Source organism: Leptospira paudalimensis (assembly GCF_026151345.1).
GTDB classification, from domain to species: domain Bacteria; phylum Spirochaetota; class Leptospiria; order Leptospirales; family Leptospiraceae; genus Leptospira_A; species Leptospira_A paudalimensis.
The window spans coordinates 2086347-2144017 of sequence record NZ_JAMQPR010000001.1 but is presented as its reverse complement, the minus strand read 5'-3'; the positions used below and the strand labels follow the sequence as shown (position 1 = coordinate 2144017).

At 39.4% G+C, this 57671-nt stretch carries 57 protein-coding genes and 2 tRNA genes (2 of these 59 cut by a window edge); 44 read left to right on the top strand and 15 right to left on the bottom strand.

The features are described 5' to 3' along the window. Together ND855_RS10030 and proC are read left to right on the top strand one after the other, a co-directional pair. Positions 1-183 carry the final stretch of a YggS family pyridoxal phosphate-dependent enzyme gene (locus ND855_RS10030; protein ID WP_265359377.1) on the top strand. The gene continues 474 nt to the left of window position 1, outside the view, so the window shows 183 of its 657 coding nt (coding positions 475-657); the start codon falls outside the window, past its left edge; the stop codon is at positions 181-183. Then, complete coding sequence (gene proC / locus ND855_RS10025; protein ID WP_265358217.1) at positions 164-955, top strand: pyrroline-5-carboxylate reductase; 792 nt, start codon at positions 164-166, stop codon at positions 953-955. The genes ND855_RS10030 and proC overlap by 20 nt, the downstream gene beginning before the upstream one ends. 6 nt (positions 956-961) lie before the next feature. Here the strand turns inward: proC and ND855_RS10020 are convergent. Beyond that, positions 962-1034, bottom strand: a tRNA-Met gene (locus ND855_RS10020). A gap of 167 nt (positions 1035-1201) precedes the next feature. Between ND855_RS10020 and ND855_RS10015 the strand changes: the two genes are divergently transcribed. The 9 genes from ND855_RS10015 to mpl17 all read left to right on the top strand — a co-directional run bounded on the left by ND855_RS10015 (position 1202) and on the right by mpl17 (position 10656). Beyond that, a complete protein-coding gene (locus tag ND855_RS10015; protein ID WP_108958236.1) occupies positions 1202-2263 on the top strand; it encodes a sensor domain-containing diguanylate cyclase in 1062 nt (353 codons plus the stop codon). 22 nt (positions 2264-2285) lie between these two features. Further along, positions 2286-2513: a hypothetical protein gene (locus tag ND855_RS10010; protein WP_012388329.1), complete on the top strand. Its 228-nt coding sequence runs from the start codon at positions 2286-2288 to the stop codon at positions 2511-2513. Then, positions 2477-3367 (top strand): hypothetical protein, encoded by an 891-nt coding sequence (locus tag ND855_RS10005; RefSeq protein WP_265358216.1) that lies wholly within the window; start codon positions 2477-2479, stop codon positions 3365-3367. The genes ND855_RS10010 and ND855_RS10005 overlap by 37 nt, the downstream gene beginning before the upstream one ends. A gap of 1 nt (position 3368) precedes the next feature. Then, a complete protein-coding gene (mnmA, locus tag ND855_RS10000) occupies positions 3369-4511 on the top strand; it encodes a tRNA 2-thiouridine(34) synthase MnmA (RefSeq protein ID WP_265358215.1) in 1143 nt (380 codons plus the stop codon). Beyond that, the gene (locus tag ND855_RS09995) at positions 4508-6760 is read left to right on the top strand and encodes an alpha-hydroxy-acid oxidizing protein (RefSeq protein ID WP_265358214.1); all 2253 of its coding nucleotides are present in this window, start codon (positions 4508-4510) and stop codon (positions 6758-6760) included. The genes mnmA and ND855_RS09995 overlap by 4 nt, the downstream gene beginning before the upstream one ends. 2 nt (positions 6761-6762) lie before the next feature. Further along, a complete protein-coding gene (locus ND855_RS09990) occupies positions 6763-8025 on the top strand; it encodes a PilZ domain-containing protein (RefSeq protein ID WP_265358213.1) in 1263 nt (420 codons plus the stop codon). Then, complete coding sequence (locus ND855_RS09985; RefSeq protein ID WP_265358212.1) at positions 8026-8982, top strand: RluA family pseudouridine synthase; 957 nt, start codon at positions 8026-8028, stop codon at positions 8980-8982. It begins immediately after the preceding gene. Positions 8983-9058: 76 nt separating this feature from the next. Further along, a complete protein-coding gene (locus ND855_RS09980; RefSeq protein WP_265359376.1) occupies positions 9059-10216 on the top strand; it encodes a DNA methyltransferase in 1158 nt (385 codons plus the stop codon). A gap of 11 nt (positions 10217-10227) precedes the next feature. Then, positions 10228-10656 (top strand): cell surface protein MPL17, encoded by a 429-nt coding sequence (mpl17, locus tag ND855_RS09975; RefSeq protein WP_265358211.1) that lies wholly within the window; start codon positions 10228-10230, stop codon positions 10654-10656. A 6-nt stretch (positions 10657-10662) separates the two neighbouring features. Here mpl17 and ND855_RS09970 read toward each other — a convergent pair whose 3' ends face one another. Both ND855_RS09970 and ND855_RS09965 read right to left on the bottom strand, forming a co-directional pair. Next, entirely contained in the window at positions 10663-11109 is a 447-nt protein-coding gene (locus ND855_RS09970; protein WP_265358210.1) for a lipoprotein, read from the bottom strand. After that, entirely contained in the window at positions 11110-11787 is a 678-nt protein-coding gene (locus ND855_RS09965) for a hypothetical protein (protein ID WP_265358209.1), read from the bottom strand. A 21-nt stretch (positions 11788-11808) separates the two neighbouring features. Between ND855_RS09965 and ND855_RS09960 the strand changes: the two genes are divergently transcribed. The 7 genes from ND855_RS09960 to ND855_RS09930 all read left to right on the top strand — a co-directional run bounded on the left by ND855_RS09960 (position 11809) and on the right by ND855_RS09930 (position 19239). Then, positions 11809-13353, top strand: a complete 1545-nt coding sequence (locus tag ND855_RS09960) for a M16 family metallopeptidase (RefSeq protein WP_265358208.1) — start codon at positions 11809-11811, stop codon at positions 13351-13353. Positions 13354-13355: 2 nt separating this feature from the next. Further along, on the top strand, positions 13356-14753 hold the full coding sequence (locus tag ND855_RS09955) for a M16 family metallopeptidase (RefSeq protein ID WP_322113568.1): 1398 nt from the start codon (positions 13356-13358) through the stop codon (positions 14751-14753). After that, a complete protein-coding gene (locus ND855_RS09950) occupies positions 14753-15592 on the top strand; it encodes an MBL fold metallo-hydrolase (RefSeq protein ID WP_265358206.1) in 840 nt (279 codons plus the stop codon). The genes ND855_RS09955 and ND855_RS09950 overlap by 1 nt, the downstream gene beginning before the upstream one ends. Continuing rightward, positions 15589-16236 (top strand): O-methyltransferase, encoded by a 648-nt coding sequence (locus tag ND855_RS09945; protein ID WP_265358205.1) that lies wholly within the window; start codon positions 15589-15591, stop codon positions 16234-16236. Before ND855_RS09950 ends, ND855_RS09945 begins: the two co-directional genes overlap by 4 nt. Positions 16237-16302: 66 nt before the next feature. Beyond that, a complete protein-coding gene (locus ND855_RS09940) occupies positions 16303-17049 on the top strand; it encodes a hypothetical protein (RefSeq protein WP_265358204.1) in 747 nt (248 codons plus the stop codon). Between the two features lie 126 nt (positions 17050-17175). After that, positions 17176-18450 (top strand): N-acetylmuramoyl-L-alanine amidase, encoded by a 1275-nt coding sequence (locus tag ND855_RS09935; protein ID WP_265359375.1) that lies wholly within the window; start codon positions 17176-17178, stop codon positions 18448-18450. A 12-nt stretch (positions 18451-18462) separates the two neighbouring features. Further along, positions 18463-19239, top strand: coding sequence for a hypothetical protein (locus ND855_RS09930; protein WP_265358203.1), 777 nt, complete (start codon positions 18463-18465; stop codon positions 19237-19239). A gap of 4 nt (positions 19240-19243) precedes the next feature. On the opposite strand, the gene ND855_RS09925 is transcribed toward ND855_RS09930, so the two are convergent. Further along, positions 19244-19330, bottom strand: a tRNA-Leu gene (locus ND855_RS09925). 4 nt (positions 19331-19334) lie between these two features. Beyond that, positions 19335-19739, bottom strand: a complete 405-nt coding sequence (locus tag ND855_RS09920) for a PaaI family thioesterase (protein ID WP_002973585.1) — start codon at positions 19737-19739, stop codon at positions 19335-19337. Between the two features lie 162 nt (positions 19740-19901). Here ND855_RS09920 and ND855_RS09915 point away from each other — a divergent pair, with 162 nt between their 5' ends. The 4 genes from ND855_RS09915 to sufB all read left to right on the top strand — a co-directional run bounded on the left by ND855_RS09915 (position 19902) and on the right by sufB (position 26164). Continuing rightward, the gene (locus tag ND855_RS09915; RefSeq protein ID WP_265358202.1) at positions 19902-22415 is read left to right on the top strand and encodes a hypothetical protein; all 2514 of its coding nucleotides are present in this window, start codon (positions 19902-19904) and stop codon (positions 22413-22415) included. A gap of 181 nt (positions 22416-22596) precedes the next feature. Beyond that, complete coding sequence (locus tag ND855_RS09910; RefSeq protein WP_265359374.1) at positions 22597-24105, top strand: ATP-binding cassette domain-containing protein; 1509 nt, start codon at positions 22597-22599, stop codon at positions 24103-24105. Between the two features lie 35 nt (positions 24106-24140). After that, complete coding sequence (locus tag ND855_RS09905) at positions 24141-24734, top strand: peroxiredoxin (RefSeq protein WP_012388348.1); 594 nt, start codon at positions 24141-24143, stop codon at positions 24732-24734. 35 nt (positions 24735-24769) lie between these two features. Continuing rightward, on the top strand, positions 24770-26164 hold the full coding sequence (gene sufB, locus ND855_RS09900) for a Fe-S cluster assembly protein SufB (RefSeq protein ID WP_265358201.1): 1395 nt from the start codon (positions 24770-24772) through the stop codon (positions 26162-26164). Positions 26165-26180: 16 nt separating this feature from the next. On the opposite strand, the gene ND855_RS09895 is transcribed toward sufB, so the two are convergent. Continuing rightward, complete coding sequence (locus ND855_RS09895) at positions 26181-26483, bottom strand: transmembrane 220 family protein (RefSeq protein WP_135651898.1); 303 nt, start codon at positions 26481-26483, stop codon at positions 26181-26183. 70 nt (positions 26484-26553) lie between these two features. Here ND855_RS09895 and ND855_RS09890 point away from each other — a divergent pair, with 70 nt between their 5' ends. Beyond that, positions 26554-27798: a PQQ-dependent sugar dehydrogenase gene (locus ND855_RS09890; protein ID WP_265358200.1), complete on the top strand. Its 1245-nt coding sequence runs from the start codon at positions 26554-26556 to the stop codon at positions 27796-27798. A 61-nt stretch (positions 27799-27859) separates the two neighbouring features. Then, positions 27860-29854, top strand: coding sequence for an LTA synthase family protein (locus ND855_RS09885; RefSeq protein WP_265358199.1), 1995 nt, complete (start codon positions 27860-27862; stop codon positions 29852-29854). On the opposite strand, the gene ND855_RS09880 is transcribed toward ND855_RS09885, so the two are convergent. After that, entirely contained in the window at positions 29838-31157 is a 1320-nt protein-coding gene (locus ND855_RS09880) for a sterol desaturase family protein (RefSeq protein ID WP_265358198.1), read from the bottom strand. The genes ND855_RS09885 and ND855_RS09880 overlap by 17 nt on opposite strands. A gap of 213 nt (positions 31158-31370) precedes the next feature. On the opposite strand from ND855_RS09880, the gene rlmN reads away from it, so the two are divergent. From rlmN to ND855_RS09830, 10 genes are all read left to right on the top strand, one after another. Then, positions 31371-32432: a 23S rRNA (adenine(2503)-C(2))-methyltransferase RlmN gene (gene rlmN, locus ND855_RS09875; RefSeq protein ID WP_265358197.1), complete on the top strand. Its 1062-nt coding sequence runs from the start codon at positions 31371-31373 to the stop codon at positions 32430-32432. Beyond that, positions 32416-32703 (top strand): Cys-rich protein, encoded by a 288-nt coding sequence (locus ND855_RS09870; protein ID WP_108958254.1) that lies wholly within the window; start codon positions 32416-32418, stop codon positions 32701-32703. The genes rlmN and ND855_RS09870 overlap by 17 nt, the downstream gene beginning before the upstream one ends. Further along, the gene (locus ND855_RS09865; RefSeq protein ID WP_265358196.1) at positions 32700-34406 is read left to right on the top strand and encodes an ArnT family glycosyltransferase; all 1707 of its coding nucleotides are present in this window, start codon (positions 32700-32702) and stop codon (positions 34404-34406) included. Before ND855_RS09870 ends, ND855_RS09865 begins: the two co-directional genes overlap by 4 nt. A 335-nt stretch (positions 34407-34741) precedes the next feature. After that, a complete protein-coding gene (locus ND855_RS09860) occupies positions 34742-35254 on the top strand; it encodes a cytochrome c3 family protein (RefSeq protein WP_100726560.1) in 513 nt (170 codons plus the stop codon). Positions 35255-35278: 24 nt separating this feature from the next. Then, entirely contained in the window at positions 35279-38404 is a 3126-nt protein-coding gene (locus ND855_RS09855) for a TAT-variant-translocated molybdopterin oxidoreductase (protein WP_265359373.1), read from the top strand. Positions 38405-38423: 19 nt separating this feature from the next. Beyond that, entirely contained in the window at positions 38424-39797 is a 1374-nt protein-coding gene (nrfD, locus tag ND855_RS09850; protein ID WP_100716671.1) for an NrfD/PsrC family molybdoenzyme membrane anchor subunit, read from the top strand. 1 nt (position 39798) lies between these two features. Beyond that, entirely contained in the window at positions 39799-40365 is a 567-nt protein-coding gene (locus tag ND855_RS09845; RefSeq protein WP_100716672.1) for a DUF3341 domain-containing protein, read from the top strand. Beyond that, complete coding sequence (locus ND855_RS09840; RefSeq protein ID WP_265358195.1) at positions 40362-40949, top strand: c-type cytochrome; 588 nt, start codon at positions 40362-40364, stop codon at positions 40947-40949. Before ND855_RS09845 ends, ND855_RS09840 begins: the two co-directional genes overlap by 4 nt. Positions 40950-40957: 8 nt before the next feature. Next, positions 40958-42208, top strand: a complete 1251-nt coding sequence (locus ND855_RS09835; protein ID WP_265358194.1) for a hypothetical protein — start codon at positions 40958-40960, stop codon at positions 42206-42208. Positions 42209-42218: 10 nt separating this feature from the next. After that, positions 42219-42734: an Lsa16 family lipoprotein adhesin gene (locus tag ND855_RS09830; RefSeq protein ID WP_265358193.1), complete on the top strand. Its 516-nt coding sequence runs from the start codon at positions 42219-42221 to the stop codon at positions 42732-42734. A gap of 106 nt (positions 42735-42840) precedes the next feature. Here the strand turns inward: ND855_RS09830 and ND855_RS09825 are convergent, their stop codons facing one another. Continuing rightward, positions 42841-43230: a hypothetical protein gene (locus tag ND855_RS09825; protein ID WP_265358192.1), complete on the bottom strand. Its 390-nt coding sequence runs from the start codon at positions 43228-43230 to the stop codon at positions 42841-42843. Between the two features lie 341 nt (positions 43231-43571). Between ND855_RS09825 and ND855_RS09820 the strand changes: the two genes are divergently transcribed. Both ND855_RS09820 and ND855_RS09815 read left to right on the top strand, forming a co-directional pair. Further along, positions 43572-44027, top strand: a complete 456-nt coding sequence (locus ND855_RS09820; RefSeq protein WP_265358191.1) for a MarR family winged helix-turn-helix transcriptional regulator — start codon at positions 43572-43574, stop codon at positions 44025-44027. A 2-nt stretch (positions 44028-44029) separates the two neighbouring features. Further along, positions 44030-44593, top strand: coding sequence for a hypothetical protein (locus tag ND855_RS09815; RefSeq protein ID WP_265358190.1), 564 nt, complete (start codon positions 44030-44032; stop codon positions 44591-44593). Positions 44594-44747: 154 nt separating this feature from the next. On the opposite strand, the gene ND855_RS09810 is transcribed toward ND855_RS09815, so the two are convergent. Next, positions 44748-45140: a DoxX family protein gene (locus ND855_RS09810; protein ID WP_265358189.1), complete on the bottom strand. Its 393-nt coding sequence runs from the start codon at positions 45138-45140 to the stop codon at positions 44748-44750. 182 nt (positions 45141-45322) lie between these two features. On the opposite strand from ND855_RS09810, the gene ND855_RS09805 reads away from it, so the two are divergent. Beyond that, positions 45323-45916: a TetR/AcrR family transcriptional regulator gene (locus ND855_RS09805; protein ID WP_265358188.1), complete on the top strand. Its 594-nt coding sequence runs from the start codon at positions 45323-45325 to the stop codon at positions 45914-45916. Positions 45917-45947: 31 nt separating this feature from the next. Next, positions 45948-46601: an adenylate/guanylate cyclase domain-containing protein gene (locus tag ND855_RS09800; RefSeq protein WP_135663240.1), complete on the top strand. Its 654-nt coding sequence runs from the start codon at positions 45948-45950 to the stop codon at positions 46599-46601. 15 nt (positions 46602-46616) lie between these two features. Here the strand turns inward: ND855_RS09800 and ND855_RS09795 are convergent, their stop codons facing one another. Then, positions 46617-48443 carry an AAA domain-containing protein gene (locus tag ND855_RS09795; RefSeq protein ID WP_265358187.1) on the bottom strand — a complete coding sequence of 609 codons (1827 nt, stop codon included), beginning with the start codon at positions 48441-48443 and terminating at the stop codon, positions 46617-46619. Next, positions 48428-49279: a tetratricopeptide repeat protein gene (locus ND855_RS09790; RefSeq protein ID WP_135662846.1), complete on the bottom strand. Its 852-nt coding sequence runs from the start codon at positions 49277-49279 to the stop codon at positions 48428-48430. Before ND855_RS09790 ends, ND855_RS09795 begins: the two co-directional genes overlap by 16 nt. 79 nt (positions 49280-49358) lie before the next feature. Between ND855_RS09790 and ND855_RS09785 the strand changes: the two genes are divergently transcribed. Further along, a complete protein-coding gene (locus ND855_RS09785; RefSeq protein ID WP_265358186.1) occupies positions 49359-49514 on the top strand; it encodes a hypothetical protein in 156 nt (51 codons plus the stop codon). A gap of 16 nt (positions 49515-49530) precedes the next feature. Here the strand turns inward: ND855_RS09785 and ND855_RS09780 are convergent, their stop codons facing one another. Both ND855_RS09780 and ND855_RS09775 read right to left on the bottom strand, forming a co-directional pair. Beyond that, on the bottom strand, positions 49531-50361 hold the full coding sequence (locus ND855_RS09780) for a crotonase/enoyl-CoA hydratase family protein (RefSeq protein ID WP_265358185.1): 831 nt from the start codon (positions 50359-50361) through the stop codon (positions 49531-49533). Then, positions 50358-51284 (bottom strand): prolipoprotein diacylglyceryl transferase, encoded by a 927-nt coding sequence (locus ND855_RS09775; RefSeq protein WP_265358184.1) that lies wholly within the window; start codon positions 51282-51284, stop codon positions 50358-50360. Before ND855_RS09775 ends, ND855_RS09780 begins: the two co-directional genes overlap by 4 nt. 139 nt (positions 51285-51423) lie before the next feature. Here ND855_RS09775 and ND855_RS09770 point away from each other — a divergent pair, with 139 nt between their 5' ends. Further along, entirely contained in the window at positions 51424-51870 is a 447-nt protein-coding gene (locus tag ND855_RS09770) for a DoxX family protein (protein ID WP_108958270.1), read from the top strand. Between the two features lie 204 nt (positions 51871-52074). Here ND855_RS09770 and ND855_RS09765 read toward each other — a convergent pair whose 3' ends face one another. Continuing rightward, entirely contained in the window at positions 52075-53076 is a 1002-nt protein-coding gene (locus ND855_RS09765; RefSeq protein WP_135620460.1) for a M23 family metallopeptidase, read from the bottom strand. A 67-nt stretch (positions 53077-53143) separates the two neighbouring features. Here ND855_RS09765 and pcnB point away from each other — a divergent pair, with 67 nt between their 5' ends. Both pcnB and ND855_RS09755 read left to right on the top strand, forming a co-directional pair. Further along, on the top strand, positions 53144-54619 hold the full coding sequence (gene pcnB / locus ND855_RS09760; RefSeq protein WP_265358183.1) for a polynucleotide adenylyltransferase PcnB: 1476 nt from the start codon (positions 53144-53146) through the stop codon (positions 54617-54619). A 67-nt stretch (positions 54620-54686) separates the two neighbouring features. Continuing rightward, complete coding sequence (locus tag ND855_RS09755; protein WP_265358182.1) at positions 54687-55952, top strand: ATP-binding response regulator; 1266 nt, start codon at positions 54687-54689, stop codon at positions 55950-55952. Here the strand turns inward: ND855_RS09755 and thiL are convergent. Next, positions 55931-56839 (bottom strand): thiamine-phosphate kinase, encoded by a 909-nt coding sequence (gene thiL, locus ND855_RS09750; protein ID WP_265358181.1) that lies wholly within the window; start codon positions 56837-56839, stop codon positions 55931-55933. The genes ND855_RS09755 and thiL overlap by 22 nt on opposite strands. Positions 56840-56917: 78 nt before the next feature. Here thiL and rplM point away from each other — a divergent pair, with 78 nt between their 5' ends. Next, positions 56918-57370 carry a 50S ribosomal protein L13 gene (gene rplM / locus ND855_RS09745; protein ID WP_015675928.1) on the top strand — a complete coding sequence of 151 codons (453 nt, stop codon included), beginning with the start codon at positions 56918-56920 and terminating at the stop codon, positions 57368-57370. 1 nt (position 57371) lies between these two features. Further along, positions 57372-57671, top strand: partial view of a 30S ribosomal protein S9 gene (gene rpsI, locus ND855_RS09740; RefSeq protein WP_100716688.1) — the 5' portion only. 96 nt of this gene lie beyond the right edge of the window; only the first 300 of its 396 coding nucleotides appear in the window; it begins with the start codon at positions 57372-57374; its stop codon lies beyond the right edge, outside the window.

The following is a 57671-nucleotide window of genomic DNA, read 5'->3' as shown; positions in this document are numbered from 1 at the left end:
CCCATTCAAACAAAAGAGGTTTTTACAAAATTGGCTCAGTTCCGTGAAGAACATTTTCCAGAACAAAAACTTTCGATGGGTATGAGTGGGGATTATGTGTTAGCAGTGGAACTTGGATCAAACTTTGTTCGGATTGGATCAAAAATATTTGGAGAAAGGGATTATGGCATACACTCCGTTTAAAACAGTTGGGATGGTTGGACTTGGGAAAATGGGAGGGGCCATTGCCAAAGCACTTGTGGCCCAAGGTACAAAACTTTTCGCGTTTGATCCCAACCTAAAACAATCTCCTATCGAAGGTGTTAGTTTGGTTTCTACCTTGGATGCATTAGAAAAGGAAGCTGGTTTGTTTGTGATCGCAGTGAAACCAAATCTTGTGGAACCTGTCCTTGGAGAATTTACGAAACCGGCGATTTTTGTTTCCATTGCAGCTGGTATTTCCTATGGACAGTTGGTGAATGCCGCTCCAATGGGATCCACCTGCGTAAGAGTGATGCCGAATTTACCACTCGTGTCCAATCGAGGTGCGATGGGGTATTATTGTGAGGACGAAGCTGTGTCCCATACCGAACGACTTTTTTATGGGATGGGGGAAACAATCCGTATTGGTAAGGAATCCCTGATGGATGCGGTCACTGGATTGTCAGGGTCTGGTCCTGCCTATGTGCTCACGTTTTTACAAGCGATGGCTGAAGCAGGGTTACAAGAAGGGCTAAGTTATGAGGAATCCTTAGGTCTTGCGATGGAGACAATGGAAGGAACTCTTGTGTATTTCCGTGAGTTACGTTCCAAAGACCACACCCTCCATCCAATGGAAGTGCGCAATTGGGTGACTTCCCCTGGTGGGACTACCATTCATGGACTGGATGCTTTGGAACGAGGCGGTTTTTCTACCGCAGTTCGGGATGCTGTTCGGAGAGCAACAGAGAGAAGTAAAGAATTGGGAAAGGGATAATAACGGTTGCGCGGACAGGATTCGAACCTGTGGCCTTTGGGTTATGAGCCCAACGAGCTACCAGCTGCTCCACCGCGCGGTATACGACCATTATTTTTAAGATTCGTTTATTGTCAACAAAATGAATACAGAAACTTTCCTTTTTACTACCCGACTGAAATTTATCGATTTCCGCATAAATCTTACTTTACAGGTGTCAAATAGAACGAATGATTCCTATCTTATATAGAATTCTGGCGGTGCGTTTTGTCTTTTAAAGAAAACACTGATATCGTTTTTGAGCATTACGAAAAAAAAATCTACGACCAAAAACAACTACTGGAAATCTCCCGTGCATTAAATTCCACGTTAGACTATAAGTATTTAATTGATGCAATTCTTAACATCTGTTTGGCGCAGTTGCAGACCCTGCATGCTGCCATGTACCTTGAGCCAGAAATTGACCTAGGAATTTTTAAATTAGAACCCCAATCCATCAAAGGATTTGAGTTAAGCCCAGACGAACAAAACTACGAAATCAAAATCGATAGCCCACTCATCCATTATTTTGAAGAAAAACCGAAGGCCATCACAATGGACCAAATCCTACAAATGGAAGTCCTAAACAAAATTCCTGATATCGTGTACCTTCGCAAAATGGGAGCAGAAATCCTTGTCCCTCTCAATGCAAAAGGTAAGGTCAATGGATTACTTGTCCTTGGGGACAAGATGACTTCCGAAGAATTTTTGGAAGATGAAAAAGAATTTATGACAACACTTGCCAACCTTGCAGGGATTGCCGTGGACAATGCAAGACTCTATGAACTTGCCACAGTGGATATGATGACGGGTTTAAAAATCCATCACTACTTCCAAACCAAACTCAAAGAAGAAATGGAACGTTGCCGTAAAAAAGGTACCAAATTATCGCTTTTATTTACCGATGTGGACAAATTCAAAACGTTCAATGATACCTATGGCCACCAAGCCGGGGATGTTGTCCTCATCGAAGTGGCAAAACAACTCATTGGGAAGGCACAGCGCCACCATATCCCTGCGCGGTATGGCGGGGAAGAGTTTTGCCTTGTGATGCCTGGTGCCACAGAAGAGGAAGCGATTGCCAAAGGCGAAGAGATCCGTAAAGCAGTGGAAGAGATGGTGGTCAAAAATCCAAATGATGGTTCTGACTTAAAAGTCACACTTTCCGTTGGAGTTTCTAGTTTTCGTGCGACTGACAGAAACAATAAAGACCTCATTGAACGTGCGGACAAAGCCCTGTACCAAGCTAAACATTCTGGTCGAAACCGCACAATTTGTTATAAAGATTAGGAAAATAGCCGATGGGTAGAGTATGGCAGAACCTGCATACCTACTCAAAGACCTTTCTCCTTCTGTTCCTTCAGATGTGTACGAATCCATCCGTAACCGTGCCCTCGGGTTGTCTTCCTTCAATTTCCAACCTTACTCTTGTTTCATTGAATACAAAACAAAAGATGCAAACACAGGGATTGAATATAGAGATTGTACGGTAGATTATTCCAGATGCCCACATTCTCGTTGTATCAAAAAATTGGTTTAGTCTCTCTTAGCATCTGTTTGTGGGTGTGTCTGCCAACCCCCACAAAAAAAGAATTCAAAACATCAGAAACGATTCCTTCTCCTTTTCGTTTTCCTCGAAGCCTTCCTCCGCATACCAAAATACAAGTGTTAGATACTGGGATTTCCCTTTTACTCCTTGGGTTCCAATCAGGGAATGAAACCTTTTCTTTTTTATGGGATACAGGTTCTAATATCAGTTTTTATGAAGGATCAGATTCTGCCATTTCCAAAGAATTCCAAATTGGTGGACAAGTTGTGACGATCCGAAGGGGAGAGGGGATTTTACCCAAAGGTATCCAAGGACTTGTGGGCCTTGATTTTTTCCGAGGGACTTGTATCTTTTGGGACCAAAGGGAATTGTATTGGTTTTCGGAAAATTCACCTTTTTGTGTCCACCCTGATGCATACCTCGGCACCCAATTGAAAATCCTTGTGACCAAACAGAAAGGAGAACATACATTTGTATCCTTTGAATACCCAAAATCCTTCCAATCCTTTGCCCACATCGATACAGGTGCTTCTCTTAGTCTCTTACCAAAAGGAGGGGACGATGAGTTTTTAGGGGAAAGGAGGGTCTTTCGGCCAGGGAATTCCATTCTCATCATGAACCACTGGAGGTCCATGGAACCACTGACTCTCATTGCCAAATCAGGATTTCGGGAAGATTACCAGAACGTAGAGTTTCTCACAGGAATTTCACTTGAGAATTTCCATTTATCAGGGGACAAGGATAAGGAAGAGGGTTGGGTGATTGGGCTTGGTATTTTGAGGACTCGTCCTCTGTTTTGGGATTTTTCTCGGAACCGTATTGGGATCATCCACCAAGAGAACTAAGGTGAAAGAAAAAGAAAAAATCATAGTGGCGATGAGTGGTGGCGTAGACAGTGCTGTTGCAGCAGGCCTTCTCATGGAAGAAGGTTACGATGTCATTGGTGTCAATCTTAGGACTTGGGAATACGAAGCACCTGCTTGTGATACCACTAAAAAATCCTGTTGTTCCCCAGAAGACATTCGGGATGCCCGTGATGTAGGTCTTTCTTTAAACATTCCGTTTTACGTCATCAAAATGGAAAAGGTATTTGGAGAACGAGTGATCGATCGTTTTATCAGCGATTATAAAGATGGACGAACACCAAATCCTTGTGTAGAGTGTAACACCTTTGTGAAGTTTGGTGCTTTGTTTGAACAAGCCAAAAAATTAGGAATTGATAAAATCGCCACTGGCCATTATGCACGAGTGATTGAAGTGGATGGTAGGTATGCCATTCGGAATGCAGTTGATATGAAAAAAAACCAAACGTACTACCTGTACGGTTTGTCCCAAGAAAATATCAAAAATACAGTTTTCCCTTTAGGTGAGATGGACAAGGCACAAGTCCGAGAAATCGCCAAACGTATGGGGCTGCCCGTTGCCGAAAAACCAGAGTCACAAGAAATTTGTTTTATCCCAGAAAACGATTATAGGTCTTTCCTTAAAAAAAAGGGAATTCAGTTTACCCCAGGATTTTTTAAATTAGCTTCTGGCCAAATCATTGGCAAACACCAAGGAAAGGAAGGTTTCACCATTGGCCAAAGAAAAGGCCTTGGGATCGCTTGGAAAAATCCACTCTATGTTCTTTCCATTGAAGATGATGGAACTGTTATATTAGGAGAGGAAGAAGAAACTGTTTCTGAATCTTTTGTTTTAGAAGAAATCACCTACCAAGCATTAGAACCTCTGTCTCCAGGACAATCTCTTGAGATGAAGGTACAAATTCGGTATAGAAGTGCACCTGTTCATTGTAAGGTGACTTCACTTGGTGATACTTGGAAAGTTGAATTTTTAGAAGATGTAAAAAGTGTAACACCTGGTCAGTCCGCTACGTTTTATCCAACAAACGGAGATTATCTATATGCCGGTGGAATCATCCAAAAAGGTTCCATCACACGTAAAGTGAAATCAAACATTGAAGTTTCTAGGGAGAGTGTTCCCATTTGAAATCAGTTGAAGGAAAAACAATCCTCATTATCGGAGGAGGGTTGTTACAGGTTCCCATCATCCAAACAGCAAAAACAATGCGTTTGCATACAGTTGTTGCTGATATGAATCCCACTTCGATTGGATTCCAAATTGCTGACGAAACTATTCTCATGTCCACAAAGGATGTGGAGGGTATGGTACGTGAGGCTAAGAAATTTTCCCAAAAAACGACTATCCATGGTGTGATCACAGCAGGTACAGATGCAAGTATGACAGTGGCCGCTGTTGCCTCTGCTTTACAACTCCCTGGCATTCGATTTGTTGATGCAGAAGCTGCATCCAATAAAGTGAAGATGCGAAAACGCCTAAAAGAATTTGGGCTTCCCATCCCTCGTTTTGCACCTGTGTGGTCGATGCAGGACGCAAAAGATGCGTTAGATGAATTAACCTTTCCTCTTGTCATGAAACCAGCTGATAATATGGGAGCTCGTGGTGTGATTAAGGTCACAAACCGTGACGACTTACAAGTTGCCTTCCGTCATGCAAAACGGTTTTGCCCCACAGGTGAATTGATTTTAGAAGAATACATGGAAGGACCTGAACTCTCAGTTGATGCTTTAGCATTCCAAGGCCAAATCCATATGACAGGGATTGCCGATCGTATCATTGAAAGAGAACCATATTTTATCGAAGTAGGGCATAACATGCCTTCGGCGATGCCAAAAGATGTATTGGATGAAGTGGAACGAGTGATGGCAGGCGGGATGAGAGCACTTGGAATCCACTTGGGCGCTGGGAAAGGTGATATAAAAGTCACAAAACAAGGTGTAAAAATTGGAGAGATTGCCGCTAGGCTTTCTGGTGGTTTTATGTCAGCATTCACCTATCCTTTATCAACAGGGGTGAATCTAAATCGGGCCGCACTTCTCATCTCACTTGGAGAAACACCAGACAATTTAGAGCCAGTTGTCAATCGAGTGTCCATTGAAAGATCCTTGCTTTCCAAACCAGGAAAACTGATTTCCATACGTGGTGTAGAAGAAATCAAAAAAATTGAAGGTGTATCCGAAGTTTTTTTGCAATCCAAACCTGGAGATATTATTAAAGAACCGACAAATAACATTGATAAGTCGGGTCACGTGATCATTGTTTCTGATAGTTTAAAAGAAGCAGAACTCGTTTTTGAAAATGTAAAACAAACCATTGTTTTTGAGGTAGATGAACAATTTTCGATCACCGAAAAAGAAATGGGAGACCAAGCTCGGATTCGATTTGGAAAGGATATATGTTGGGTCTGTAAGGTTTGTGATGGGAAAAATTGTGCATCTGGGATACCTGGAATGGGTGGTGTTGGCCTTATGGAAACATTTCAGGATAATCATGAAGCTCTTTCTGAATTTAAAATCCTACCTGGTTACATTCGCGATCATGTAAGTCCAGACATTCATTCCAAATTTTTAGGTTTTGATTTAAAAACTCCGATTATGGCCGCACCGATGACTGGTGTGGGAACCAATATGAATTTTGTGATGACCGATGCAGATTATGCCTTAACTGTTGTTCGGTCCTTTGCACAAAATGGAAGCCTCGCTTGGCTTGGTGATGGTGCTTCTCCAGAAAAATACAAAATCATGTTAGAGGCACTTAAAAAAGTTTCTGGAAAAGGAATTCTCATTTGTAAACCAAGGGAAGATGAATTCTTGCTCCTCGAACGATTTTTACAAGCGGAATCGGACGGAGTGTTCGCCATCGGGATGGACATCGATGCTGTGAATTTTAAAACCATGGTTCAGAAGAATTTATCGAGTGTCACAAGACCTCTCGAGAAACTCATGAAACTCCGAGAAAAAACGAAACTTCCTTTTATCTTAAAAGGGATCATGAATGAAGAAGATGCAAAATTAGCAGTGGAAGGTGGATTCTCAGCAATTGTTGTATCGAATCATGGTGGTCGAGTTTTGGATGGAATGCCTGGAACTGCCAGGGTGTTACCTAAAATTGCGGAAGCCGTTAATGGAAAAATCCCAGTCCTTGTAGATGGGGGAATTCGTTCCGGTATGGATGTGTTCAAAATGTTAGCTCTTGGGGCATCCTCTGTCCTTGTAGGGAGGCCAGTTGCCATTTCACTTGTTGGTGGGGAAGATGCGGGGATACGATTTCTTTTACAAAAATATTCGGAAGAACTAAAACAGGCAATGAGTGTGACTGGCGCAAAAACTTTAGTGGACATTAAGCGCTCAATGTTGCTTCATAAACTACACGGTTGAGTATGGATAAAGAAATCAAAGACCCTGAAGGTATTTTGAAGGTAATTACTGCTTTATTTGGAAAATTGCCAGCTTATATCGTAAACTCAGAAAAAGAATTTCCAGTCAAAATCATTGCACTCAAAAACAAAGCACTCATCATCAACACCAATCTAAAGTTCCCAACGCGGGAACGTGTTCTTACTGTTGTACATAATGGAAGCAAATTTTTAGCACATTTTAACCTAGCAGGTGGAGATGGTAATGGTATCGAAATCCTAACGCCTGTTAAGATTCAAATCACTACTGCTTCTAGACAAGGAACAAGGGTCGAGGTAAGCCAAATCCAAACTGGCATGGTTGTGACCAACATAATCAATGTTAACGATGTATCCAAAGCCATTGGTTTTGATGATAAAAAAGTCGATGCCATTTTACTTGCATACCGAACGAAACTGGCAAAAGCTTTCCCACTATCTTCCATTTTTTTTGCAGGAAGGATGGATAACCGTCTTCGTTTGATGCACCATTATGACAAAGATATCTTCATTGTAGACCGAAAAGAAAAATCAACAGCATCACCCGCTTTTTTCCCTTTTGATGAATACCTACGGATTTTCGAAAATTCCAAGATCCCTGATAATTATACTTCTGAGATTTGTGTTCCCATTAAATACAAAGGATATGTTCACCTAGGGTATGTTCAGGTTTTATCGGAAAAACCACTTGATTCTGAAGTGTACAAACAAATCCAAACTTTTGCAAATGCAGTGAGTCGAGATATCATTAACACCGGTGTGTTCCAAGAATCTAGAGATGTTTGCCAAGTGATGGACTTAAGTATGGGAGGGATTAGTTTTATCCATGCGCCTTCCCGTTCTTTTTCTAGGTCTGTAACGTTAAATGGCACCATCCTTTTTGATTTGAACTTGGAAGCTGGTAAAAAAGTAACCATTCGTGGTATCATTAAAAACATCAGAAACCAGGAAACAAACTTTCGGGTAGGATGCCAGTTCTACAACCTAACAGAAAAAGATACAGAGATTCTCGAAGATTTTTTGAATGTTGGAAAAGAAGAAGTTCCGAATCCTGAAGAACAAGGAACACAAGAAAATCCAAATTCTGATGGAAGCGAAAGGGAACAAATTGAAGAGAATTTAGATTCCACTTCAACTACTTCTGAAGGTGAAAGTTCACAAACAGTATTGGAAGAAGGATCAGAAGGAGATCCATTTGCCAACCATATGGATGACAACTTTACAGAGAATCCAGAAGATCCCACATAAATGACTTCGTATCAGTCTGTCATTCGTCCTCCCTATGTTGGGAAAACGGTGATCTCCTATCTCGCACAAAAATTCCCTTACCACAGTAAAGAAGAATGGGAATTTTTAATCGCAGAAAATCGTATTAAAGTGCAAGGTGATATTGTAACTGCCAACAAGCAATTGTTAAATGGTGATGTCTTGGAATACCAACCAATTCCAGGAAGGATTCTTGAACCAGAAGTGGATGAAAATTATTCCATTTTGAAAGAAACAGATGAGTTTCTCTTTGTGGAAAAACCTGGCAATCTTCCGATGCACCCAGCCGGTCGTTATCGGACCAAAACTTTACTCAGTTTTTTAGAAACCAAATACCCTAAAATCATCCCTGTCCACCGTCTCGACCGCGAGACATCCGGGATTGTCATTTTTGCAAAATCAGAAGAGAGTAGGATGTGGCTCCAGAAAAAATTTGAAAATAGGGAAGTATATAAAGAATACTTTGCAATCGTTTCGGGAAATCTATTAACGGAACAAAAGTTAGATGGCTATATTGGAAAAGACATTCATTCTGCTATTCGAAAAAAAATGATTTATTCACCTGATGAATTTTTTGGTTCAAAAACATCTCAAACTCATTTTTTTCCCATTTTATATAACAAAGACAGGGACATGAGTTTGGTCCTTGTGAGACCCATTACAGGAAGGATCCACCAAATCCGTGCTAGTCTATTGTATTTGGGGTATCCTATCTTGGGGGATAAGATGTATGGAAAAAGGGAAACTATTTTTTTAGATTTTGTTAATTTTGGTATGACCGAAGCCTTAAAAGAAGAGTTGGTTTTTGAAAGGCAAATGTTATATGCATATAGCATTCGTTTTGTGGATGAAAGAACTAACCAAGTTATACATGTTCATTCAAATCCAATCGCAGAAATGGATATTTACTTCCCAGATTGGAAAAACTATGTCCCATAGATTTTAATAAAAATCCAACTCAAGATTTACCTTTCCTCCGATCTTTTAAGAAAGAAAGAGGAGGCTTTTGCAAAGGATGGCAGGAGCAGGCAGATTACTTAAAGATTCGGATAAGTTTATTTTTGGTGAGTTTTGGACAGCAAAACAAAGACAAGGACATCCAATCCATCATACCGTTAGTTATAGAGCATCTTTTAAACCAGAGCTTCCTTCTTTTTTTATGAAGGAATTTCTAAAAAAGAAAAATAGAGTCGTATATGATCCGTTTGGTGGACGTGGGACAACCGCGATCCAAGCGAATATCGAAGGTCATGCAGCGATTCACAATGACATCCATCCACTTTCTATCTTTTTAGCAAGTGCGAGACAGTATGTTCCGAAACTAGTTGATTTGGAAAAAAAATTAAACTCATTAGATTTGGACAAAGAAGTGGAAGAAGATCCATTTGATGTCAATTTGTTACCTTTTTTCCATCCTAAAACCTTGAAAGAGATTAAAAATCTTAAAAAATACATGGCAATCGATGTTTCGGTGGAAATGAAGTTTATTTCCCTCATCGCATTGTCTAGGTTACATGGACATAGTACAGGATTTTTTTCCGTGTATACTTTCCCACAAGTCTCAATCCCGCCAGAAGCTCAGGCTAAAAACAATGCCAAAAAAGGGATTTGTCCAGAATACCGGCCGATCAAACCTAGAATTTACCAAAAGATGAAACGTGATTTGGCTTTACCCATTCCGCCTTTTTATCATGAATTTTCTAAGAACAATTTGTACTCTTTGAATTCGGCAAATTCTGTTCCCAATGTTGGATCAGAATCTGTGGATTTGATTGTTACCTCTCCACCATTTTTAGATAAAGTTGACTATGAAGGGGATAATTGGTTACGCCACTGGTTTTTAGACTTAGAAAAATCAAAAGACCGTAAACTCAGTATTTTTAGTAATATCAATGATTGGAATGAATTTATACGATCTACACTGAAAGAATCGGCACGTGTATTGAAAAAAGGTGCTTATATGGTGATGGAAGTGGGGGAAGTAAAAAAAGGGAATTCGATACTGTACCTAGATGAAGATGTGGTTCGAATGGCGGAAGGAACTGGTCTTGTTTGGAACAAAACCTATGTCCATACCCAAAGTTTTACGAAATTGTCCAATTGTTGGCAAGTTTCCAATAATGAAAAGGGAACAAATTCGAACCGTTGTGTCGTTCTAAGGAAAGTATTATAAGTCTAATGGATATGAACTGGAAATTTGTAACGTCCTTGTTTGTTTCGATTTTAGTCTTTGGATTTGTTGGATGTAATGAGTCGAAGGAAGTCCAAGTTGGTGAACCAATTGAATCACATCCCATTGAGGTTTCCATTAAAGAAAAATCAGTAGGTAAATATGAATTGGAATTGTATTTACCAAAAGATTTTGGATTTCAAATAGAAGCTCCTCATCGAATATTTTTATCAGGTTCGGAAGGACTTAAAGTAACAGCGGCAGAATTAAAACTAACGGGACCTATACACCCAAAAAAACCAGAATACTTTGAATTTGTAAAACCCTTAACCTTCCAAGTGGAAGGAAAAGGGAAATTGTTAATGGAAGGAAAACTATTTTATTGTAACTTTCTTAAGAATATTTGTATTCCAGCAAAAGTTACAAAAACCTTTTCCATTTAATCACAGTTATTCTAAATCTTTTGTCACAAGGCGTTTTAAGTTTGGTTTTTGGATTTGATAAAGGAAAAAGTACCTGCCACCAATTGAAACGTTTTTGTTGACGATTTTTCCTTCTTTCGAGATTTCTCTCAGTTCTTTTTTCCCTTTGTCAGATAAGTTGGGAATGGTATATGTTTTGAGTAGGTTGAGCGATTTTTGTTCTGCAATTGACTTAGCTTCTTCTTCCCTTTCTTTTTCTGTTGGGAGAACACTCGAAACAGCTACTTGGAATAAACTTTCTGATATAAATCCTTCTTTTGCTTTAGTAAATTCAATGACGAGTGGTGACTCTTCTGGTTTGGTTTCTATCGTTTCTTTGGGTTCATTTGTTTCTTTTACTTCTTTGGATTTGCATTGAAAAAAAAGAAAAGAAATCGAAATTGATAGCAATGCAATTGTTAGGTGTTTGTTCATCTATTGTATCCTGAAATCAGAGATCGGTGTTTTTTCCACACGTTCCATTAATTTAGGTTGGATATTTCGGAATAGGAAAGCACATTTTGTAGGGTCGGAGTAATCTTCTTTGTATAAGTGTAAACTGTCGAAAAACCAGGCAAAGTTGTGAAGGTTTTCTTTGTCGTTCTTTTTTTGATTTTGGGGAATCCCCCTAACTCCGTCTAGGTTTTGGTTTGGATTGGATGTTGGATTTGCGTTACTGGTTGAGCTTGAACTTTGTGTACTCTGCGGAACAACCGTTTGAGTCGTAGAGGTGGTTGTCACAGTCCCTGTGGCAGTAGTCATCTGAGGTGCGTTTGTCACTAGTCTCGTTTGCCGATCTTTACCTTCTAATGACTTTCCATAAGAATCAAGTCCATCTCCCCATTGGTGTTTCTGTCTCTGGATTTTGAGAAGGAATGGCAAACTTAGGCTTTCTCTTTCTATGAATGCTCTTTTTTTACAGTCTTCTCTTCTTTCTTTTCCTGCTATCTCACGATAGGTGACGGGAATCTCTACTTTGATTTGGAAAAATTCCCTCGAGATAAAACCTTCATCCGATTCGTTTTGTAAGGCACGTTCCACATAATTGGGATCGGCGATCGTAAAGAGGCGGCAGGAACAAAAGAGACTTAAAATTAGAAGTTTACGAACCATTTCCAACTTCAAGACTAGTAGATGATGTCGAAATTACGAATCTTTTTCCTTTGTTTCCTTCTACAATTTTTACCTCTTTTTTCAGAGGATTCTTTTTTTGGAACTTCCGAGACCCAATTCCGTGAAAAAATCAAAACCATCCAATTAGAAAATGGACTGACGGTTGTGATGATGAAACGAGGAACCTCGCCGACAGTTGCACTTTATATCAAATTTTTGGTGGGTGCTGTGGATGAAACACCAGAGGAAGCAGGGACCGCGCACTTATTGGAACATATGCTTTTCAAAGGAACAAAGTCAGTTGGCACAACTGACTTTGAAAAGGAAGAAAAATACCAAAAACAAATCGAAGTTTGGGGAACGGAACTCGACAATTTAAAATTACAAAAAAGGGATTTGTTAACAAGAGGGGAGATAGTTCCCACTTCTTTGGAATCTGAAATCGAAACTTTAAACCGAAGGTTAAAAAATCTCATCCAATTACAAGATGAGTTTATCGTCAAAAATGAAGATTCCTATATTTATGAACAAAATGGAGAAGTAGGATTTAATGCCTACACTTCACAAGATGTTACCAATTACCAAATCCAACTTCCAAACAACCGCATCGAAATTTGGGCAAAAATTGAATCGGACCGTTTAAAAAATCCCATTTTACGTGAATACTATACAGAACGTGATGTTGTCATTGAAGAAAGAAGGATGAGAACTGATGATAGTGGAGCAGGTGTTTTGCGAGAAAAGTTTTTTTCTTTAGCATTTGAAAGCCATCCCTACCGAAAACCTGTCATTGGTTATTCTACTGGACTTCCATTCCTAAAAATTGATGATACTAAGGAATTTTTTAAAAAACATTATACGCCAGATAGAATGGTGATTTCCATTGTGGGTCAATTTGACATGGAAGAAACGGAATCAATCATCCGAAAATATTTTTCCGATCTAAAACCTGGTAAACCAAGACCCAATAACAAAGTAGAGGAAAAATCATTTCCTGGCGAAAAACGTTTTAAGGTGTACCATCCATCTGGTAGTCAAATGATGATGGGTTGGTTAAAACCACCTTATCCTCACAAAGATAATTCCAGTTTTGATGTTCTTTCTACAATCTTAACTTCTGGAACTGGATCACGACTTTATAAACGTTTGGTTTTGGAAGAAAAATTAGTACTTAGCATTGGTGCTGCCAATGGTTACCCAGGTGAACGGTACCAAAATTATTTTGTATTTTTCATTAAACCAAATGAAGGGGCAAACATTGAAAAAATTGAGTCCATCATTTGGGAAGAAGTGAACCGCATTAAAGAAAATGGAATTCCAAAAGAGGAATTAGATAAAGTCAAAAACCAAATGGTATCGGATTTTATCAAAACTTTGGATGAAAATGGAACCATAGCGGACTTACTTAGTTATTATCAGTTGTTATATGGAGATTGGTCAGGTTTGTTCAAACAATACCAAACCATTATGAATGCATCTAGTAGTGAAATCCAATCATTGATTCCCAAATACCTCACGAAAGAAAATGTTGTCATCGGTGTATTAGAGGATGTAAGGAAAAAATAATGATGAAACGAATCTTAATCTTACTGATTGTTTGTCTCTCTCCCTTGTTCGCACGAGAAATGGGAGAATTTGTAAAAGATATCCAGATCAAACCTTTACAATTCGATGTTCCAGGAATTTCTTCTTCCACAAATCCTTCTGGAGTAGAAGTATTTTCATTAAAGAATTCTGAGTTCCCTATTGTGTATGCGGATATTTTCATCTACCATGGAAAAAAACATTTAGGATCTCGCCCTGTCGAAATTGCGAGAATCTTGGAAGATACTTGGGAATTGTCTGGTTCCAAAACATATCCAAAAGAAAAATTTTTAGAAACCTTGGAATTTTACGGGGCGTCTTTTTCCGTTTCAGTGGATTACGAAAAAACAATCGTTAGCCTTTCCTATTTAAAGAAAACTGAGTCGATTGTATTACCAGTGATCCAATCATTTTTCCAAAATCCGAATTTGGATGAAACATTATTAAAGGTTACGAAAGGGAAGTTAACGGAAGAAATCAATCGAAGGAATGATAACCCTTCGGCATTAGGGAGTCGGAAAGCGAAAGAAGCATTGTTTCGCGGAACCATTGCTGGCACTTCCATGAAAAAAGAAAATATAAATGCAGTGAGTTTGGACGAACTACTCACTTTCCAATCGCAGATCCTTGCTGAATCAAAAAGAAGGTTACTCATCACAGGTGATTTTGATCTAAAATCTTGGGATGGATTTTTTTCGAATCTACCAAAGACGATCCAACCGAAAGAAGAAATGATCACACCTTCTATTTTAAGTGCGAATGTAACAAAAGAAGGGAAAGAAATTCGTTTGGTAACAAAAGACGTGAACCAAACGTTCATTTCCATGATGGGAGTTTTACCAGAACACAACCATCCTGATTTTTATGCGATCCAAGTATTGAATTATATCATAGGTGGTGGTGGGTTTAACTCATATTATATGAGAGAAATTCGAAACAACCGAGGGCTCGCTTATTCCGCAGGTAGTAATACTGATTTTCAGGAAAATTATGGAACCATCCAATTTTACGCCATGACAAAGTCTGAATCAGCAAAAGATGTTTTATCCCTAATGCAAGAACTCATCCAACCAAAACTGATCAATTCACTCACAGAAGATGAATTGTTACGTGCAAAGAATGCAATCATCAATCAGTTTGTCTTCCAATTCGAAGATGATAAACGAACTCTATCAAGTGAAGTGAGAAGGCGTGATCACAAAATGCCAGAAGGTTACTTACAAAACTTTCGTAAAGAAATAGAAAATGTAACTCTTGCTGATTTAAAACGAGTTGGTAAACTTTATTTCCAATCTGATAAGATGATCACAACCATAGTTGGTCCCAAATCGCTGATGAGTTTTTGGAAAGGTTCTGTTACTCTCATCCAACCAGAAGATTGATGTTAACAGCAAGTTTTGAATACAAAGGAATTAAATTTGAAGGGATCTCCGAAGGTGGGATCCGCACTTCCATCATTTGTCCATCTCTTGACTTTATGTTTGATTTTGGATACATCAATCCTGATAAAATTCATATTGGTAAAATCCTTCTTACACATGCACATTTAGACCATTCTTGTGGAATCCCATATTATGTTTCGCAAAGAAGCCTTCGAAAACTGCCAATACCGAAAATTTATGTACCCAAGGCACTTGAACCAAAACTTTCTCAAATCTTAAAACTTTATTCCGAAATTGAAGAATTTGATTATGAATGTGAACTTTATGGTCTGAATTTTGGGGACAGAGTGGATTTAAAACCTGGATATTTTTTTAAACCATTAGAAAGTTTTCATAGAGTTCCATCTCAAGGTTATACTGTATACGAAACCAAACGAAAGTTAAAGAAAGAATTTTTATCCCTTCATTCAGATGAAATTCGGAAATCAAAAGAAAACGGCAATGATCCTACAGAAGAAATTTCAATCCCACTTGTATCCTTTTCAGGGGATTCCAAAATTGAATATGTGTTGGCCAACGAAGATGTCAGGAAAAGTAAAATCCTCTTTATGGAATGTACCTATTATTGTGAGAAACGAGATGTGAGTCGAGCTAGGGAGTGGGGCCATACCCATTTTGATGAAATAGTCGAACATGCTTCCTCCTTTGAAAATGAAGCAATTGTCCTCATCCATCCCTCTAAACGTTACAGTTATCGTGAGTTAAACGATCTATTGAGAAAAAAAGTCCCGGCCATTTTAAAGGATCGAATCTCTTTATTTTTACCTCCTAAATCATGAAACCAAGACCTAGCATTTTCATCGAAGGTTTAGAACCTTTTATCGACACAGATCTTGTATGCAAACCTAGTCCAGTGTTTTCGGAAATGGAATCCTATGCCAAAGAAAAAAACATACCAATTGTGACCGCAGCAACGGGTGGGGTTTTGTCCCATTTGGTTTCCTTTCTCAAACCAAAAACGATTTTAGAATTAGGGACTGGCCTTGGTTACTCCACACTTTGGATGGTATATGGATCAAAATCTTCAAAGATCATCACGGTTGACCGTCATGAAGAACAAGCCCAATTATTGGAAGTGTATGCTGAAAAGATGGGTATCAAAGACCAAATGGATGTTACTCGGGTGACAGGTTCTGTTTTGGAAACTTTGGAAGAGGAAACGATTTGGATCGATACGGATTTTTATTTTGTGGACTGTGATAAAATCACCTACCCAAAGATCTTCCAAACCCTTTGGCCGAAGGCAAAAAAGGGTGCCAGTTTTGTTTTTGATAATGTTCTCTGGCATGGGCGAGTTTTGCATCCAGATCCCAAAAAACCATCCGATATGGCAGTGATGGAACTTTGGAATGAGGTGAAATCCCAAGTTTCGGAGTATACCTTGTTCCCCGTCGGAGACGGTTTACTCTTTTTTCGGAAGTAGAAAAAATAGTAGTCAAACCTAGAACTTTTTGTGTATTCTGCTCCTTGGTTTAAGGAGAAACGTTTCGTGTTAAAAAAAAGTTTTTTGATTCTGTCTATGGTTTGTTTGAGTCTTTCGGTAACGGCACAGGAATCAGGTGCACCTGAAAAAGGAAAGGAATCCTTTGAAGAATTAGACAAATTGGACCAAGGAACCAATTTAGAACGAAAACAATATAAAAATATTTCGGAAAACAATAAAGACAGAGTCATCAATTCGATTAAACTCTTAACAATTGTTACGGCAAACTTTGGAGACGAAGTTCCGGATTCCAAAACAGCATTAGATAAAATCAAAAAAGACTACCAAATTGTATTACGTTATTACTACCGAAGAGCATATATTGCATCTGGGAAAGCAATGGTAATTCTTGAAAAAGACATCAATACTCTACTTGGTAAATTTGTGAAAAGTTACGATACCAAAACTCAAAACTTACTTGCTGAGTGTGCGGATACAATCACAGGACAAGAACAAGCACAGTTGGTTGATACTTCGACAGAAGGTGTAAAACCAGTTGTACCTTACCGTGAAATTGCGGAAGCACAACAAAAACTAAGAATTGCATATGGACAACTTGGATTAGCGACAGATATGATTAGGGATGACCGTTACTACGACGCTATCGTACATTACCGAATCGCAAAAGACTATGGAATCAAAATCTTAACTGATTTTAAAGAACAAGAAGCTGATAAAAAAGTGATCACCGATAAATATGCAAAGGATCTTGTTGATAACAAAAATCAAATCGTAAGCCAAAACACAAAATAATCACTTCAAACTTTTCTTTTCTCCGCTCGCTATAGGGCGGAGAATGGCACAAGCGTGTCTCAATCTTATCTACACTACCTTTCGCATTTACTTCGATTTTTCCCAGTTTGTTGTTTCTTTTTTACTATTTCCTTATTTTCGGAACCAAGTTTTCGGATCGTGATTGATCCAGGACACGGTGGTGTTGCAAAAGATCCAAAAGCTCAACATGGAGATAAATATGACAGTGTCACTCAAACATTTTTAGAAACTTACAAACAAGGCACAGAACATGGAAGTATTACGGAAAGAAAAGTTGTCCTCGATTTAGCAAAAGAAGTTCATAAGGTTTTAAAATTAACTGAAACCGAAGTCGGTTGGAAAGAATTCGAAGGTTATCTCAAACTATTTTCCAAAAAAAATGAATTCACCCGCGTGAAACTCATAAGCCACCTAACAAGAGAATCCTCGTTTGACGATGATGCCTCTTCTGATGATCCAAATGCACCCTACCGGCTTTATGATTTTCCCGATCCCAAATCAGGAATCAGGAAAAAAGGTAGGTTGTCTAAAATCAATGAACTAAAACCACATTTGGTTTTATCCCTCCACTTAAACCCAGCCAGCAAAGGCCAAAAAGGAGGAATGGCAGCAGTCCTCACTCCTGGGTACAAAACCTTTTCTAATCTAAAAAAAATATCTGAAAAACAAAAATCCCCGAATTCCTTTTTGAAAGGACCATGGTCTGATTGGCTTATTTTCCAATCGGGATGGAGTAAATTGGAAAATGCCACAGCCGATACTTGGATTTACCTACATGGGTATTGGTCCAAAAAAAATGGAAAAGAAACAGACCTTTCTAAGTTTGAAGGTTACCGCCAAAACATGATTAGTTGGAAGTATGCTGATGATCCCAATTGGGAAAAAAATATTGGGAAAAAAGGTCCTTATGCCAAAACACATGAAGAGTTTTTAGAATCCGGACGCTTCTGGGAACGCGAAATGGGAAAAAAGGAAGAGTGGAGGAGGGAAGGTGGAAAAGAGGGATTTGGAGGTGACAACCATTATGTGACAAGAGAACTGATGAGGTTTGTCCAATACGGGCTTCCCATTCAGTTAAAAGAAAAAGATTCTCCTTATCCAGAACTTGGTCCCATCCAAAAACCATATATTTCTACATATAGTTTGCCAACTTATACAAATGCCCTTTGTGCTTTTATTGAAATCGGGTATGTGAACCGTAACCGTGATATCAAATACTTAACACAAAACAAAAAGGAAACTGCCATCTCGCTTGCAGTCGGCATCTATTCTTTGTTTGTTGGTCTTGATGTGAAAAAAAATTCAAACCTACCTTATAATCCCAAAGGAAAAAAAGTAAATTGGGAACGATATGAATCCTATTTTGAAGACGTATTATAATTGTAACTGTATATGAAGCCAAAAAAAGAAACTTCTAAAGTATTACACCATCCCTTATTCCCTGAGTTTATCCAACTCTACCAAAATTCATTGGTGTCTCGTTATTCAAAAGAAAACTTACAAAATTATCAAGAATTCCATTCTATATCCGAAAAAACAATTCACGAACTCCTAACGTTTTTTTTGGAGTATTTGTATCCATCTTATGAAAAGAGAAAAAAGTTAGATGCCGCCTTTGACGCGTTATCTGGATTTGTAAACCATCCATCTAAAATATGGGGGATACTCGGCAACTTAGCTATGTCGATCTTTCGGTTTGGAAAACATTTTCCCATGGCATTAAAAGCTGGGATGTCTGCACTGCATTCCTATGTGACAGCACATAGTTTTGAAGAAGAATTGGTGTTGGCACTAGATGCACAAGAGAATCCGAAAACATTTTTAGAATCCCACCTTGCCATGGAGAAACTCATTTCCTATGTGGAAAAAGAGAAAGCAGATGCATTTCGAAAAGATGTTTGTGCTCTATTTTCGATTTTTTCTGATAAAGAACTCGTGCGAAAGATCGTTTTGATTATGGAAGATATCCTTCTGAAGATGGAATCAAAACATTCCCTTTATTCGGAGAATGATAAAAATGGAATTTCACTTGGAGTTTCGATTCTAAAGGAAGGACAGAAAATTTTTGATTTGTTAGAGAAACAAGAGATGGTTCTCGTTTTACAAGCGATTGATAAAATCGAAAACGAATTTTATCAAAAAGCTTGTGCGAGATTTCGAACTAAATAACTTTTGGTACCGATGGCCGGAATCGAACCGGCATGATGTTACCATCGGTGGATTTTGAATCCACTGCGTCTACCAATTCCACCACATCGGCATAATCAGTCTTCAGCTTCGATATATTTACCTTTTCCGCGGGCCACTATTTTGCCGATCTCATTTTCAATTTCAGCACGGTTTTCGATGATTTTTTTGTTCTTTTTCACAAACCATCCACGTAAGTGAAGAGGTTCATTCACCTTTGCAGGTTGTAGGAAACGAATGGTAAGTTCCCCTGTTGTGGTTTCGAAATTCATCGCTTCATTGATCTTGACCATGATCTCATCAAGGATGGTTGAGATAATCCCTGGATGGATTTGATCTGGTAAACCCTGGTATTTTTCGGGGCAGGTGTAATCACCGAAGGCAGTTTTTGTGTCTTCATCGAATGTGATTTTTAACTGCAACCCGTCTGCATTGTCCGGAGAGGAGGCAAAGCTGAGATTTTTTTTCGCAACGGATTTCATGCCACCATGGAACGCAAGAAATTCTCTTGTGTCAAGCAGAAAAAGAACTTGCGGTCAGTTTGGCTTAAAAAGCCTCGTAAAATACTTGGAAATGCAATATTCTTTGCTATTTTCTTAAGTTACGGCTCTCTAAACCTCGAAAATAAAGAGTAGAACCCTTATATGTTAACAACCCTTATGATGTTACTCGGTCTCTCTGGTGCTGGCGCCGATCTCGATGAGATCTCTCGTCGTGAAGGGAGTGGTGAGTCCGGTGCGTCACTGAGTCCTAGGCAAAAACGTAGACTCAAACAGAAGCAAGGTGATGAAACTGATGAGCCAGAAGCTCCCAAAAAAGGTGGCGGGCGGTCTTCCCGAGAGAAAGGGAACAAACAAAATAGGGGTGAGGAACTTGGTTTCCAAACAGATACCAAAAATCCAAACTCGAAAGCAAAATCATTATCCGAAAAACTATCAGACCTACCAAACTTTGAAGATGATTTCGACGAACCAAGTTTAGGTGGTGATGAAAATCAAAAATCACCAAGACGGAAACGAGAAAAACAAAAACCACCTAAATCACTAAGTGATCTTCCGTTAGGTGACTTTGGGGAAGAAAATCCTGAAGTTGATGATTCACCGTCTAGGCCTAGACGAGAGAGTCCTGAGATTAGTTTCTCAGCAGATGATATCATCTCTAAAAATTCGAAATATAGTTTCCATCGAAGGCCTCTTCTAAATGCGGAAGCACTTGTCGAAGCGGAACAAGTTGAGGAAGCAATTGAGATCTTTGAGAGGACTGGCAATCGTATCCCTGATGCTGACATCAAAGAAAAAATCAAAAAAAACATTCAGGATTTAGAAGAGTTTTTAGAAGACAATCCTGAAAAAGGATCTGGTGAAACTGGTAAAGATGGAAAACCCCAAGACAAGGATTCTGCGAAAAAAACCAAGCCAAAACCACCAGGGAATTTAGAGAAATCAGACAAAGATTTAAGTGATTTGGTCCATGCTTTAAAGGAAGTATCCGAATTATTTGCCGAATCAATTGCTCGTGCCATTCAATTTGCACAAAATGCACCTCCACCTAACTTCCCTAATTTGCAAAGAGAACCAAATGTTTCTCAACCTCCACAAAATTTGGGAGAATTTCCTCCACCTCCACTCCCAAAAGGAAAAAGTGATCCGCAACCTCCAAGTGGTCCACAAATCAACCAAACAGTTGAAGGTGGAAACCAATTGGTTCATCCCATTGTGTATCAGTTTTTACAATCAAGTCCACAATCTCCTGGTGTCATTGATCCAAAACTTTTACAAAACCAAGACCAATTATTACAATCACTAAACCAAGGTTTGACCGCTGGGGGATTAACATCTTCTCCATCTGGTATTCCTATGGCACCAGCAGGTTCGGGAATTGTTGGTCCATTTTTTGTTCCCCCAGAGAGTAAACAAAAACCAGAAGAAGAACGAAAACCGTTCGACTTACAAGAATTAGCGGAACAAATTTCTAAAAAAGATGTGTCCGAACTGGATTTACCAGAAGATACATTTTTTTCCAATGATTGGAAACAGTTTAAAGACTTACCTCTCGTGGACAGAAGGTCAGGAGAGGAACGAAGGAAAAGTCCAGACCGAAGATCTAATTTAGCGGGAAGAAAGGATAGACGATCAGGTGTTGATCGTAGGCAAAGAGACCGGTTTAAAGAACGAGAAGAGTTTTTAAAAAACCAAGCTCTTCAAAAATTAGAAACAAAAGCAAAAGAGTTAGAACAAAGAGGGGAAGAGGCTTCCCTCAATGATTTACTGAAACCCTATTTTCCGGAACAACCCAATTTAAAATTACCAGAATCTTGGGACTTAGAACCCATTGGATTACCAGATCCCAATGACCTCCGTCGGGATGAAAAAGAACCACTGCTTCATCCAGACGAACGAAAGTCATCAGAAGAAGAACCGAATTGGTTCCAAGATACTACAGATTCTTTACGTAAAGAGCTCGAACTCCCAGATCCCGTTGACCCACAAACTGATGAATTAATTTCTTCGAAGGTGGATCTCCCAGAAGCAGTTGATCCTAACAAACATAAGTCGGAAACCATCATTGAAACAGATATGCCAATTCAGGTGGAGCTTACCAATAGGCCACTCGTTGCAGACGATATCAAGATTGGTTTACCAGATGCAGACGAAGTATTTCGGGATCGCAAACGAAAAGAAGAGGAAGGGGAAACAGAAGGTCCGTTTTTTGATGATGTAGACGGCCCTGACATTGAAATTGTCGACGGGGATTTGGGAGAGATCGCAGAGGAAGAATCCCCCATCCCTCTGGATGAAATGGCTGAAAAAGCCACAGAAGAGGAACCAGAAAAAATCATCCACGGGGTTTTGGAACTAAAACCTCCCGAAGCAGATGATGCACCTTTTTTAACGCTGACTTATGACTTTGGAAAGATCCCACATGCATTCCGTTTGTCGAAGAATTATTCGATTATGGAATACTCCTATTATAAATACAAACCAATGTTAATGAAGGCTCAAGAGTTTGCTCGTCGTAAGATGTTAAAAAATGCTTTGAACTATTACCGAGTCATCAAATCACAAAATATTCCTCCCGAACTTCGTAAGATGATTAACCGTAACATTCGGGACATCACTGAGTTTATGGAAAAATTCTTAATGGCCAAAGGGAAATAACTATTGACAACTTTATTATATTTTATCAGTCTAACAAACGTAGTAGAGGTATACTCCCATGAGATTGCGGCTTAAATCAAATAGGTAAGCAAAATAAAATACTAAATCCACACTTCTCCTAATCTCTTTAGGACGAGACATGCTTACCTATTCCCTATTTGGAAAAACAGGAGCTTGTCGTATGTCCCATCATATCACCATTCAAAATGTATCATACCAATACGAATCACAGTCTGAACCACTATTCCAAAACCTAAACCTTCATTTTTCGAAAGGTTGGACAGGGATTGTCGGAAAAAACGGAAGTGGAAAATCCACTTTAGCTAAAATCATTGCTAAAGAAATCCTTCCCGACAAAGGGTTCGTTTTGGGAAACGAATTTGTTTGTTCTATCTCGCAAGGAACAGAAGTTTCAGAGAAGGAACTAACTGATTTTCTTTACGATGATTCCAAAGAGTCCGGATTTTGGAAGAGTTTACTCGAAATCAAAATGCAATCGGTAGAGGACTATGAGTTTCTCAGTTTTGGTGAAAAACGAAGGATTCTTTTGGCAATGGCTTTGTCAAAAAATTCGGATGTATTGATTTTAGATGAACCCACAAATCATCTGGATTCCAAAACTGAGCAAATCATTCGAAATGCCATTTTGTATTACCAAGGGATTGGAATCCTCATCAGCCACGACAGGTCTTTGTTAGATGAGATTGTTACCTCTTGTGTATTTTTAGAAAAAAATTTCTTTTCCCAGCGGCCAGGAAATTATTCCGAAGGCAAAAAAGAAATAGAAAGAGAAGCAGAAGAAAGGATTCACAATTGGGAAATTGCAAAAACGGAACGTAAAAAACTGGATGCCGAACTGAAACGAAGAAGGGAGGAAGCAAGTCTCTCTCATAAACATAGATCCAAGAAGGGACTTGATCTTCATGACCATGACGGCAGGCAAAAAAAGAACTTAGCCCGAGTGACTGGTAAAGATGGCCAAGCAGGCCGATTGAAAAACCAAATCGAAAGAAGAACTGAACATTCCAAACTAAAAGAAAGACAAATTTGGGACAAACTTCCAGAAAAAGAAAATTTAGGAATTCTGTGGAATAGTGTTCCTTCCAAACGAAGCACCTTATTTATGTTTGATGGTGAATCGCTCTCTATGGATATTCTGTCTTTGTCACTTGCCTCCCATTTGGTAATCCTTCCTGATTCAAAAATTGCCATCACAGGCTCCAATGGTGCAGGTAAGTCCACACTTCTCAGATATTTAGTGAAAACTTTCCAAGAGAAAGGAATTTCTTATTTGTATCTGCCTCAGGAATTTTCAAAAAACGAATTAAACATTTTACTTTGGGAATTTCAAAATTTGCCGGATGAGAAAAAGGCCAAAGTGCTTTCGGGAATTCACCGACTAGGGAGTGATCCCAAACGGTTTTCTGAATCAGAATCTCTCAGTCCAGGAGAAGGGAAAAAACTTTACCTCGCACTGCATCTGGAAAAAAGTCCAGAGGTACTTTTATTAGACGAACCCACTAACCATTTAGATCTCAAATCTTTGGAAGCTTTAGAAACTTCTCTGGCCAAACTTGGTTCTGCCCTTGTGGTGGTCAGTCACGACCGGAGATTTGTAGAAACATTGGCCAAGGAAGAATGGTGTTTGGAAAACTTGTCGCTTGTTCAAAAACATCTAGACAGAATCTAATCATTGTACTTAGAATAATTCTAAGGAGTGACTTTATGCCACAAGTGACATCACATGCCCCAGATTTTAAAGCAACCGCTGTCATCGGGGACAGTTTTAAAGAAATCAAATTGTCAGATTACAAAGGAAAATGGGTGGTACTGTTTTTCTATCCACTCGATTTTACATTTGTATGTCCGACAGAAATTATTGAATACGATGCAAAACTCGAAGATTTTAAAAAGATCGGAGCTGAGGTTTTGGGAGTATCTGTTGATAGCGAATTTTCACACTTAGCTTGGAAAAAAACGCCTAAAAAAGAAGGTGGTATCGGAGAGATTAAATACCCACTCATTGCAGACAAAACAAAAGAAATCGCAAAGTCTTTTGGTGTTCTCATTGAGTCAGGTCCTGATGCAGGAGTTGCGCTTCGCGGAACTTTCATCATCGACCCACAAGGTATCATCCGCCAAGCAACTGTTAACGACCTTCCAGTAGGACGTAACATTGAAGAAGCACTCAGACTCATCAAAGCGTTCCAATTTGTGGAAAAACACGGTGAAGTTTGTCCTGCAAACTGGGATGAAGGGAAAAAAACGATGAAAGCGGATCCTACTGGATCAAAAGCTTACTTCGCTTCTGTCAATTAATTGCAATTTCTCTAAATGAGAAAATGGGAGAACCAATGGAATCTACAACAAACATAGAAAAACCGAATGTCGAATTTTACCAAGCTGATAATTTTCCGAAGGGTTTGACACGAAAGGTTGTAGAGTCCATCTCCCATATCAAAAAGGAACCGACATGGCTTGTCGAATTTCGTCTGAGAGCCTTTGAGGTGTATGAACAAAAACCAATGCCAACCTGGGGTTTTATCCCTCAGTTCCAAATCAACATTGATGATTATGTACATTATGTAGGTTCCAACCAGAAAAAGAAAAAATCATGGGATGAAGTGGATCCGGAAATTCTCCGTAGTTTTGAAAAACTAGGAATCCCTGAACACGAACGGAAATACTTAGCAGGAATCGAGACAATGAACGATTCCGAAACCATTTATGCCAATGTCAAAAAGGAACTCACTGATTTGGGAATTATTTTTTGTGACATTGATACTGCCATCCGCGAATACCCAGAACTCGTTCGCGAGTATTTGGGAACTGTTGTTACCATTGGTGATAATAAATTCTCAGCCCTCAACTCTTGTGTTTTTAGTGGTGGGTCATTTGCTTACATTCCGAAAGGAGTGAAAACTCCTATGCCGCTTCAGGCATATTTCAAAGTAACAGCTGCTAGTTCTGGACAATACGAACGCACTCTTCTCATTGCAGATGAAGGTGCCCATTTGGAATACAGTGAAGGTTGTACTTCTGTCCAAGATAAGGGTACGAATTTCCACACAGCTGTTGTGGAACTGGTTGCTAAAAAGAATTCTAAAATCTTCTATACCACCATCCAAAACTGGAAAAAGAATATGTATAATTGGACAGTGAAACGTGGGTTATGCGAAGAGGCAGCTCACATCACATGGACTGATTGTAATATTGGCGCCAATACCATCAAATACCCAGGGATCATCTTACAAGGGGATCATTCCACGGGAGATGTACTTTCACTCGCATTTGCTGGGAATGGCCAAGTGCAAGACACGGGAGCCCGGATCATCCATGTGGGAAAAAACACAAGGTCCAATATTTTAGCAAAAGGGGTTGCCCTTGACGGAGGGATCAATTCTTACCGAGGTCTAGTTAAATTTGAACCATCCAGTAAAGGATCGTACAGCCACATCAAATGTGATGGTCTTATGATGGACAACCGTTCCCAGTCTCATGCTTATCCATACAACGATGTGTCAGGGGAAGAGGGAACTCTCAACTACGAAGCGACTGTTTCCAAAATTGATGATGACCAATTGTTTTACCTTCAGTCTCGAGGTATGTCAGAAGACGATGCAAAACTACTCATCATCAATGGCTTTTGTGAAGGGGTCACCAAACACTTAGATGTAGAATATTCGGTTGAGATGACAAAACTCATTCGAATGATCCTGGAAGACGGAAAAGTCATCTCCGAAACTTAAAAAACCAAAACAAGGTTTATCGTTTCAATACCAGAACCCAGAGGCTTACACTTGCGATGAGTAGGCCAAGGCTTTCTCTCACTTCTTCCACTTCCATTCCAAAATAAGGTGCTTCGGTCATATAAAATACTGATAGAACCAAATACAAGGGAATGAGAACAATTCCCACCCATCTTGGCAATCGACGGAAAAAACGAACAGTAGCAAGGATTCCTACGATTGCATAGAGCGGAAACCATAAATACGGATCTGGATCGTTCAATTGCAAATAAGCAAATAAAAAGAATATGGGAATACAAATGAGGGAAAATAGTTTCATCACAGTTTCCAAAGTTTTTTGATTGCGGATACAAATCCAAGCGAATTATCCTAAAAGGAGAAACCCTAGTATGAAAATCCAAATCTTATTAACCTTGTCCTTTTTTACCGTATCCCTATCTTCTCTTGCATGTGATGATTTAGGCAGAAAGATATTAAAAACATTCAATAAGAAATATGAAACAGACGGCAAAGTTTTAGGATCCAAACCAATCTTTATTGGACCTGATGCTCTCCGCAAACAACTAACGATTTCACTAACGGAAGTGGTAAAGGTCAAAGAACCAACCGACATTCAGTTTCCACCTTCAGAAAGTCCGTTTATGTTTATTTTGGAAAAAGCAGGGGACCTCATTCTTTTTGACAGAGATAAAAAAAACAAACGAGTGTTACATAAATTTGCTGTCATCACTGATAGTGAAGAAGGTCTACTTGGTTTAACATTCCACCCCAATTATCCGAAAGAACCAAAGTTGTATTCCCATACGGTTATCTCTTCTGCAGGTAAAGATATGACTGTAATTGCCGAATGGATAGTGGAAAATCCCAATTCATATGAATCCATGGTTCTAAAAAACGAACGTGTGTTATTGCAAGTCGAACAACCATATCCAAACCATAATGGAGGCCAAATCGGCTTTGGTCCTGATGGGTATTTGTACATCGGTCTTGGTGATGGAGGATGGAGGGCCGATCCAAAAAACAACGGACAAAATCCAAACACATTACTTGGTTCTATCTTACGCATTTCTCCTGCGCCAGATGTAGAAGGGAAAAAACCATATTCCATTCCAAAAGACAATCCTTTCCTTGGAAAACCTGGTTACTTACCTGAAATTTTTGCCTATGGGATTCGTAACCCTTGGAAGATGAGTTTTTCACCTGACGGTCGTTTGATTGCCGCTGATGTAGGACAAGATGCCTTTGAAGAAGTGGATATCATCCTTGCGGGAAAAAATTATGGATGGAACCAAACAGAAGGTTTCCATTGTTTTACAGATGGATGTAATCCTTCTTTGTACCAACCTCCATTTTATGAATATGGCCGTGAAGAAGGACAATCCATTACTGGTGGGTATGTGTATACAGGTTCTTCTATCCCTGAGTTAAAAGGAAAATATGTTTTTGGTGATTTTATCCAAGGAAAAATTTGGGCTATTGATGTGCCTAAACCTGGAACCAACCAAAAAATTACAGAAACCATCGCACTTGGAAAGTGGAACCTACTCATCCCAACCTTTGGCAAAGACAGCGATGGCGAAATTTTTGTGGCTGATTACCAATCTGGTATCATTTACAAATTGGGAAAACCATAACCCTTTCTGAATGGCACAAAAAGTCCATTTGATTGTTTAAATTTTATAAGTTGATTCCTCTATGAAAAAATTCTTAACCCATGTCCCTTTTTATATCCGTTTCCACCTGTTACTTGCTGGACTCGGAATTGTATTTTTAACTATTTACCGCGTCGCTTTTTTTCTGATGTATTCCTATCGGATGAATGATAAATCATTTTGGATCATTCTGAAGGCATTTGCAAAAGGTGCACGTTTTGACATTTCCGTATTATGTGTGTTACTTGGATTTAGTCTTGTTTATTCCACATTTCATTTTCTAAATCGGAATCGTTGGTATCGAGCAGTTTGGCGGACAATACCTGTTGTTTTTATTATCTTACTTCTCTTTTTACTGATCGCCGATTTGATATATTATGAGAATGGGAACAAACATTTGGGGTATGAAGCTTTTGCTTATTTAGGTTTCGAGATGTTACCACTTGTGGGCTCTGCTTTTTCCCAAAATCCATTTTTGTTTTTACTGGGATTACTCATCATTTTTGGAATTGGATTTGGGATTTATAAAATCCAATCCAAATTTCCTTACTCACATGTGAACATCCATTACAAATGGGCTGGTCTTCAATTCCTACTTGTGTTAGCTTTACTTGTTCTTGGCATTCGAGGAGGAATCCAAACAAGTCCACTTCGGACAAGTGATGCCATCATCACTAAAGAAACAATTACGAATGATTTGGTTTTAAACCCAGGATTTACAGTCATCACAGATCTCAAAATGACTAAGGTTGACGATCGGCATGCGATGAAATTATCGGATGCAACTACCATTGTGAGAAAAGAAGTTTCGTATCCAGGAGCTGAGTTTGTTTCAGAAGAGTATCCACTCCTTCGTAAAACAAACTTCACTTCTAAAAAACCTTTGCCTCATATTGTTGTCATTGTTCTCGAAGGTTGGACTGGAAAGTTCATTGATATCATTGGATCAGGAAAGGTAGAAGGAAAAGTAGTCACTCCGTATTTCAACCAACTCATCCGCCAAGGGATGTTCTTTACGCATTTTTTTGCAAGCGGAGGACGAACGACAAATGGACTCATGGCACTGATGGGAGGAATCCCCGACAGGCCAGGTCTCACTGCCGTGAGAACTCCACAAATCCTAAACAGGTTTTCAGGCCTAGGGAACATTGCCAAAACCATTGGGTACCAAACTCTTTTTGTAACAGGAACTGATTTAAGCTTTAATAACAAGGGTAGTATCATGTACCATTGGGGATTTGATACACTGGTTGGAAAACAAGAGTTAGAAAAAAATCCAGAATACAAAACAGGGCCTTGGAGTTATTTAGACGAAGCATCACTAGAAGCAATGCACAAACGTCTGTTAAATGTGAGTCCAGAAAAACCTATCGTTTCCGTAATCCATACAGGTACAACTCATTACCCATACAAAGTCCCAGATGAAAAATACAGATTGTTTGGAAAAGACACACAAGACAGCGAATACTTAAATGTTCTGCATTACGCTGACTTTGCACTTGCTGAATACATGGAGAAGGCAAAAAAAGCTCCTTATTTTAAAGATACAATTTTCTTTTTTGTATCCGATCATAGCCACCATCGGTTCCTCAATTATTATGAAGATCGAAATGTCCCTCTCCTCATTTATGCTCCAGGGAAAATCAAACCAGAGTTAAGGGAAGACATCACATCCCAACTCGATGTAATCCCAACCATCCTTGGTTTTATGGAAAGAGAGGTTTATTTCAGTGTGATGGGCCGAGATTTACGGAAGGTAAAAGGGTCCTCTGCTTATTTTGCATATGGAAATATCTTCGGTTGGATTGAGGATGATTTTTTATACTACCAATCGGTATCAGGTGGACAAGGGGAAACAAAAACCATCAAAGAACCATTTGTGGATTTAGGACTTTGTTACAAAGACATAAATCTCTGTAGCAAACATGCGGAGAAAACAAAAGCCTATTTGAATATGGGAGACGAACTCCTAAAGTCGAACAAATTGTTCCCTTCGGAATCCGTCTTACAATCAATAAAATCTAATACCAAGTATTAGAAATATTACTCAAATCAAAGAATGTCTTTCGTTTGATGATGATCCATAATAAGGATACAAGCGAAAGGCCAATGAGAGGGATTGCAAACATCGCTATGTTTGGAATGTTGGAGTAAAGTAGTGTGAGAACAAACGCAAAGATAAAAAGTACATTTCGCACTACCTCCGTCCTTCTTGACCAACGTTTCATCTCCATCGTCCGATCAATCGAAAACAAACTAAAGATAATGACAGCGGATAAAATACCAAGTATGGTCATATCTTGTTCTAAATTGATTTTTGCTACTTTCCAAATTACGAGTCCCACAGCCATAAGAACTGCCGCTTGTAAAGCCACATAGACCATCACACCCATTGGAGGTTTTGGATCATATTTTTCTGTATAAGCAGGTTCTTTAAAGACATCATCTGGAGTTTGTAAGTAAGTTGGTTTCCAACCTGGAGGTCCAAAAATGGTTTTAAACACATCTCCAATCGACTTACATTTAAAGATTTGGAAAAACATATCCTTAAACACGTGTAAGTTGACTGTGATTGGATTAAATGAGTTTACTGGTTTTGTTAAACCGTAAATCGGTTCGTCGGTTTCCCATTCGAAGGAACCAAACATCCGGTCCCAAATGATAAAGATTCCACCGTGATTACGATCCAGATATTTTCTTTGTGTTCCGTGGTGGACACGGTGGTTCGAAGGGGTTACCATAAACTCTTCTAAAAATCCTAACTTGCCAATGAAACGTGTGTGAACCACAAATTGGTACACTTTTAGAATTCTGTGGCTCAGTAAAAACATAGCCCATGGGATACCCAGGAGAGCCATCACAAGAAAATACATATATTCAAAAATTCGTTGTAATCCATTTCCGCGGAAAGCAACCGAAAGGTTCATTTCTTGTGTGGAATGGTGGGTTACATGGGTTGCCCAGAAAAGATTAATCTCATGGCAATGCCTGTGAAACCAGTAATAGATAAAATCAGCCAAAACAACAGAAAATGTCCAGGCACCGAGTGCATGCCAATTCACAACAAAACTAGGTGAAAATTGGAATGGACTTGCCAGTGGGAAAAAATGATAACCAAGGGCAGATAAAGAGTAATTCTTTTCAATGATGTCGTAAACATATAAAGCCCCAAGTAAGATGACAACCCCAACAAGTGCAAAGATCACACCTGTGCTAACATCAGCTATAAGAACATTCAATCGGTAAAACTGTTTGCCCTTCATATACGAAACAAAAATTTCAATACCGATCAGTGCGACCATGACGATAAAGGCGTATTCCATAAAGGCATCGCTATTCATGCGTGTATTTTCCTCACTAACGACTAGGCTTTTGAATCATGTCCACTAAGTCAATGTCCATTTCTTCGAAAGAATCTACCGACTTTGTGACGATTCTGTGAATTTAGACTTGTTCTACAGGGCTTTTTGGAGTAAGACTTTTAGAAAGAGTGTAATTTCTTGTCCCGTAAGGTGGCAAAGAAAAGATTGGCTAATGGTGAAAGGACCTACACAATGAAAGAGGAAATACCGGTTCTCAAAGGGAAAACCAAAAAAGAACTAGAAGAGATCTGTGTTTCCTTAGGTCTTGAAAAATACCGAGCAGCACAGATTTATACTGGAATTTATAAGAGTCGTTATACGACGATCGACCAATTTACAACCCTCTCGAAAGAAGTTAGGGAAAAGTTAAAACAACATACATCCTATCCAGAAATTGAAATTGGCCGTGATCTGGTTTCCAAAGATGATGGGACTCGTAAGTTTACATTTTACGTAGGCGAAAACAAAGAGATTGAAGCAGTTTGGATCCCTTCAGGTGACGGCGGTCGTAAAACCATTTGTATTTCTTCCCAAATTGGGTGTACCCTCAATTGTAAATTTTGTGCCACTGGCCTTTTGGAATACAAAGGTAATTTACACACTTGGCAGATCCTAGACCAAGTCTTGCAAGTGGAGCGCCTCGTAGGTGACCGTGCCACAAACATCGTGTTTATGGGAATGGGGGAGCCCATGCACAATTATTTCAGTGTGATGAAAGCTGCCCATATCCTACGCGACCAAGATGCCTTTGGACTTGGTGCCCTTAGGATCACCATCTCAACTGCTGGTGTCACAACTGGGATCAATCGTTTCATTGAGAACAAAGAACCTTTTAATTTTGCAATTTCACTAAACCATCCTAATCCTAATGCACGTTCTTCTGTGATGGATGTGAATGATAAACATCCCTTGGAAAAACTCATCGATGCAGCAAAACGTTTCACGAAGGAACTCGACCGTGCCATCACGTTTGAATATGTGATGATACCAGATGTAAACATGGGTCGTGACAATGCGGAACGGCTGGCAAAAATTGCAAGGTCGGTGAATAAATGTAAGATCAATGTAATTCCGTTAAACACTGATTTTACGGGATGGCGTAGACCAACCGATGATGAAGTCAAAGAATTTGTAATGCATCTCAAAGCTAAAACGACAGCTCCCATCCTCAATCGCCGTAGTCCTGGAAGGGACATCAATGGTGCCTGTGGGATGTTAGCACTCAAAGGAATTCGAAGTGAAACAACAAAGTAAATGGATATTGGTTTTATGTTTGGTTTTGTTTGGTTCTAATTGCCAAGACATAGTGGAACAAAAATGCCAATTAGCATGTGAAAAATTTGTCACATGTACAGAAGAGGAACTCAAACTCACTTTGGCACCTGATGTAAAACGCACAGGTAGGATCCAATGTATGGACGGATGTACCACTCACAATAGTGATATCCTCCAGTGTTTTGACCAAGAACCAAATTCCTGTAAAGGATTTGGCCAATGTTTAGTTCAAATAGGAACGTTTGAATGAAAGAATCACTTTCTCCTTCGGAACGCATCTTTTATCGTATTTTGTTACTGATGGCATCTTTGCCGATCTTGTTTACTTTACCACTGGATGTGATTGATATCGATAGCGCGCAGTATGCGGGGATCAGCCGTGAACTCGTCCTTTCGAATGATTTTTTCACACTCATTGATAATGGAAGAAGGTATTTGGATAAACCCATCCTTACGTTTTGGACCATTGCCACTTCGTTTTTTTTCTTTGGTATTAGTAACATCGCCTTTCGAATCCCAGCGATTTTTGTAAGTTTACTCTCCGTTTATTCGATTTACCGAATCACCATACTTTCTGGTGGAAAGGAGAGGCAAGGTTACCTCGCTTCCATTGCGTATCTCCTCGCACCTGGTGTATATGCGATGGTGGTGGATCCCAAAATCGATGTGTATCTCACGGCGTATCTTGTATTCACATATCATTTTTATTATTTAGGTAAAAAACAAAATCCCAATTATTTTTACCTGATGTATCTTATGATGTCGATGGGATTTATCACCAAAGGTCCCATCTCCGTTGTCATTCCAGCCATATCGATTGGAGGGGATATCTTATTCCGAAGGGATTGGAAACTTTTACTCTCGATGAGAATCCCCACTGGGATTTTTGTATTGGCATCACTTCCAGCACTCTGGTGTTTTTTCTTATTCAAAAACTTCAACTCATACGGGCCCGTTTTCTTTTTATGGATCCAATCCTTTGGTCGTTTTTATCGCGAGATGTATGATGTGAAGTTTGATCCATTTTATTTTTATAAATCCTTTTCATGGGCTTTCTTTAGTGGGCTTTTGCCTATGGTCATTTACCTGATTTTTCATTCTTACCAATATACCAAAACATTGGGTTGGAAAGAAATCCTACGTAAGATCCGCGCCAATGAATACAAAGAAGTGGATTTTGTGATTCCTTTTTGGGTGTTTCTCTTTTTGTTCCTCATCTCGTTTTCCAGATACCCACTTCCACAATATACCTATTGGGTATTACCTGGTGCTGCTTTGTACTTCGGGAAAATCATGGAAGAGAGTTTGTTTCAATCCAATGTGACAAGGTTACGTCCCTCGTTTCTCATTGCAGGGATTGTGTATTTGGTAGGGTATTTTCTCTTCCCTGTATTTGTATCCGATGTTGGGATTTTGTATTATGTATTCGGAGCCATTGGGATCCTTTTCATTTTACTTTCTGCACAACTCATTCCATTGGAAATCTTACTGACCCTTGTTGGTGCGACTTTGTTTTTTAGTGCGATTAGTTTACAATTTTATCCACTCCTCACAAGTTTCCAACCTTCCAGGGAATTTGGAGCGAAGATAAAAGAATTAGAACCAAATGAGCCAGTCCTATATACCTTCTGGATGTCCAATTCGAAACGTTCCTATGGGTTTTATGCCGAACGAAATTTTAGAAATATCTATGATAAGGAAAAATTGGATCGGTTGTGGGCTGAAAAATCGGAACGACTCCTTGTACTCCCATCTGAAAAGTTACCACAATTGCAAGAGATGGTGGGTTCAGAATACCAAATCATACCTGTAATGGAAAAAGAATCCTTCAAAGTGGCAACACCTACGATCGCTTTTCTCAAAAAAGAGACAAGAAACCTGGTCACGAAGAAAATTTCTTTGGTTTGGGTGAAAAAAATGCAGGGGAAATCATTTAAAAACTCGAAAGTATAACTAGGCTAAATTGTGTAAGTCTGGTTTTTAGGGCCCTTCGATGTCAAAATCAGGGCCTTTTTTTTTGTCCCTTCCTACCAAAGCATTCGGTATTTCCCTTTGATTCCTCATTCTGAATGCATTCAGACTTTCCTATTTCAAATTTCATAACATTTGTTTGGCGGTAATTTGCAGTTTATTTGAGACTAAGTTTCAACTAAGAAAGTTCAGAAAAAATTTCAGATTATGTCTCTTTTAATGTTTTTTCACAACCAAAACCCTTACATACTTGCTTTTTTTCGGATTTTACCTTTCCTTGTCAGAAGACAGTGTAAACGGATTCAGGAAATCTGCGAATGAATATAAAAATACTCAAGATCTCTGTGCCTATCGTTGCGATAGCTGCGTTAGCATATTTGATTTTTTCACCTAGCCGTTATGTGGGCTATTCACCCGACCAGCCCATCCCCTTCAACCACAAGATACATGCAGGCGATAACAAAATCGATTGTAAGTATTGCCATACAGGCGTTGAAAACTCGGCCCATGCCACAGTTCCACCAAGTTCCACTTGTATGAACTGCCATGGAGCAGGTAACGTAGCGGGCAACCAAGAACATGTTAAGTGGCTCAAAGCACAATACGATAGTAACACTCCAGTTTCCTGGGTGAAGGTCCATGACCAACCAGACTTCGTATACTTCAACCACTCAAGACACGTGCAACGCGGCGTTGATTGTTCCACATGTCATGGCAACATGGCAGAGATGGTAAAGGTTAGACAGTCCAAGTCCCTCAATATGGGATTTTGTGTCGATTGCCATAGAGAGAACAATGCTCCTAACGATTGTTCTACGTGCCACAGATAATCGGGAGACAAGTAATAATTTATGATGAAAGACGATAGTTTCCAAAAAGAAAAAAAGTCACTTTGGCAGTCTTACGAACTTCGCGGTACTTCTCGCGAAAAAGAACTCCAAAAACAAGAGTTCTACAAATCACCAGACCCTTTGATTGCTAAAATCAAAAAAGGTGACTTTGATAGAAAAACATTCCTTAAGTTTATGGGTGCATCAGTTGTGATGACAACTGTCGGTTGTATCCAAAAACCTGCTGAAAAAATTGTTCCTTATGTGAACCTCACCATTAAAAATCCAGACAACAACGAAGTAGAACAATATGACTTCGTAAAACATGGACACTCTTACCACTATGCTTCGGTATGTGGTGGTTGTTCTGTTGGTTGTGGGGTACTCGTAAAAGCAAAAGATGGTCGTCCTTTAAAACTCGAAGGAAATCCAAGCCATCCAATTTCAGAAGGTGCTTTATGTGCTTCTGGACAAGCTTCTATTTTTGATCTTTATGATGCAGACAGAGCAAAAGAACCACAACAAATTGTGAATGGTGTTGCTAAGTCGAGCGATTGGTTTGTTCTTGATAAAGACGTAAAAGAAAAACTCGCAGCAAACAAAGGTAAGACGGTCGTGGTAACAAAACCACTTACTTCTCCTGCCACAAAAGAATTTGTTTCTGAGTTTTTACGTTCTGTTGGTGGTGGAAAACACTTAGAAGTAGCGTTTGCTTCTTCTGATGATGCCATTACAATCGCTCAAGAAAAATCATACGGAAAGGCAGTTCTTCCAAACTACCACTTTGACAAAGCAAAAGTGATCCTTTCTATTGATAGTGACTTCTTAAACCAAGTCAACTACCACAATGACTTTTCAAAACGAAGAGACTTACAAAAAAATTCTAAGTCTTTCAATTCATTTATCGCTGCAGAAACTCACCCGTCTATGACAGGTTCGAATGCAGACCAAAGAGTTCCATTAAAACCTGGTGACCAAAGAAAGTTCGCTCTTGTAATTGCAAAGGCACTTTCTGATTTGGGAGTGGGTGGGGCAACAGGCGTGTCTGGAATCAATGTAGAGACAACTGCTTCTGAGCTTGGAATTTCCAAAGAAGTTGTGGTTCGCATTGCAAAAGCACTTGCTTCCGCAAAAGGTGAATCCCTAGTCATTGCTGGTGGTTCGAACACATTAACAGAAGATGCAGTGGATTTACAAATCGCTGTGAACATGTTAAACAGCATGCTCGGTAACGATGGCAAAACCATCGACGCTGGAAATCCTTTGAAAGAAGGAAAATCAGGCTACGCTGAAAACTTAAAATCCCTCGCAAAAGACCTAAAAGAAAGAAAGGCTGGTGTGGTCATTCTTTACGGTGTGAACCCAGTTTATGAAGCGCCAAATGGAGATGAGTGGAAAAAACTCCTTCATGAAGCAGCACAAGTGGTTCAAGTTTCTGACCGTGCGGATGAAACAGCACTTGCATCGAACTGGCTTGCTCCTGTATCACACTTCCTTGAGTCTTGGGGTGATAACGAATCCGTAGCAGGGATTGTATCGGTTCAACAACCAACAATTCGACCACTTTTCCAATCCAAAGCATTTGAAGATATGCTCATTGGTTGGGCAGGTGGAAAGTTACTTGGATCCGAGTCTCTTTACGAATACCTCAAATCAAAATATTCTAAAAAAACCAACTGGGAAGACTTACTCAGAAAAGGTGTTCTTGTTTCTGGAAATCCAAAAGCAGACAAGGGTGGTCGTTCTTTCCGAGGAACCATCGCACCTCTAACACCTTCCAAGTCTGGTTTAACTGTGTCTCTTTACGAAAACACAGGAATCGGAACTGGAGAAAGAGCAAACAACTCCCAACTCCAAGAACTTCCAGATCCAGTATCGAAAGTGACTTGGGACAATTATGTTGCTATTAGCCCACAATACTCTCGTTCGTCGGGAATCAAACTCAATGACGTTGTGACTGTGACTGTAAATGGAAAGTCCTTTGAACTTCCAGCTCTTGTCCAACCTGGTCTTCACCCAGAAGCAGTGGGAATTGCTCTTGGATACGGAAGAACAAATGTGGGTGAGATCGGAAACGGTGTTGGTAAAAATGCAAGTATCCTTGCAACAGAAGTAAACGGATCTTATGTTTACTCTGGTTTATCTATCACACTTTCTCCAACAGGTAAAAAATACAAACTCGCTACCACTCAGGACCACCATATGATGAGCCCTGGTGTGATGATGGGTGTGGAATGGAAAGAGAGACCTCTTATCATTTCCGCAAAACTACAAGACTATACTAAAAATCCAAGTGCCGGAATTCCTGAGCCTGAGATTCCAAAAATCTTAATCGATGGAAAACTACAAAGAGCACAAGGAGCAAACGCTCCTTCTGACCAACCAGGAAGTCAGTTTGCATACCCAGGATACAAATGGGGTATGGCAGTTGATTTAACTTCTTGTTCTGGTTGTGGTGCTTGTGTGGTTGCATGTAACATCGAAAACAACGTGCCAATGGTAGGTCGTGATGAAGTGCGTATGGGTCGTGAGATGCATTGGCTTCGGATTGACCGTTACTACATCGGTGATCCTGAAAAACCAGAATCACTCGAAATTGCACACCAACCACTCATGTGCCAACATTGTGATAACGCTCCTTGTGAGACAGTTTGTCCAGTGGCTGCAACTGTTCACAGTTCGGAAGGAACCAATGATATGGTTTACAACCGTTGTGTGGGAACACGTTACTGCTCGAACAACTGCCCTTACAAAGTGCGTCGTTTTAACTGGTTAGAACATTGGAATGAACACAGCTTACTCGGAGAGTCAATGCCTACCTTTAAGGCTCGTCCTCCAAGAAACTTAGGCCTTAACCCAGATGTAACCGTTCGTTCACGTGGTGTCATGGAAAAATGTAACTTCTGTGCGTCTCGTGTTGCTGAGAAAAAAATCGCAGCGAAAAACGAAGGACGAACTCTGAAAGATGGCGAAGTGAAAGCCGCTTGTGAACAAACATGTGCATCTGGTGCCATTGTGTTCGGTAACGTAAATGATCCTGAATCAAAAGTAGCGAAGCTCTTGAAAGACCCTAGGTCTTACAAACTTCTGGAATACCTAAACATCGGACCTGCCGTCAGTTATTTGACCCGAGTTCGAAACGAAGTTTAACAGGGAGAACACAAAGGGAATGTCATTAACACAAGCAGTTAGAGATAAATTAGATATCCCCGACCTGGTAACAGGCGGGAAATCGCTTAAAGATGTAACCGTTGATATCGCAAAACCAAACGAAGATTTCCCAACCAAACTTTGGTGGAATACTTTCCTTTTGGTTTTGACGATCACCCTGATCGACGTAGCCATTATCGGTTATTTGTTTTACGAAGGTCTTTACCTACTCGGGATCAACAACCCAGTGGGTTGGGGATTTTTCGTCGTCAACTTCGTATTTTGGATTGGTATCGGTCACGCAGGAACATTGATTTCTGCGGTATTATACCTCTTCCGCCAAGGTTGGAGAACAGGGATTAACCGTGCCGCAGAAGCGATGACAATCTTTGCCGTACTAGTTGCAGCATCGAACCTCATCCTCCACGTAGGTCGTCCATGGCTCGGATTCTGGCTCTTTCCCTATCCAAACGAAAGAGGACCACTTTGGGTGAACTTCCGTTCCCCTCTGATTTGGGACACGTTTGCGGTATCGACTTACCTTTCCATTTCCATGGTATTCTGGTACTTAGGTCTCATTCCTGACCTTGCTACCCTTAGGGATCGTGCGACAGAAACTTGGAGAAAGAACTTATACAACGTCTTAGCCTTTGGTTGGGTTGGATCGGCAAGAGCTTGGTCTCATTTGGAAATCGTTTCCATGATCCTTGCAGCTCTTTCTACTCCACTTGTTCTTTCGGTGCACACCATCGTATCCTTCGACTTCGCTGTTTCCATCCTTCCTGGTTGGCACACGACCATCTTCCCTCCATACTTCGTTGCCGGTGCGATTTTCTCCGGATTTGCGATGGTGGTAACACTTATGGTCATTGCTCGTGAAGTGTTTAACTTAAAGAACTACATCACGATGAAACACTTGGACAACATGAACAAAATCATGATGGTAACAGGACTGATTGTGGGACTTGCGTATGGAACAGAGTTTTTCATCGCTTGGTATTCTGGAAACGAATACGAAGTGTTTGCATTCTGGAACAGAGCTTTTGGACCATATGGTTGGGCTTACTTCATTATGATTTCCTGTAACGTGCTTTCTCCACAGGTGTTCTGGTTCCGCAAACTTCGTTACAACATCCCTGTGATGTTTGTTGCCTCCCTTGTGGTGAACGTGGGTATGTGGTTCGAACGTTTTGTGATCATGATGACACTGAACCGAGACTTTTTACCATCCAGCTGGGCTATGTATACACCGACTCTTTTCGACTACGCGATGTTAATCGGAACGTTCGGTATCTTCTTTACTCTCTTCCTTCTCTGGTGCCGAATTATGCCAGTGATTGCGATTGCAGAAGTAAAAACAGTGATGCCACAAAAAGAAGGAGCACACCACTAGTATGTATCTTCCAAAATTAGAACAGTTTCATAAATACAAAGAAATGGATGAAGGAGTTCTCGGAATTTTCGATACTCCAGAAGCCATTATGCATGCTGCGGAAAAAACAAAGGCAAAGGATTACATCGGTTTTGATTGTATCCTCCCTTACCCAGTGCATGGAATTGACGAAGCCATGGGAACTCCTAGATCAGGACTCCCTTGGGTCACTTTCTTTGCCGGGATTTTTGGATGCACGATTGGAATTTTGTTCCAATACTTAACACATGCACATGACTGGCCTCTCAATATCTCGGGAAAAGCTCTCAACGCTTGGTTTGCCTATGTGCCAATCATCTTTGAATTAACTGTATTTGCCGCAGGGATTTATACAGTAGCTGCTTTATGTTTTTTAAGCGGTATTCCCAAAGCGACACGTCGGATCCTTCACCCAGATTTGACGTCTCATAAATTCGGTCTTTGGATTCCAAAGTCTGCCAAAGGTTATAACGAATCCGATGTGGTTTCGTTTGTGAAAAGTCTTGGCGGATCCGAAGTAACCGTTGTGAAACCGGAGAACCAAAAATGAAACAAAACATCTTTCGAGTTTTCGCACTTGTGGCGTTAGTTTTTGTCGCAAACTGTGATTATAAAACTCCCGTTTATGAATACTTTCCGAATATGTATGACTCTCCTGCAAGAGAATCACAAGAAGCGGATTCATTTGCTTCCAATGGTTCAGCTTCAAGGATTCCACCAAAAGGTGCGATCCCAGTAGGATACTTTCCATACCCATATGCGGCAGAAGCAACTCCTGATACTCTTCCAGGTCCAGACAAAGGATTAAAAAATCCAATTGGAAAGGTGAGTTTAGGGGATTTGATGATTGGGGAAAAACGTTACCAAACTTATTGCACTCCTTGTCATGGTGTGCAAGGTCTTGGAAACGGAGCTGTTGTAGGGCCTGCACCAAAGTTCCAACAACCACCTCCTTCTGTTGTTTCTGATAAAATCCGCGGTTGGTCCGATGGACAAATTTACCACATCATCACGATGGGTCGAGGTCTCATGGGAAGTTATGCTTACCAAATCGAACCAGAAGACAGATGGAAGCTCATCGCTTACATCCGCAAACTTCAAGAATATGAAGTGAAAAATAAAAAGGCGAACTAGGGGAAATTATGAGCTCTACAAAAGCAGCGAAACTAGACGAAACATTATTGCAGTTTAAACTGCCAGGGTCCCTTCGTAATGCCCTCATTGCCATGATCGGAATTGGAGTGGTGAGTTTCCTCATCGCCTTTTTTGGATTTGGTCATGAGACGTCTCGTCACATGGACGAAGCTGGTCATTTCCACCATACGAATTTAGGATACCATATCTTACTCATTGGTGCTTACTTTGTGATCGGACTTTCCATCACAGGGATTTTCTTCACAGCGATCCAACACCTAACAGGCTCACAGTGGTCGGTGACTGTTCGTAGGATTTTCGAAACTTACGGACTTTTTGCACCTGTTGCTGGACTTCTACTCGTGGGAGTGATCTTTGGAATGCATGATCTGTATGAGTGGGCAGATGCGACGGTTCGTGAAAACGACCACCTCATCCACCACAAATCTGGTTACTTAAATCCAACCTCTTTCATCATCCGATGTGTACTTTTCATTGGAGTATGGTCAGTATTTGCTTACATCTTCCATGGAAAGTCAGTCGGTCAAGACAAAGATAAGGTTGTGGATACAACGAAGACTCTTGCTAAGATTTCGGGAGGATTTATCCTCTTCTTTGCACTTTCATGGTGTCTCATGTCGTTTGACCTTCTCATGTCACTTTCCCCACATTGGTTTTCCACTATGTTTGGTGTGTATGCATTTGCTGGCGCATTCCAAACATCTCTTGCATCGTATTTGATTGTCATTGCGATTCTCAAGAAAAATGGATACCTCGGGGAAGCAGTGAATGAAAACCATTACCATGACATTTCAAAGTTTTTACTTGGTATGACAACTTTCTGGGCGTATGTTGGATTCTCACAATTTATGCTCATTTGGTATGCAAACATCCCAGAAGAAACTTTCTTTTACGAGATGCGTATGACAGGTGGTTGGGGATACACAACATTACTTCTTCCATTTGTGAAGTTTGTAATTCCTTTCCTTTTGTTACTCAATCGTCCGAACAAACGAAACATTGATTTCCTTTGGAAATTAGCTGCATGGATTCTGACTGTTCAGTTCTTTGAACTTTTCTGGTTGGTTTTCCCTGCAAACTTTGAAAAATTTTCAATCTTACACTTTGTTTTAGCATTTGGCGGAACAGTGGGAGTTGTTGGTCTTTTTGGTTTCTTCGTCTTCAAAAAGTTCGAAAAACATAGTTTAGTTCCGGTCGGTGACCCTCGTTTAGATGAGTGCCTTCACCACCACCAATAGGAGAATTGTTTTGAAACTGAAATTAGTAGCATTCTTGATCGTTGGGATGAGCGTAACAGCTTGTTCCAAAAACGCAGAGGTAACTTGGCATAAAAATTGTGATGCCAAAACCAACAAAGCAAGTTTGGATTTTACTGTTCCTTTGTATTCAGAACCAGATTCTAATTCTAAGGTGGTAGAATTTGTTCCAGTAGGAACTGTTGTAAAAGTATTCGAAGCTCGTAACCATAACGTTTGGGCACCAAAATACTTTATCAAAGTTCAAACTGCAAAAAACGAAGGTTATATGAGCCCAAGATGTTTTGTAGTGGGACAAGATCCGGCAAACAGTGTTTGGAGATATTCCAAAGGACTCGTAACAGATTCAAAACCTTTTTACGATCCAAGTGACAAGGCTCATTATCCTAGAGGGACTGAGTATGGAAATTTGAAGGACCTTCCGAAGGAAAAAATTCCTCTTTCTGAACTCACAAAAGGTTTGGAAGAAGAAACTTACGTAAACAAAAACATGTTGAAACAAAACTAAGTTTACAAAGTTAACTAAGGTTTGGCGGAGTTTACTCTGCCAAATTTAGGATAAAAGACCCAAGGGAAACCAAGGGTCTTTTTTTTTGAGGGTTGCGAAGATTCTTTTATTTCTTTAATACTACTATTTCGTAGGCAACTATCGCCAAGATCACGAATTTTTCCCAAATGAAGTAAAAAGCACCGAGAGGTTGGATCACATTCCAATTTTCGATCAAAAAATACATCGATACACCGCAATAAGTAAGATTGCCAATGATCACACCGAGAAGAAACGGTTTCCAAAGTTTTGGTTTTTGAATAAAACAGGTATTGGAATAAAAAAACAAAATGCTGGCAAGGATTCCTAATTTGTATAACACTTCTGTGGGCATTCCAAAATAAGGTTGAAAGGGTAAAATCACACCAAATAACACAAGTAAGGATATCGATGCACCGAAAGCATCTAAGAAAAAAATAGAGTAGGGTTGGGATTTTTGGAATAGTTTTTGTATCATCAACTCAGTCCTAGATTGTATTACTCCTTATTTTCGAAAACGGTGGAGGTTCCATTGTTTCCTTTGATCTGCAGTTTTAGTAAAGGAGTTTGATCCCATTCAAAAATTTTGAATTTTATTTGTAATCAATTTAATCAGGAAAATACCAGCTTTTGAATCTTGGAATTTATGAGATTCTCCATAATCGTTTGCTATTTCAAATTCGATTCTAAAACGAAGGTAAACTACCTTCCGAAAATTATTCAAAAATTTGAAATTTAAGGATTTACAACCACAGACTATCTTAGATACTAAGAGATTAAGTTAATAAGATAATTAGCTTGTTAACTAATGGATTTTTTATGAAAATAGAAATTTTTAAAAAAACTACACGTCAGTATTTCGAAACAGCCCTTTTTATGCATGAATCGATCGCAACGCATGTTGGGCTTTCAGGCACAGATCATAAATTTTTAGGATACCTACTAGAAAATGGAGAGATGACTGCAGGGGAACTGGCAAAATTATCTGGGCTTACTACTGGGGCGATCACTGGAGTCATTGATCGATTGGAGAAGAGTAAACTCGTAAAAAGGAAATTTTTACAAACTGATAGACGGAAGGTTTTTATTGTTCCAAATTTGGAGAAGGCAAACCAACTGTTTTCACCAATTTTTAATAAATTACAAAAAGAAACGGACCAATTGATTTCTAGTTTTTCAAGTCTTGAGATAGAAGTCGTCCATCGTTATTTCGAATCTGCAATCAAGATAATGGAAAAAGTTTCAAAAAATTTAAAGGATACGAATGGGATATGAATATGATAGTAGAAAATTGTTTTGTGTTTGCATCAACGTTTGGACTTTCAGATGTAACCAATTTTGTTTCCCACCATTCTCTATCAATTGCAAAGTATACTTTATTATTAAATCTACTAATCTATTTTTTAATGAATGGAGCTCAAATTTTTGAAACAATTGTTTTTGTACCACGTTGGGCTAATGGAACTGTTCCTGATTTGGGTTTACTGAATACAGAGTATAAGTCTGCAGATTTAAAATACTTTTGGATTTTGTTTCATTCATTACACGAAATTATCTTCTTAGTATCACTTATATTTTGTTACCAAATAGATGGGATTGGTAACAATTTATTCCTACTTTTTATCCTTCATATAGGAGTGAGAGCTTGGACTATCATTTATTTCGCAAATAAAATCATTTGGTTCCAATCGATGGCAAATACAATCGATAAACATTCAGTCAAAGTATTCAGTGATATTAAGAAATGGGTGATCTGGAATTATATACGTGTTTCTATATATATTGGAATTTCGATTTTAATGGTACCACTAACCATTAAAATTCTAAATTTGAACGGTTAAGGAATATAAATGAATGAAATGATTTGATTTCTTCAACCGTTATGTGATGGTCATAACAGTTGATCCAAGTTAATTCGGTAACATAAACATCGAATCGGTAAACAATTGTTTTAATAATTAGTATATGTTTGCCTATAATTCTGTATTGATTGTTCTAGAAATTCCAGAATAGGTTTTTTACTTTTGGGTTACGTAAGGCAAGGCCTGCCCAAAGGAGAATTCCTATATAAACGGGAAATAAGGTGTGGCTAAAAAGTGGATTTTCCACACGAACGTGGATGGCAATAGCACCACCTAAATATCCAGTGAGTAAGAGAGCTCCGAGCGCGGCAGTTTGCGGTATGGCATACAAAACAGTGATCACCAACAGAATGATTCCGATCGTCATTGCACTTTGGGCAGGTAGTCCCAGTTCTTCCATACTTTTTAACACTGGATCAATTTTAGCTAATTTTCCGCCTGCATCGAAGAGTAAAAATGCGATTACTAGGCCACTTAGAATTCGTCCCACCCAAAGGTAGGTTGGGGATTGGTTAATTTCGTTCATAACATCACCTGCTTGAAAAACGTTCTTGCAATAAAAACATATCAATTGATATGTTGTCAATAAAATTTAGATGGATAACCAACTGAATTGATTGAACGTGGAGTGGCCTCGATTTCGGGGCAAAATGGTATTCTCTTTTGTGTAAGTGTTTGTTTTATAGGAGATGAAGGAACAAGTGAAGGATGGGGAAACAAGAGGAAACTCGTAGACTGATCATAGAGTCTGCATTTGCACTGATTTACCAAAACGGATTTCAAGGCGTGGGTGTTCGTGAAATTGCACTTTCAGCAAATTTAACCATCGGTGCCTTTTTTTACCACTTTCCTACAAAGAATCATGTTGGTTATGCCATCATTGATGAGTTTTTATCCAAAGGAATTTTGGATCGTTGGATATTGCCTTTGGAACAATATGATAATCCAGTCGAAGGAATCATTCATACATTTAAAAAAACTTTTGATGAATGGCCAGATGAATTTGTTTCGAGGGGATGTCCTCTGAATAATTTAGGGCAAGAAATGTCTTCGATTGATCCTGAGTTCCAAAAAAAAGCAAAGGAACTTTTGTCCAATTGGATTCAGAACACCAAAACTTACTTGGATATTGCCCGAAAGAAAAAAATCCTAAAACCAAAAACAGATACACTTAAACTCGCGGAATTTATTGTAACCTTCCAAGAAGCTACCTTCGCAATGGGTAAAGTAATGAATGATCGCAAAGTCTACGATTCTTTATATCTTTCGTTTCGCGACCATCTACAATCGCATTGCCATTGACATTCTATTAAATGGGGTTATACTCAATCACATGGGACAAAAACGCACCATTGCTACCTCCGCCTCAGAAGAACGATTGGAAAAACTTTTAGAAGAACGCCTGACGGAAGGTTCCAATCATGAAATCATTGATAAACGAATTTGGGATTTATTTGGAGAAACTTGGTGTGTGATGTTTACTGACCTATCTGGTTTTTCTAGAGGAGTAGCAAAATTTGGAATCATTCATTTTTTACAAACCATCTATGAATCACAACGAATTCTCATTCCAGTCTTAGATGAGTATGATGGTATCCTGATGAAGGATGAAGGGGATAGCCTTATGGTGCTCTTTCGTAATACCAACAAGGCGATCCAATGTGCGATCCATATGCAAAAAGCATGCAAACGATATAATGAAGGAAGAATTGCAGAAGAACAGATCCTTCTCTGTGTGGGTCTTGGTTATGGAAAAATTTTAAAAATAGGGGATACTGATGTGTTTGGTGCTGAAGTGAATGCTGCATCCAAACTAGGGGAGGATACTGCCAAAGCTTGGGAGATTCTTGTGACAAGTGCTGTCAAAGAAAATGCTGATGAAACGACAGATTTTGATTTTGAACCGATCAAAGAAATTCCGCCTGGTTCGGATGGTGCCTTCAAACTTCTTTATACACTGGATGAACCTAAATGGGTAGTTTTGTAAGATCAAAATAAAGGTTCATTCCATGAATTCATAAATGGAACGAATTTCTCCATTGTTTTCGATGTAATTGTATAATTCTTGGAACTCCTTGTGCCCACAAAGAGTTGTCGAATCGCCTATGAGAATCAAATGGGACTTGGCACGAGTGAGTGCCACATTCAATCGTTTTGGGTTCATTAAAAAACCAATTTCACCATCAGGGTTAGAACGTACCAAACTAAGAATCACTATCTCAGACTCTCTTCCTTGGAACGAATCAATGGTTTGCGTATACCACCTTCCATTTGCTCTTTGGATGAGTCTTTCCACCTGTCCTCTGTAAGGTGAAATGATGGTTGTGAAATCTTTGGGTAAACCTTTTTCCATAAGTGATTCAATCAGTGTGATTTCAGTTTCATTGATGAAACTGAGTTCCTCACCATCTGTTTCTTCTATCGTATCACTTCCTGCGGTATCAATCCATAGAATGGCAGAATCGGATCCAAAAATCTCAGTCATCACTTCTATGTTTTGGAACTGAAGGTCTGGATGTGTGAAAACTTGGTTCCCATAATAGGTCTGGTTTGGGAAACCAAGGATTTCTTTTTTCATACGAAATTGTTTTTCTAAAAAGATCGTTCGTTCTCCTGAATCGTTACCGATTACTTTTTCTAGAAAACTAGGAATGGATTCATGTTCTGGTAAGGAATAGTTGACACCTAGTTGTTTTGGATCTCCAAAGAAAAATGTTTTTTTGCCGGAGAAAAGTGCCATATAACAACCAGGATCTACACTTTGTGTGGCTTCATCCACAAACACATATTCAAAGTTTCTTCCTTTTTTGAATTCGTTTCCAAAACCAGCAAAGGTAGAGACGATGAGCTCACTTGCATCCAGTAACCTGGTTCGAATATTTGTTTCCGCATCACGGATAGTTTTTAATAAGAACTTCGCTTCTTTTTTCTGTTGGTAACGTTCTTCTCTTTCTTCCTTTCCAAAATTTCGTTTCCAAGAGTTGATTTTCTTTTGGAGTACTCGTAGTTCCGTTTGCCAGTTTTGGATTTGTTTTTGATCGGGATGGATCTGGATGAGATGGTCCAGGTGATAAGGAAGGACATTCTCTTTGATTTTTGTTGAATTCCCCATTCGAATCACTCGAATGCCTTTTTGGATCGCAAGCTCAACAATATAATCACAAGCAAAATTCGTTGGACAAAGAGTTAAAACGGATTCCTTTCTCTTTTGGATCTCTACAACAGCTTGCATGAGTAAGGTGGTTTTTCCCGTACCTGGTGGTCCAAAAACCATTCCATAATCAAATAGAGAAAAAATTCTTTCGATCGGGGAAAGTTCCATTGTTTTTTTTGGTGGAGTCGGTTTATCTCCCAAACTATAACCTAAAATCCATTTGAGTTTTTGGTACGATTCCGATTCTTTTGTCAGTTTTACTTTTTGTATGATTTCGTTATATAAATCATAGGTGGATTCTGGAAACCATTTGCGAATTTGATACTCTTCTCCTTCCCATTCATAATCACCACGGACTTGGATGATGAGTTTTGTTTCATTCCATTGGTAGATATTTCCATAAATGGATTCTGTTTGGTTTTGTAAGAGGACAGGAACACCAGGTTTGATCCAAAGTTTCGATTTGTTAGATAGATTCACTTGGAATTCTGCTCTCCAAGTATTTCCAACAACAAAGCGAATATCAACAAATGTTGCGACTTTAATTGTTTGGGATTCCGAATCCTTTTCTAAAAAAAGATTACGTTCTTCCTCACGTTCCTTCGTTAAAATTTGTTCTACGAAATTTAATTCTTCTTCTAATGAACCAAACGTTTGTTTTATGGCTCTTCCCATTCAATGTTCTCCAAGGTAGTAAAAAAACCATTCCGAAGGAGTGGTGCAAAATCGATAAAGTCAGCTGCTTTTAGGTATAAAGAATCTTCAATGGAATACGCCTGGATGAGATTATTGGCAGCTTCCTCCAATTTTCCCAATCGGCAATGGGCTCTTGCTAAAATGATGAGTGTTTCAGGATCAATTTCCTTACAATATTCGATATGGGTGCGTATGGATGAGAGAGCATTTTCTGGATCTTCTGCATCCAAGTAACATAACGCGAGTAAGTCGTAATGAAGGAATTCTTCTGGTTCCACCATTTTTAGGGATTTTTTTAAAGAGGCAAGGGCAGAGTTGAAGTCTCCTCTTGAAAAATACAAAGAGCCAAGTTCTGCCCAGATGTCTTTTCGATCAATCCCACGGCCATTACTCAGATGTTCTTGGGACAAAGCTTGTTTTAAAACTTCGATCGCTTCTTCGGAACGTTCCATATCTTTTAACAAGGAAGCAAGTAGAAGATAGTTTTCCAGGTAAGAAGGGAATTGAAGGATACTTTTTTGGAGTAATACCTTTGCAGATTTAAATTTTTTTAATTTAATGAGATAACGAGAGTAAACGGTAATACTTAAGGGGTGTGATGGATAGTTTTGGATGATGTCTTGGAATACAGTTTCAGTTTCTTTAGGATTACCAACCGAATACAAACACCAAGCTTTTTTCGCTTTGATTTTAATGAGTGCAGATTCGTCTTTTGTATAGGCTTCACTCTGTGCATACAAATTGAAAGCCCGGGTAAAATCCTTTTCCTCTTCCAATTGTTTTGCTTCACGGATCAGAGAAAAAAAAGGATTCATCAAAATTTTTTACTTCAGGAAATCACGGATTCGTCGATGGGTAGAATAGGGAGTAAAGATTGTAAAAGGAGGTCCACTCATGGTTCCATCTACACCTATCAATCCAATTTTCAATTTGCCAAAGGAAATTTTCCAGGCACAAAACCAACTGACTGAGAAACTCATGAAGTTGGCTGTGGAAGAAAAACTGGGTCCTGTGACAAATAGTGAAAGGTTACTCGACATCTATTGTTAAGTGATTTTCAGAAACATTAGTCGATCCGGGTTTCTGGATTGAATAATGGGCGTTTTCGTTCCATAAACCCACTAATGGCACTTCTGAAATCTTTGGAATCGAGCATACTGGCATTCCAAACTGCCACGTAATCCAAACCTTCTTCGATTGTTTTGCCAATTCCATGGTTTAGCACTTGTTTGACACCACGAATCACAATCGTAGGGTTTTCAGAAATTTCTTCGGCAGTTTTTAATCCTTCTATGAGCAAACTGTCAAAATCTTTAGTGACCTTAGTCACAAGCCCCATTTGAAAAGCTTCTGTCGCTGTGATGTCTTTTCCCGTCAGGGCAAGTTCTCTTGTGTGGGCATTGCCAATCAGGTGGGGAAGCCTTTGTAAGGAACCCATATCCGCAACGATAGCGACTTTCGATTCCCGTAAGGAAAATAAGGCATCTTCAGACGCATAACGAATGTCACATGCAGAAACTAAATCCAGTCCACCACCGATACAATGTTTTTGTACAAGTGCAATGGAAGGTTTTTTAGAATTATAAACTGCATTGATTCCTTTTTGCATGGTAAGGATGAGCTGGTAAAGTTTTTCCCTACCATCTGCAAGTTCACCTTGTACAACCGGTTTGAAATCTTGGAAAAATTCTTCCAAGTCAAGGCCTGTTGAAAAGGATTTTCCTTTCCCTGCGATCACAAAACAGTGAATTTTCGGATCTGCATCAATCTCTGCTACCATATCTGGAAGGTCACGCCAGAAAGGCCAATTCATCGCATTTCTTTTTTCAGGACGGTTCAGCCAAAGAATCGCAATATTTTTTCTTCTTTCGATTGTAAAAAAGGGAGATGGGTTCATACGTTTGTTTCTTCCTTTAACCAAAGTTTTTTGGAAACCATCAGATACACTCCAAAGAGGATAAGACCAATCGCAATGTATTGTGACTGGGAAAATCCATGCCAGTAATAACCAGAAAGAAAAGTAGGGTTTCCATTGGCATCAGGAATGTTGACAAGAGTTGGTGGGTCAAAAAATGGAATCACCGCTTTATTCACTCGCAAAAATTCAATGATGAGTCTTGCAAACCCATGGATGATGAGAAACTGTGCACCAATGCTCCATTTGCGAAAGTTTTGGTAACGTGCCCAAAATTGAAAATAGGAAAAGTAACCAAAGGCCATTATGGATTCCATCACAGGTGTATTCCAAACGGGAACTCCTGACGGATGAGCTCCATGGAATTCAAATACAAAAAATGGAATCCTTTCATCAGTGGCAAATCCGTAACAACCATCTCCACTTACAAAACAACCGAGCCTACCAATCGCATAACCCATGCTAATCGCAGGAATCACTGCATCATAATAAGCACCGATATCCAGTTTATAATAACGGAAGTATAAGGTGATGAAGAGCCAGCCAAAAAGAAGACCACCAAAAAAGACAAGACCACCACCACTAAAAAGAGAAGACCATAATCCCGGGTGACCAGGGAATCCGTTCCAGTGGGTGAGAGGATAAGAATACTTGCCATCATAACCAGGAACATCGATGAACACTTGGTCCCAGATTTCAAAGATAAAGAAAATTTTTGCACCGATGAGGGTGCCTAAAATCCCAAGAAAGATCAACCAATCGGAGTGGTTTGGATCTAATTTTTTTCGTTCCAGTTCCTTTGGGAGAAGATAGGAACCAACAAGAAAGGCTAACATCATAAGAAGGCTGAAAGTGGACAGACCCTCCCAGCCAAAGGGATTGGGAATCGGAATTCGATCTAACATAGAGGAAAGGGTAAATTCTATGCCCACGGGGGAAAGGAGAATTTAAATCGGGATAAAGGAGAAAATAGGAAGGAAAAATAGCTTGACTCTAGATAGTTCAATATTAAACTATCTGATATTGATTTAAGGAGAATTCACTATGTTCGATTTATTATTTTCTACATCTGGGGACATCATCCCTCTTATCCTACGCATCACAGCTTTTGTTGTGATTTTCCCACACGGTGCCCAAAAACTTCTAGGTTGGTTTGGTGGTTACGGTTTCAAAGGAACTTACGGATTTTTTACAGGAACCATGAAATTCCCAGGGATCCTTGCTGTTCTCATTATTCTTGGTGAGTCTGTTGGATCTGTACTTCTACTTGTGGGATTTTTAACAAAATTTGCAGCGTTGTCCATTACCATCATCATGATCGGTGCTGCATTCATCGCTCACAGACATAACGGTTTTTTCATCAATTGGAATGGAAACCAAAAAGGAGAAGGGTATGAATTCCATATCTTAGCTGCGGGACTTCTCATTGCTTTAGTTGTTGGTGGAGCTGGAGTGTATTCAGTTGATTTTAACTTAATCGGTAAGTTCTAAGACCAAATTGCCTAAAGAGAAAACTCTCAACGAATCCTTGTTTGGAAAATTAATTCTAAACAAGGTTAGTGGGTTCTCATCACAAAAGTCCTAATCTGGGCTTTCAAAAATGTTCGTGGTTCTATTTCCCATTCCTTTTTAAAATTCAAATACCCAAATAGATTGAATGATCCAAACGTTTCTCTGGGATTTTTTTTGAGGGAATCAGTCTAGGTTGATGTATTCTTCTGGGTCGAGAGGAGCATCAAGGCCAATTCGCACTTCATAATGGACGTGGGCTCCTGTTGCTTTTCCTGTTTGTCCGACTAGGGCAATTTTATCACCACGTTTCACACGATCCCCTGGATTCACGAGAATGAGAGAGCAGTGGCCATACAAAGTAAAAAATCCATTTTCATGGTTGATCCGTACTGATTTTCCAAGACCACCAACCGCTGTATCCACAGCAATGATCCCAGGCCCCGTTGCATAAATGGGAGTTCCTTCACCAGCTGCAAAGTCAATACCGGAATGGTATTCCCCCACGGGTAAAATTCCGAATGGATCACTGCGATACCCAAAGGTGGATGTCACCACACCAACACCAGGTTTCAGAGGCCGCCCTCTTGGCATGGAATAAAAGATACTCTCTCGCATGGATAGGTAATCGATGGCATTTTGAAAATTGGGGACAAGGTTTCCTAGTCTTACACCAAACTGAGTGTAGGTGGTAACAACTTGTTGGAAGAGTAATAAATTCGAATCGAGTTCACTTGCATCTTTCCGAAACTCTTCTTTTAAGAGATAATCTTGGGTGATCATTTCTTTTTCTGGGATTTCTTCCCAGGCAAGTAAATTGAGAGATTCCGTCATGGATTCCAATTCTTCTACAGATTCGCGGAGGTCTTTCGAGAGAAGGTCGTAAAATAAGAAGGATACCAGTTGGGTTTCTGTTTTTTTTTCGAGAGAAAGGTTTCTTTCAAAGAAAAAGGAAAAATAAACGAGGAGACCAAAGGATAAAAGGACAAGGGAAACAGAAAGTCCAAAAAGGAACCCAAGCATTCCGACTGATATTTCAATCTGGGCGAGGGGTTTTTCATCATTGGGGATGAGGACAAAACTCACCTTCTCTCGGCTGCGGGAAATCCACTTTTGTAAGCGTTTTCGCCACCGTAAATGTGCAATTTGGAGCCTTTCGTAGGCGGTTGTGACGTAAGTTTCTGCCAATGTTCGTTATCCAGCCAATTTTTTCCTTGCCCATGCCATTTTTCAGGGGAAAGTGGATGAATCCAATATGTTTAAATTTCTCACTTCTCTTTTCAGAAAGAAAGCCGACTCTGTCGATTCCTTTTTGATGTACCCCGAGGGAAAGAGATACTATCGAGAAACTCACTCCATACGCAGGGCCAATATCGATGAAGATGCCATCAAAATCATCAATCGATTGAACAAGTTTCGTTACAAGGCCTACTTAGTCGGTGGAGGAGTCAGAGATCTGCTGATGGGCAAACGCCCAAAAGATTTTGACATCGTCACAAGTGCGACACCAAACCAAATCAAAAGGATCTTCAATAACTGCCGGATCATCGGTAAACGATTTAAAATTGTACACATCATTTTTAAAGGCAAAATTATTGAAGTCTCTACGTTCCGTTCACTACCGGAACATCGTTTGGAAAAACACAAAGCAGAAAACGATTATCTCATCAAGCGGGACAATTCCTTCGGTACAGCAAAGGAAGACGCGGCAAGACGCGACTTTACCATCAATTCATTGTTTTACGATCCTAAAAACGATTCCATTTTGGATTACGTAGGTGGATTTGAAGACATCCAAAAGAAAATCGTTAGGGTCATTGGTGATCCTGATATTTCTTTCAAAGAAGATCCTGTTCGTATGTTACGAGCAGTGAAGTTTTCCGTTTTGCTCGGACTTGATATCGAGAAAAAAACCAAACTGGCAATTAAAAAGAACCGTTTGGAACTCGAAAAATCATCCACAGCAAGACTATTAGAAGAGTACAACAAAATGTTCCGTACTTGGAAAACATCCATCATTTTTGAAGGACTTGCAGAAAACCACCTACTCGATGTTTTGTTCAAAGAACCAGCGGATAAACTGAAAAAAACCGACCCAGAATGGCGTGAACATTTTATGGACACACCACTTGGCAAACGACTTGCTGTGACTGACAAACTTCTCTCAGCGAGAGAAGAGATGACACCAGCGATTTTTTATTCGTTAATTTTTTACGATATCGTAAAAGACCTTTATGAAAACGATCGTGGTCACCTAGCGCATAACATCAAAGAAAGTTTACAACCTGTTTTTGAACGGATGGGGATTCCTAAACGTGAACAAGACAATTTGGTAAAAATTTTCATAAGCCAACCTCGTTTTCACATCACTGACGATGAAAAAGAAAGGCAAAATTCATTCTTCAAAAAGAAGGATTATTTTTACGATGCGTTTATGGTGTACAAAATTGTTGCCATTTCGGAAAACAACGAAGCTGCTGTTCAGACTGCTTTTTTCTGGGAAATTTCACTCAGACAGAGACCAAAACCAGATAGCCATCAGTTTGGCCAACAGAACCGTAAAAAAGAAGGGAATAAAAAACGCCCACCACGCAAAAAACACCGTGATCGAAGAGGGAACGGGAACCAGAACCAACAAGAATCTGGGTCAAACCAAACTCATGAAAATGGGAAAGGTGAGACAAATGAAAACCGTAATCCTTCATTAGAACATCAAGATACTGAGGAATAAAGACTTTCCTTAGATTCTAAGAAGATTTTTGTCCATAACTCTCGTCAAATGATTTGGGAGTTATGGAATGATCACCGAAAATAAAATTTTAATCGTTGAAGACGACCCGACCACAGCACTGTTATACCAAGGTGCTCTGCGTTCCATTGATGCTAATTTTGTTGTGTTTTCTGGAATCAAACCAGTCTTACACCTCTTACAAAAAGAAGGGATTGAATCGATTGATCTTATCCTAACTGACTTAAAACTACCAGATGGAACAGGTGCGGAACTGGTAAGGGAAATACGAAAAAAAAATTCCCAGATCCCCATTCTTGTGATCACTTCCGAATCTGATTCAATTGCCATCATCGAAGTGATGAAAGAAAATGTGCAGGATTATTTGATCAAACCTGTTTACCCAAAGGAATTGTTGAAAAAAGTGGAATACCACTTATCCAAACGTTCATTGGATTATAAAACCTCCATTTTAGAAAAAGAAAAAATCATTTCTCTTGAGAAACTTTTGGATTGGTATAGTTTCAAAAATCGTTCATTAAAGAAGGGCGAATTTAATGCCCAGGAGTTACATAAAAATTTATTCCATGTTTTGCGAGCTAGTTTATCTCAAGGGGCTGGGTTTGGAATCTTAGTGCAAATCATTGATATCATAAAAGGGATGAAACAAACAGAAAATGGAGATTATATCTTAGAAAAAGAAGTTTTATCCATCTTAGAAGACAACGCAAATTATTCGAAAAAAGTTTTAAATACATTTTCTGAAATTGAAAATATCATTTTTGATCGCGTAAAAGAGGAAGTAGTTCCGTTATCCGAATTATGGCAAGAAATAGTCACCACTTTAAAAGAAATAGAATCACAAACAAAAATCAAACACCATTCCATCCAAATAACAGATGTAAGTTCTATTCAAATGAATTCGATATACATTCGTTGGAATCGCGAATACTTTCATAAATCTGTAAGGGAACTTCTGATCAATGCTATGAAGTTTTCTCTAGACTCGTCTTCTATTTTTGTATTACTCCAATTGAAATCAGATTCCGTATCTTTTTCCGTTATCAATTCGGTAGGAAGTGACTTAAAAATTGGAGAAGGGATTCCAAATGAATATTTGGACCTCGTGTTTGAGCCATTTTTTCGATTAACCAAGAACCTTTATGAACGGTATGAAACCCTCGATTTTGGAATTGGACTTTCGTTAGTGAAAGAAACCATACAAAAGTTTGGTGGTTCCGTCCTTGTTTCAAATATATTTGATCATTTAGGAGATAAGGTGGAACCTAAGGTTGAATTCAAAATCACACTCCCTCAATCTTCCTCTTTGAAGTGAAGAAAACCTTTTGTTTTGGGTAGATAGGTTTTACTTTCTTTTAAAAATTTTGTTCCTGGTTTTCCTCTTTCAAACCTACCGATCATCGTTATCGGAATGGATTTGATTTGGTTTGGTAGGATGTCTGGTGATAAAAACAAAAGTTCCAACTCTTCCCCGGAACCAAGGCAAAAATCCACTCCTAGTTTTTCTACAGCAAACGGGTGTAAGGGGACAGATTCCACTTGGATTGTGAGTTTCCCTTTGGAGGCAAGTGCTAACCTTTCTGCATCTTGGATGAGTCCATCTGTGATGTCCATACAGGCATGGATTCGAAACTTTGAGAGTGGTTTTTGTAGGATCTGCTTTGATTTTGGTAAAAGGTGTTTTTCAATGGCCAGTTTAAAATCTTTCCCCTTCCAATTCTTTTTTAAAGAATGATACCCAAGTAGGCTTTGGCCTAAATCCCCGGTGACATAGAGGTAATCGCCTGGTTTTCCACCCGATCGAAGCCAAGGTTTTTTGACCGTACCTACTACTGTCAGTGCCAATTGGGTTGTGGGTGAGGAAAAGGTATCGCCACCAGCGAGTTTCATTCCATATTGGTGGAGGGAAACCCTCAGAGCTTTGGCAAACCTCCTGACCCAATCTTGTTTTCGAGAGGTAGGGGATAGGCCCAGGTTTAAAAAACACTCTTTAGGAACACCACCCGATGCTGTGATGTCGGAGACATTCACTTCCACCAGTTTTCCTGCTAGGATTTCGGGGTTTGACCATTCATGGAGGAAGTGGGTTCCTTCGGAAAGGGAATCCGTTGTGACGAGGCGGTTTGGTGCCAAAAAATAACAATCGTCCTCTGGAGGAGGAGTTGTTCCAAAAAGAGTACGGATGATTTCTGATTCTTTCAAAGCTTCGTTTCCAATAAATTTGTTTGACCCACTGTGAAAACCGAAAATCCTGACATAAAAGAGGAAAATCTCGTACTTATGGAACTATTGTCTAAAGCCCACAAGACCCCTTCTATCGCAAAAGAAGCCGTACAAAAACAGTGGTTTGTTGTGGACGCAACTGATAAGACTCTCGGAAGATTGGCAAGTCAAGTCGCTTCCCGACTTCGCGGAAAACACAAATCTACATTCACACCGAACCAAGATTGTGGGGATAACATCATCATCGTTAATGCTTCTAAAGTGGCTGTAACAGGTCGCAAAAGAGAACAAAAAATTTACTACCACCACTCCCGTTACCCAGGTGGTATGACTGCGATCGCTTTCCACAAACTCATCCAAGAGAACCCAGAAAGAGTGATCATGGAAGCAGTGAAAGGAATGTTACCTAAATCAAAATTAGGTGACCAAATGTTAAAAAATTGCCGAGTGTTCGCAGGCAATGACCACAACCTAGGAGCACAAAAGCCCCTAAAACTGGAGTTGAAATAATATGGCGCAAAAAGCAGTTTGGGCAGTTGGCCGACGCAAAACATCTGTTGCACGAGCAAAAATCGCTTCTGGAACAGGAAAAATCACAGTTAACCATAAAGATGTAAAAGATTACATCAAAAACGGAGAACACTTAGTTCGCCGTGCACTTGAGCCTCTTTTAGTTTTAGATGCTCGTGATAAATATGATATCGCACTCAATGTTACTGGTGGTGGAGTGATTGGACAAGTAGGAGCGATTCGTCACGCAGTGGCTCGTGCTCTTGTTGCTTTCAATGAATCACTCAAACCTACTTTGAAA

What these genes read in the sequence shown, in the direction of transcription:
- proC (WP_265358217.1), top strand. Translation starts at nt 164, where the DNA reads ATGGCATACACTCCGTTTAAAACAGTTGGGATGGTTGGACTTGGGAAA.
- ND855_RS10010 (WP_012388329.1), top strand. Translation starts at nt 2,286, where the DNA reads ATGGCAGAACCTGCATACCTACTCAAAGACCTTTCTCCTTCTGTTCCT.
- ND855_RS10005 (WP_265358216.1), top strand. Translation starts at nt 2,477, where the DNA reads ATGCCCACATTCTCGTTGTATCAAAAAATTGGTTTAGTCTCTCTTAGC.
- ND855_RS09990 (WP_265358213.1), top strand. Translation starts at nt 6,763, where the DNA reads ATGGATAAAGAAATCAAAGACCCTGAAGGTATTTTGAAGGTAATTACT.
- ND855_RS09985 (WP_265358212.1), top strand. Translation starts at nt 8,026, where the DNA reads ATGACTTCGTATCAGTCTGTCATTCGTCCTCCCTATGTTGGGAAAACG.
- ND855_RS09980 (WP_265359376.1), top strand. Translation starts at nt 9,059, where the DNA reads ATGGCAGGAGCAGGCAGATTACTTAAAGATTCGGATAAGTTTATTTTT.
- mpl17 (WP_265358211.1), top strand. Translation starts at nt 10,228, where the DNA reads ATGAACTGGAAATTTGTAACGTCCTTGTTTGTTTCGATTTTAGTCTTT.
- ND855_RS09970 (WP_265358210.1), bottom strand. Translation starts at nt 11,109, where the DNA reads ATGAACAAACACCTAACAATTGCATTGCTATCAATTTCGATTTCTTTT.
- ND855_RS09965 (WP_265358209.1), bottom strand. Translation starts at nt 11,787, where the DNA reads ATGGTTCGTAAACTTCTAATTTTAAGTCTCTTTTGTTCCTGCCGCCTC.
- ND855_RS09960 (WP_265358208.1), top strand. Translation starts at nt 11,809, where the DNA reads ATGATGTCGAAATTACGAATCTTTTTCCTTTGTTTCCTTCTACAATTT.
- ND855_RS09955 (WP_322113568.1), top strand. Translation starts at nt 13,356, where the DNA reads ATGAAACGAATCTTAATCTTACTGATTGTTTGTCTCTCTCCCTTGTTC.
- ND855_RS09950 (WP_265358206.1), top strand. Translation starts at nt 14,753, where the DNA reads ATGTTAACAGCAAGTTTTGAATACAAAGGAATTAAATTTGAAGGGATC.
- ND855_RS09945 (WP_265358205.1), top strand. Translation starts at nt 15,589, where the DNA reads ATGAAACCAAGACCTAGCATTTTCATCGAAGGTTTAGAACCTTTTATC.
- ND855_RS09930 (WP_265358203.1), top strand. Translation starts at nt 18,463, where the DNA reads ATGAAGCCAAAAAAAGAAACTTCTAAAGTATTACACCATCCCTTATTC.
- ND855_RS09920 (WP_002973585.1), bottom strand. Translation starts at nt 19,739, where the DNA reads ATGAAATCCGTTGCGAAAAAAAATCTCAGCTTTGCCTCCTCTCCGGAC.
- ND855_RS09915 (WP_265358202.1), top strand. Translation starts at nt 19,902, where the DNA reads ATGTTAACAACCCTTATGATGTTACTCGGTCTCTCTGGTGCTGGCGCC.
- ND855_RS09910 (WP_265359374.1), top strand. Translation starts at nt 22,597, where the DNA reads ATGTCCCATCATATCACCATTCAAAATGTATCATACCAATACGAATCA.
- ND855_RS09905 (WP_012388348.1), top strand. Translation starts at nt 24,141, where the DNA reads ATGCCACAAGTGACATCACATGCCCCAGATTTTAAAGCAACCGCTGTC.
- sufB (WP_265358201.1), top strand. Translation starts at nt 24,770, where the DNA reads ATGGAATCTACAACAAACATAGAAAAACCGAATGTCGAATTTTACCAA.
- ND855_RS09895 (WP_135651898.1), bottom strand. Translation starts at nt 26,483, where the DNA reads ATGAAACTATTTTCCCTCATTTGTATTCCCATATTCTTTTTATTTGCT.
- ND855_RS09890 (WP_265358200.1), top strand. Translation starts at nt 26,554, where the DNA reads ATGAAAATCCAAATCTTATTAACCTTGTCCTTTTTTACCGTATCCCTA.
- ND855_RS09885 (WP_265358199.1), top strand. Translation starts at nt 27,860, where the DNA reads ATGAAAAAATTCTTAACCCATGTCCCTTTTTATATCCGTTTCCACCTG.
- ND855_RS09880 (WP_265358198.1), bottom strand. Translation starts at nt 31,157, where the DNA reads ATGAATAGCGATGCCTTTATGGAATACGCCTTTATCGTCATGGTCGCA.
- rlmN (WP_265358197.1), top strand. Translation starts at nt 31,371, where the DNA reads ATGAAAGAGGAAATACCGGTTCTCAAAGGGAAAACCAAAAAAGAACTA.
- ND855_RS09865 (WP_265358196.1), top strand. Translation starts at nt 32,700, where the DNA reads ATGAAAGAATCACTTTCTCCTTCGGAACGCATCTTTTATCGTATTTTG.
- ND855_RS09860 (WP_100726560.1), top strand. Translation starts at nt 34,742, where the DNA reads ATGAATATAAAAATACTCAAGATCTCTGTGCCTATCGTTGCGATAGCT.
- ND855_RS09855 (WP_265359373.1), top strand. Translation starts at nt 35,279, where the DNA reads ATGAAAGACGATAGTTTCCAAAAAGAAAAAAAGTCACTTTGGCAGTCT.
- nrfD (WP_100716671.1), top strand. Translation starts at nt 38,424, where the DNA reads ATGTCATTAACACAAGCAGTTAGAGATAAATTAGATATCCCCGACCTG.
- ND855_RS09845 (WP_100716672.1), top strand. Translation starts at nt 39,799, where the DNA reads ATGTATCTTCCAAAATTAGAACAGTTTCATAAATACAAAGAAATGGAT.
- ND855_RS09840 (WP_265358195.1), top strand. Translation starts at nt 40,362, where the DNA reads ATGAAACAAAACATCTTTCGAGTTTTCGCACTTGTGGCGTTAGTTTTT.
- ND855_RS09835 (WP_265358194.1), top strand. Translation starts at nt 40,958, where the DNA reads ATGAGCTCTACAAAAGCAGCGAAACTAGACGAAACATTATTGCAGTTT.
- ND855_RS09825 (WP_265358192.1), bottom strand. Translation starts at nt 43,230, where the DNA reads ATGATACAAAAACTATTCCAAAAATCCCAACCCTACTCTATTTTTTTC.
- ND855_RS09820 (WP_265358191.1), top strand. Translation starts at nt 43,572, where the DNA reads ATGAAAATAGAAATTTTTAAAAAAACTACACGTCAGTATTTCGAAACA.
- ND855_RS09815 (WP_265358190.1), top strand. Translation starts at nt 44,030, where the DNA reads ATGATAGTAGAAAATTGTTTTGTGTTTGCATCAACGTTTGGACTTTCA.
- ND855_RS09810 (WP_265358189.1), bottom strand. Translation starts at nt 45,140, where the DNA reads ATGAACGAAATTAACCAATCCCCAACCTACCTTTGGGTGGGACGAATT.
- ND855_RS09805 (WP_265358188.1), top strand. Translation starts at nt 45,323, where the DNA reads ATGGGGAAACAAGAGGAAACTCGTAGACTGATCATAGAGTCTGCATTT.
- ND855_RS09800 (WP_135663240.1), top strand. Translation starts at nt 45,948, where the DNA reads ATGGGACAAAAACGCACCATTGCTACCTCCGCCTCAGAAGAACGATTG.
- ND855_RS09795 (WP_265358187.1), bottom strand. Translation starts at nt 48,443, where the DNA reads ATGGGAAGAGCCATAAAACAAACGTTTGGTTCATTAGAAGAAGAATTA.
- ND855_RS09790 (WP_135662846.1), bottom strand. Translation starts at nt 49,279, where the DNA reads ATGAATCCTTTTTTTTCTCTGATCCGTGAAGCAAAACAATTGGAAGAG.
- ND855_RS09785 (WP_265358186.1), top strand. Translation starts at nt 49,359, where the DNA reads ATGGTTCCATCTACACCTATCAATCCAATTTTCAATTTGCCAAAGGAA.
- ND855_RS09780 (WP_265358185.1), bottom strand. Translation starts at nt 50,361, where the DNA reads ATGAACCCATCTCCCTTTTTTACAATCGAAAGAAGAAAAAATATTGCG.
- ND855_RS09775 (WP_265358184.1), bottom strand. Translation starts at nt 51,284, where the DNA reads ATGTTAGATCGAATTCCGATTCCCAATCCCTTTGGCTGGGAGGGTCTG.
- ND855_RS09770 (WP_108958270.1), top strand. Translation starts at nt 51,424, where the DNA reads ATGTTCGATTTATTATTTTCTACATCTGGGGACATCATCCCTCTTATC.
- pcnB (WP_265358183.1), top strand. Translation starts at nt 53,144, where the DNA reads ATGTTTAAATTTCTCACTTCTCTTTTCAGAAAGAAAGCCGACTCTGTC.
- ND855_RS09755 (WP_265358182.1), top strand. Translation starts at nt 54,687, where the DNA reads ATGATCACCGAAAATAAAATTTTAATCGTTGAAGACGACCCGACCACA.
- rplM (WP_015675928.1), top strand. Translation starts at nt 56,918, where the DNA reads ATGGAACTATTGTCTAAAGCCCACAAGACCCCTTCTATCGCAAAAGAA.